Below are 57,671 nucleotides of genomic sequence, written 5' to 3' on the forward strand. Positions count from 1 at the left end.
CAACGTCAAGCGCAACTTGAAGCTGAACAAGCACGCCAAGAAGCTGAAGCTGAAGAAAAAGAGCGTATTGCACAAGCACAAGCCAAAGCGGAAGATATTGTCGCGTTACGCGAAGAGGTATTAGTCGATAAACCCGTAGAGCAAGAGAGACCGAAAAAAGAAGGCTTTTTCTCTCGCTTGAAAAAGGGATTATTAAAAACACGACAAAATTTAGGCTCCGGTTTTATGGGGCTATTCCGCGGTAAGAAAATTGATGACGAGCTTTTCGAAGAGTTAGAAGAGCAGTTGTTAATTGCCGATGTGGGAATGGATACCACTAGCAAGATCATTAACAGTTTGACTCAGCATGCTAGTCGTAAAGATCTCAAAGATGCTGAATCTCTTTATGGTAAGTTGCGTGAAGAGATGGGCGATATTTTAAATAAAGTGGATAAGCCATTAAATATTGAAGGTAAAAAACCTTTTGTCATTTTAATGGTCGGAGTTAATGGGGTCGGTAAAACGACCACTATCGGTAAGTTAGCCCGCCAATACCAAGCTGAAGGTAAATCGGTGATGTTAGCTGCAGGAGATACCTTCCGTGCAGCGGCGGTTGAGCAACTACAAGTTTGGGGTGAGCGTAATCATATCCCTGTTATTGCTCAGCATACGGGGGCTGATCCAGCATCGGTTATTTTTGATGCTATTCAATCGGCGCAAGCAAAAGGTGTCGATGTTCTGATTGCGGATACCGCGGGACGATTGCAAAATAAATCTCATTTAATGGAAGAGCTGAAAAAAATCGTCCGTGTAATGAAAAAATTAGACGAGGAAGCACCACATGAAGTGATGCTGACACTCGATGCCAGTACAGGGCAAAATGCTGTTAGCCAAGCAAAATTGTTTAATGAAACGGTTGGGCTGACAGGATTAACCTTGACGAAACTGGATGGTACTGCAAAAGGGGGCGTTATCTTCTCTATCGCTGATCAGTTTGGTATTCCTATTCGCTATATCGGCGTCGGTGAAGGTATTGAAGATTTACGTCCGTTTAAGGCCGACGATTTTATTGAGGCTCTGTTTGCCCGCGAGGAGTAGTTGTAATGATCCGCTTCGAACACGTCAGCAAGGCTTATTTAGGTGGAAGACAAGCATTACAGGGGGTTGATTTTCATCTTCGCCCTGGTGAGATGGCTTTTTTAACCGGACATTCTGGTGCTGGTAAAAGTACATTGCTTAAATTAATTTGTGGCATAGAACGTCCAAGTGATGGCGCTATTTGGTTTGCTGGTCATGATATCAGTAGGCTAAAAAATAGTGAGATCCCTTTTTTGCGTCGTCAAATAGGGATGATCTTCCAAGATCACCATTTGCTGATGGACAGAACGGTTTATGACAATGTCTCTCTACCTTTGATTATTGCAGGCGCAAGTGAAGAGGATATTCGACGCCGAGTTTCAGCCGCCTTGGATAAAGTCGGACTACTTGATAAAGCGAAAAATTACCCTATCCAGCTTTCAGGGGGGGAACAGCAACGAGTGGGAATAGCTCGTGCTGTTGTGAATAAACCCACGGTGTTATTGGCTGATGAGCCAACAGGGAATCTTGATGGTGAACTTTCAGAAGGCATTATGCGTCTGTTTGAAGAGTTTAATCGCGTGGGGGTTACCGTGTTAATGGCAACGCATGATATGACACTTGTAGAGCGCAGGAATTACCGTATTCTAACCTTAGGTCAAGGGCGTATGGTGGGAGGACAAAATGGCTAAAGGAAAACACTCCCGTAAGGCAATGCCAACACCAAAAGCGAAAACAAAAGCATTACGTGGTGGACGCCGTGAGCAGTGGCGTTATGCATGGCGTAATACCATGGCCGACTTTTTACGCCAACCCCTCTCTTCTTTCTTAACGGTGATGGTAGTAGCGATTTCATTAACACTACCTAGTATCTGTTACATTGTCTGGAAAAATGTATCAACAGCCGCAGAGCAGTGGTATCCCACTCCGCAACTGACGGTCTATCTTGATAAATCTCTAGATGACAGCTTAGCGCAGGCAACGATAAAAAATATCGAGGCATTAGATAAAGTCGAAGAGGTTAATTATCTTTCTCGTCAAGATTCATTAGTGGAGTTTCGCTCATGGTCTGGATTTAGTAGCGCATTAGATATGCTAGAAGAAAATCCATTACCCGCTGTCGCGATTGTGACTCCTGTTATGGATCCTAATGACGAGCAATTAATGGTTAATTTGCGTGATGCAGTGGCAAATATTGCCGGTGTTGACGAAGTGAGAATGGACGATAGCTGGTTTACTCGGTTATCTACTTTAACCTCATTAGTTGGACAAATCGCAATGGTGATCGGTAGCTTAATGATTGTGGCACTGCTATTGGTTATTGGTAATAGTGTTCGTCTTAATATTTTCAGTCGTCGTGATACCATTAATGTGATGAAATTAATTGGTGCTACTGATGGCTTTATCATGCGTCCCTTTTTAAATTGGGGTTTAGTACTCGGCTTTATCGGGGCTATTTTTGCGATTATTTTCTCTGCATTATTGGTATGGAAGTTATCTGATGTCGTTACGCAAGCGGCGACCGTATTTGGAACAACTTTCTCAATATCTGGATTAGGTTTTGATGAATCGGTTATTTTGATCCTCGTTTCGATGACCATTGGCTGGTTTGCTGCTTGGTTGACCACCATGCAACATTTACGTCAATTCACACCAGAATAGCCATATTAGTCCCTTTTTCCCTTTTTATTATGGCGGGTTGCATTATTATGGCAACCTTGCCATTTTATCAAACCCCTATCTTTGGCATAATAATGTTCTACACTTAACCTAGATGAATTGAGTACTATTTTTAATAGATGAATTTGCGGTTTGCTTGGTAAAGTACAAAGATATGTAAACATAGATGCGATATGAACCTTTAGTCTTTATGCTGGTCAATAATGTTGTAAAAACATAATATCTACCACCAACGATGACCTGTTAAGTACTATTAGAAGGTTCTTCCTGCTCACCATACAGTATTAATATTAATTATCTATTTGATTTTCATGAGGATTTGAATGACAAAAGAAATGCAATCCTTAGCATTGGTTCCGCAAGGCAGCATTGAAGCGTATATCCGTGCAGCCAATTCCTATCCGATGTTAACGGCAGAGGAAGAAAAGGAACTGGCTGAACGGCTGCATTACGAGGGCGATTTGGAAGCAGCGAAAACGCTGATCCTTTCTCATTTACGCTTCGTTATTCATGTTGCTCGCAGTTATTCAGGATATGGTTTACCTCAGGCGGATCTTATCCAAGAAGGTAATATTGGTTTGATGAAAGCGGTGCGTCGCTTTAACCCTGAAGTTGGGGTTAGACTGGTTTCTTTCGCCGTGCATTGGATCAAAGCCGAAATTCATGAATATGTGTTACGTAATTGGCGTATCGTGAAAGTCGCGACAACGAAATCACAGCGTAAACTGTTCTTTAATTTAAGAAAAAACAAAAAACGCTTAGGGTGGTTTAACCAAGATGAAGTCGAGCTAGTTGCGAAAGAGCTTGGGGTTTCTGAGAGCGATGTGCGTGAAATGGAATCTCGCATGTCGGCACAAGATATGGCATTTGACATGAGTGCTGATGATAGTGATGACTCACATCCTGTAGCTCCGGTGCTATTCTTAGAAGATAAATCTTCTGACTTTGCTGATGGTATTGAAGAAGATAACTGGGATAACCATGCAGCTGACCGACTGACTTTAGCGATAAAAACACTGGATGAACGTAGCCAAGACATTATCCGCGCTCGCTGGTTAGAAGATGATAATAAATCAACTTTACAGGAGCTTGCAGATAAATATGGTGTTTCTGCTGAGCGAGTTCGCCAGTTAGAAAAAAATGCGATGAAAAAATTGCGTTTAGCGATTGAAGATTAATCACATTTTAAAGCCAATCCAACCTCTCTGATTGTAGAGTATGATATAAAAGCGATATTGATATATCGCTTTTTTTATACGCGGAGAATATGACGTGAAAGAGATAAAAATAGTTATCGCCCCAGATCCTTTTAAAGAGAGCTTAAGTGCCAAAGAGGTGGCAGAGGCGATTAAACAAGGCTTCTCACGTTATTTACCTGATGCTGATTATTGTTGTATTCCTATGGCCGACGGCGGTGAAGGTACAGTAACGTCATTAGTTGATGCTACCCATGGTCGTTTTATCACAACGCCAGTTTGTGATCCATTAGGTAAACAGGTAACAGCCACTTGGGGAGTGTTAGGCGATAATACTACTGCCGTGATTGAAATGGCACAGGCATCAGGTCTTCATCTTATCCCTTCATCTCAACGCAATCCCAATTTAACGACGAGTTATGGTACCGGTGAGTTAATTTGTGCCGCACTAGATTTGGGGGTTAAAAAGATCATTTTAGGCTTAGGAGGAAGTGCCACAAATGACGGCGGTGCAGGTATGATGCAAGCGCTCGGTCTTGGTCTTAAAGATAAGTCTGGAACATCTCTGCCTTTTGGTGGACATGCATTAAGTCAACTTCATTCTATAGATATCAATCAACTACATCCAAAACTTGCCTCTGTTGATATAGAGATCGCCTGTGATGTAACTAATCCATTATGTGGCGAATTGGGGGCTTCAAAAGTCTTTGGCCCACAAAAAGGGGCGACAGAACAAGATATTGCGCAACTGGATAGCGCACTACACCATTTTGGTACTTATCTTGAGAAAATGACACAACGCACTCTTATCAATATTGCAGGAAGTGGTGCAGCAGGAGGATTGGCTCTGCCTTTGCTGGCATTTACGCAAGCAACACTTTCACCAGGTATTGATTTGGTTGCTAACGCTGTTGAATTAGAAAAACAGTTAATCGATGCAGATTTGGTCATAACTGGCGAAGGGCGAATGGACAGCCAATCGGCGCAAGGTAAAACCCCGATAGGTGTTGCTAAATTAGCTAAAAAATACCATCGCCCAGTGATTGCATTAGTTGGTGGTTATTTACCAGATTATGATGTGGTTCATCAGCAGGGTATTGATGCGGTTTTCTCTATCATGCCTGGTGTTGCCACTTTACAACAAGCCTTTGATAATGCTGAGCAAAATTTACAGGAAACCGCTTATAATGTAGCGAGGCTTTATGCTTTATCATTGCAGAAATAATCATAAGTATCAGCCTGTAATGAAGTAGCAAAATGATGATGCGCTAAAAAAGCCTGTGCTACAGGATCGTTGATTTGCCCTGTTTTCAATAAAGCTTGCCAATGTGTAATGGTTGGATTTTTTTCAAGGCATTGTGTTAGTAAGTAATGCCCAACACCACGACGACGAGTCACTTCTCTTACCATAAAATCACTGATAAGCGCTGTTTTTGCTTGGTATTTTATACGACAAGCCGCTAGTAATCGCCCGTTAAAACGGGCGACAAAAAGAGCATGCTCTGTGGTGATTGGTGCAGTGAGTGCCATTTGGTACTCACTATCTTGCCAAATTTTCCCTAAATCTATTTTATCTTGTGCTGAAAGCTGCGGCAGATTTTCAATGGTTAGTTTCATCAAATGTCCTGTTAGTCGATGGTTTGTCGTTGTTGTTTTAATGTGGAAAGTAGCGTTTTGATGGCAAAACACAATGCCAAACTTGTTAAGATCACACAAGAATAAAAGACATATTGATAATGATTATCGGTGACAAAATAGCTTGCGACCATAGGCCCTGCTGCCATACCACAGTAGCGGATAAAATTATAAATACCCATTGCCGTTGCTCTTACTGAACTAAAGTGGCTGGTTAATAAGGTTGTGTGTGTAGGCATAGTTAATCCTAAAGAGAGACCATATAACACCGTTAATATTAACATTATTGGTAATGAGATTTGCCAAAATAGGGCAAATAACGACAACATGGCAAGGTTTATACATGAAGTTATGATCACACCATATTCAGCGCTAAACAAATGACAAACCTTACGGTAAAGGTAACTGCCTAACACCAGTGCAATGGACATAGGAACATAAAGCCCACCAATTTCACTGCTATTTAAGTGATAAAGGTGAAAAGCAATTAAGGGTAAAAATACTAATAGGCAGAAGTAGTTATAAAACACCATAAAACTTATCACAAAAACAGATTTACCCTCTGGGGCGGCGAGCACTTGTCGCATAGCAGATAAGCTTTTAACGGACTGTTTTTGTTCTGGGCGAGTTTCAGGTAAATAAAATAGATGGGCAATCAGCAAAACAAGTCCCACCATACTTAAGAAAACAAAAATACTTTGGTAGTGATAATGTTGTGCTAAATAGCCGCCTAATAAAGGACCACTCGCTGGTGCTAATGCTAGTAACATTTGGTAACTTCCCATTGCTTTAGCACGCTCATTCCCTTGATAGAGATCGCCTAAAATAGTTGCTGCGACAACAGGGATGGCAGCGATACCTATGGCTTGGATCACTCGTCCAAAAATTAATAGATTAATAGAATTAGCCCATATACAAATAAGTGCGCCGATAATTGAAATCGTTAACCCACTGAGCAAAATAGGTTTTCTGCCCCATTTATCAATCAATGAACCATAACATAACTGCATAACAGCCATAGCAAAAGTGAAAGCTGATACCGTAAGGTTAACCAGTGATAATGTGGTATTAAATTGCTGCTGGATCAATGGCAGCACAGGAGTATAAATATTTTGTGCTAGAGAGCCTAATAAAGCGCTAAAGCAAACAAGGTAAAACAGACTACGGATTGATAATTTCATTATATTGCCTCTTAATTTTGTTTCCGTGGAAACAAAATAGATAATAGCGATATTTTGATTGTTGTAAATAGTTTTGGTATTATTTTTTAAAATATTTTTTCCAAGGAAACAAAATGACAAAACAGCAAGTAACCACACAGGAATTGCTTAATGGTTTAAGTGAATTGTTGCACTTAAAAGAAGCGAATAATGATGAAGGTCATAAGAAAGTATTAGCAGAGAAGGGGTTAGAAAATTATTCACTCACAGAGCTTCATGTGATCCATTGTATTGGTGAAGAGAGTATGCGCAACCTCACAACGATCAGTGATTATATGGCAATGACACGTGGGGCAGTCTCAAAAATTTGTCGTCGCTTACAGAGTAAAGGCGCTATTGAGAAAATAAAATTAGCGGATAACCAAAAAGAGATATTTTTTATTTTAACTACTGAAGGGGAAAAGCTGTTTCACACTCATGAATTGTTACATCAACAATCTCAGGCAAAATGGATAACCTTATTTGAACAGTATGATCAAAATGAAAGGCTGGCAATTAAACGCTTTTTAGCTGATGTTGCAAATCGTTTTCGCCACAAGGAAAAAGCATAAAGAAAACCCCCATATGGTTAAATATAGGGGCGATAAAGTTTATTTTTTATCTTCGGCAATGCGGTTACGAATATTGTCAGCACGCTCTTTTGATGGTGGGTGAGAATCAAACATGCTTGAATCACTACCACCTAATTTAGCTAATTTTTCAAAGCCAGTCACTAAGCCTGAAGTATTGACACCGCGTTTTTTCAGCAGATCGTAAGAGAAGTTATCAGCTTGTGTTTCTTGGTGTTGAGAGAACTGGGCATTAACCAGTTTTTCACCCATTTCTGCTAACTGGGAACTACTTAATTGTGCTGCTACTCCCCCCGCTGAAGAGGCTGCGGTACGTGCCGCAACGGTGGCATGTGCTACTTGGATTGCTTTACGTGTATGGCCTAATGCCACGTGTCCCATTTCATGGCCCAATACACCTTCCACTTCGTTGTCAGTCATGATGTCCATTAAACCGCTATAAACGCGCACACAGCCGTTTGCCATCGCCCATGCATTGACATCTTTAGTGAGGTAAACTTTATAGTTTACTGGAGTACCATTAACTTCATTACCTAACGCTTTCGCGATATTATTTAAGCGTTTAGTGTAGTTACTATTTGCAGGTGCAATTTTGTTTTTAGCATCCATTTCTTTACATGCATCATTAGTTAGCGCTTTGACATCGTCATCACTTAATGTTGCCGCTTGGAAAAGTTGTGTACCTGATTGTGCTAACATAGAAGTATCAAGATTTTTACAGCCAGAGAGTAATGCCGCGGATACCATCACTGTCGCAAGTAGTTTTATTTTCATTATCAATTAAGTCCTTTTCTGCTTAGCAGTTTAATATTATTAGTTGCACATTAAATGCGAGCAAAAGAATAGCAGTGCTTATCTAGTGGTGCAATATGCGGATATTCTAATGATATTATTCTACTGCTATAAAAAATTATTTTTATTATTTTAAACGCGTATTTTTCTATTTTTTAAACTTATTATATAAAATATTAAAATCCTTAATAAGTGTACTTTTATTAATGTAACTAATCATGGTTTTTAAAATGGATTTAAAGGTATTTATTGTAAAATTTTTATTAAATTTTAATATGTTGTAAATTTTTTATCATCTCTCTTTTAGCAAAGATTAATCGCAATGGATAGCATCAAAATAATCTACTTTATACATTTTAAGTGTTAAGTATATTGATGTTATGTGTGTTTTCTCATCGATGAAAAAATAATAGCAATGCTAAAAACATTGCTATTAAGATTAAACTGAAAATGAATCACAGTGAGAATAAATTAAGAGACTAATCGTTCACTTAACAACATGGTAGGACGTTCAATCCGTTTTTGGGTTTGTCGATCAAAAAAATGTAGATTTTCTGGATAAATAGCAACACCTATTCTATTACCCACATTAACACCATGATCGTTTGCGGCTCGAATAACAATAGATTGTTGGTCACAAGTGGTGGCGTAAATTAAAACATCAGCCCCTAAAGCTTCAATAAAATCGACATTAGCATGAAACAGTGGATTTTGTTGATTTATGAGCAAATGTTCAGGACGTAATCCTAGTTGGATCTCACCATTAGGTAATGAGTGGGCAGAAATAGCAAGATGACCATCCGCAATTTCAATAATACCGCGATTGATATGAGTGGTTAAAATATTCATCGCCGGTGATCCCATAAATGTTGCCACAAATACAGAAGCAGGGCTTTCATAAATCTCTAAGGGGGAGCCAACTTGTTCTATATGACCTTGGTTTAGTACCACTAATTTATCCGCCAAGGTCATGGCTTCCACTTGATCATGAGTGACATAAACAGAAGTAGTGGCTAATTTTTGCTGCAGCTTTTTGATTTCAAGACGCATTTGTACGCGTAGTTTGGCATCAAGGTTAGAGAGCGGTTCATCAAATAAGAAGACTTTGGGATCACGGACAATCGCTCTGCCCATGGCAACGCGTTGGCGTTGTCCACCAGAAAGCTCTTTAGGTTTTCTATCCAGTAAATGGCTTATTTCTAGCATATGAGCAGCGCGATCGACTCGGGCTATGATTTCAGCTTTGGGGACTTTTCGATTACGCAAACCATACGCCATATTGTCATAGACAGACATATGCGGGTAGAGGGCATAATTTTGAAAAACCATTGCAATATCTCGCTCACTAGGCTCATGTTCATTTACGCGTCGATTATCAATCAGTAAATCGCCATCTGTGATGGTTTCTAATCCCGCTATCATGCGCAGTAGTGTTGATTTTCCACAACCACTAGGCCCTACTAAAACCACCATTTCGCCTTGCTCAATAGAGAGATTGAGCGTGGAAATTGCTTGATAACCATTAGGATAACGTTTTTCTAAATTAGTCAGTGTTACGGTAGTCATATTATTTCTCCGTATCAACAAAGCCTTTAACAAAGGCTCTTTGCATCAAAATGACGATAAAGACAGGTGGCAACATTGCAATTAAAGTGGTTGCCATAATTTTGTTCCACTCAATCACGCCATCAGATACGGCCACCATCTGTTTGATGCCCATGACAATGGTGTAGTACTGAGTATCTGTGGTGATAAGCATTGGCCAAAGATATTGATTCCAGCCATAGATAAAGGTGATAACAAAAAGCGCGGCAATATTGGTACGGGATAAAGGCAATAAAATGGTAAAGAAAAATTTTATTGGCCCTGCACCATCAATTTTGGCCGCTTCAATCAGCTCTGGGGTGATGGTAAGAAAAAATTGGCGAAACAAAAATGTAGCCGTTGCACTCGCAATCAGTGGAATGGTCAGTCCTGCATAGGAGTTCAACATATTAAGATTTGTCACTACCTCAAAGGTCGGCATGATCCGCACTTCGACGGGGAGCATCAAGGTAAAGAAGATTGTCCAAAAAGCCAGCATTCTGCCAGGAAAACGAAAGAACACCACGGCGTAAGCGGAGGCAATAGAGATAACCAATTTACCAATAGTGATCACTAACGCCATAACTAAAGAGTTCAATAGCATACCATTAATGGTAATTGCACTATTTTGAGTCGTTCCCGCTGATGAAAAGAGCGTTTTAAAAACCTCGATACCCTCCTGACCAAACCAAAGAGGCGAGCCTGTGGCAAATTCGGTATTTTGGTGGGTAGTCGCAACAACAGCGATCCATACCGGAAATGCTACAGAAAGAATGCCAACAATCAGAATAAGATGGCAAAAAGCGTGGAAGAGAGGTCTACGTTCAACCATTAGTAAGCCACCTTTTTCTCAACATAACGAAATTGAATAATGGTCAATATGGCAACAATCAACATTAAAATAACTGATTGTGCCGCTGATGAGCCTAAATCTAATCCAACAAATCCATCGTTATACACTTTATAAACTAATGTTGAGGTGCTATTACCGGGGCCACCTTGGGTCATGGCATGAATGATGGGAAAGGTGTCAAAAAAGGCGTAGGCAAAATTAACCACCAATAAGAAAAAAGTTGTCGGCGAAATTAATGGCAAACCAATGGTAATAAAACGTTTAATTGGACCACTGCCATCAATGGCTGCTGCTTCTAGCAACGATTTAGGCACAGATTGTAACGCGGCAAGAAAAAACAGAAAGTTATAGCTTATCTGTTTCCATGTGGCGGTTAAAATCACCATCCACATTGCATGAGATGTATTTAAGACCGGATCCCAATTGATACCGATTTTGTTTAATACTCGGCTTAATACACCAATGGTAGGATCGAGCATAAACAACCAGAGAAAACCTGCGATAACAGGAGCAATAGCATAAGGAGCGATAAGTATTGTGCGGTAAAACAATTTACCCCGTAATATTTGCTCAGCAATACCCGCTAAAATAACCGCAGATAACATTGAAAGTAATACAACACTGGTACTAAAAATAAGCGTGGTGATTAAGCTGTCAAAATAATAATTATCATTAAATAAGCGCTGAAAATTTTCTAAACCAACAAATTCACTACTAAGGCCAAAAGCATCTTCTAACTGAAAAGATTGCAACAATGCTTGTCCAGCCGGCCAAATAAAGAAAACTAAAGTAATGGCTAATTGAGGGAAGATCAGCGCGATAGGTAACCATTTTTGTTTAAAGTAAACGGATTGGGAAGCCATACTGTATCCAGAGATCTGACAAAATAACAGGCGAACACTTATTGATGTTCGCCGAATACCAAATACCTTACTGAGTGCGTTCAAATCGGCGTAGTTGTTCATTTCCCCGTTTAACCGCATTATCCAAGGCGGCTTGAGCGCTCTGTTTGCCTGACCACACTTTTTCTAATTCTTCATCGACGATTTCTCGCGTTTGTAAAAAGTTACCAAAGCGCAAGCCTTTTGAGTTTGCTGTAGAGTCAGAGGTGGTCATTTGTAAAATAGCCGTATCAGCACCAGGATTTTGCTGATAGAACCCCTGTTGTTGTGTTAATGCATAAGCTGCTTTCGTCACAGGTAAATAACCGGTTGCTTGATGCCAATCTGCTTGTACTTCAGGGCTAGAAAGATAGGTAAAGAATTTAGCGACACCGTTATATTCAGCATCAGGGCGACCTGCCATTACCCATAATGAGGCACCTCCGATAATGCTATTAGCAGGTTTATCAACTAAAGTATCGTCATAAGGCAATTGGCTAACACCAATATCAATGCCTTTCATATTCTCTTTAATACCCGCAAAGCCTGCAGATGACTCCATCACCATGGCGCATTCTTGAGTATAAAATAGCGGCATAGCATCAGATTGGCGGCCACCATATTTAAAAATACCGGATTTAGACCAATCCGCCATGCGTTGGATATGAGCAACAAACGGTGCCTGATTAAATAAAAATGAGGTATCAGTCCCATCAAAGCCGTTATTTTTGGTGGCGATAGGTAAGTTATTACGAGCGCCAAAATTCTCTATTTGGGTCCATGATTGCCAAGTGGTGGTAAAACCACATTTCACGCCAGCATCAAGTAGTTTCTGAGAGACAGCCCCCATCTCTTTCCATGTTTTAGGAGGTTGCTCTATGCCTGCTTGTTTAAATAGTGCTTTGTTGTAATAAAGCACAGGCGTTGAGCTATTAAAAGGTAGAGATATCATCTTACCATCGCTGGTGGTGTAATAAGCGGTAACTGTCGAGAGGTAGCTATTAGGATCAAATGGCTCGTTGGTTTTTTCCATTAATTGGTAAACAGGAAAAATGGCTTTTTTAGCTCCCATCATACTTGCTGTTCCCACCTCAAACACTTGAACAATCGCAGGTTGGTTTTTGGCTCGAAATGCAGCAACAGCGCTGGTCATCGTTTCTGGATAAGTCCCTTTATAGACAGGTTTTATCACATATTCTGATTGGCTGGCATTAAAGTCTGAGGCAATTTGATTGACTTTTTGACCTAGGGCGCCCCCCATAGCGTGCCACCACTCTATTTCGGTTTTTGCGTAGGTTGGTGAAGTAAATAATGCTATTGCTATGGCAAGCGTACTGAAGGATTTAATCGACATGCAAAATTTCCTTTTTATTTAAATACGAAAGGCGCAATCTAATTTAAGAAATACCCTAAGCGTTCTTTATGACAAATGGGTGACAATTAAATGAAGATATGTTGATGGTGTGACTGTCAAATTGCTGTCATAAATGGTTGTCATGATGGCGATATCAACGAATAAGGAGAGAAAGATGAAAATAGCCGCTCATAGAGGATTTTCTGGAAAGGCACCTGAAAACACATTAGCCGCATTTAAAATGGCGATTGATTTTGGGTGTGAATGGATTGAAACCGATGTGCAATTAACGGCAGATCATGTACCTGTACTGATCCATGACAAGACGGTTAATCGTTGCACGAATGGACAAGGTGCGGTGCGCTTTCATAGTTTGGATGATTTACACCGTCTTGATGCAGGCAGTTGGTTTAGTTCACTTTATCAAGGGGAAAAAATTCCCACACTAAGACAAGGTTTGCAGTTGATAAAGCGCTCAGGCACTAAGCTCAATATCGAACTTAAAACATGGCCTGATGATGATGTAGAGCGCTTATGTTTAGCGGTATCTGAAATGATAAAAAGCGCAGATATCCCTAACGAACAAATCCTGTTTTCCTCTTTCGATACTCACGCATTAATGGTGATGAAACGTTATCTGCCCGCCATTCGTCGAGGACAGCTATGGGATGATATTCCTGATAATGCACTAGAAACTTTACAAGCTATAGAGGGGTTTAGCGTGCATTGTAATTATCAATATTTAACGCAGCAACAAGCGGCTATGTTGAAACAAGCAGGCTATGAAATTTATTGCTATACCCCCAATGATCCTAAAGAAGTGAAAGATTTTGAAGCATGGGGAGTCGATATGTTGATCACTGATGTCCCAGATATTTATCAACAGAATTAATGTGCTTTTTATAAGGTATCTGAGTGAATGACACAGATGCCTTATAATGCTTATTTTTATCACTAATCTGTCAATATATGGCTAGTAGGATAGGCCTTATTATAATTATGAGGATTTAACCGTGCAAATAATCCCATAGTTAATATCACTAAGACAGCATGAAAAGCCCAAGCATAGGTAAAACTACCATCATCTTGTTGTAGCCATACTGCGATCAGCGGCCCAAAAGAGGCAATAATAAATCCGCCACCTTGCATCAAGGCTGATAGTGCTCCTGCGTGTAATGGATGAGGAACATGATCTAATGCGGCAATCATCATCATTGAGAAACAACCACCCAACCCACAGCCTAAAAAGATACTCCATAGATAAGGGGCGCTCATTGGCATTGTCATCAGCGCTAAAAATCCAATAAGTTGGCTTGTCAGTGTTAAAAGTAGCCAAAAACGGCGATCATGATTTTTGGCAGCAAGAAATGGAATAATTAATGCTGCTGATGCTTGAAAGAGTGACAAAATAGCAACTAATGAGCCACTTTGTGCACTTGGCATACCTAATGATTGATAGAAGGGAGCTAACCATGCCACCATCGAAGCGTAACCGGCATTAACAAAGCCAAATCCAACAATTAATAAGGCTGTTCTTGGTCGCCAAATCAATGTATTAAGTGGCAGTTTATTGGTTTCGGAAATATTCTTTTTAATTGATAGCGTAATAGCAACTAATGCGACGCTCGCGGGTAACGCAAACCAAGCAAGAGCCTGTTGCCAATTGCCATCAGATGCCGTAAGAACAGGGGATAACTGAGCACCTAATGCACCTCCTCCCATTAGCATGGCTGAGTAGAGACCCATCATAATGGGAGTTTTCTGTCCAAACCACGCTTTGATGATGCCAGGGAAAACCGCTTGGATATAAGCGACACTTAAACCACAAAATAGAGCAGTAATAAGTAACTGATCACCATCAGAAACATAGGCACGAGAAAACGATGCTAATAATAAGATAAGCATCGCAACTTGTAGCCCTCTACGAGCTTGAATATAAGGTTGTAAAAAGGGCACAACCAAAGCACCGACTCCCATTAAAATCATGGGTAATAACGTGAGTAATGAGACTTGGCTATAGCTCATACCTGTTGAAGCAATAATATTGTCAATAACAGGACCAGGCCCGGTTAAAAAAGGGCGTAAATTTATTCCTACTAAAATGATAGTAAGGACAATCTGCCACATATTTTTTCGTGGTAAGGCTGTCATAGTAATTCCCTGATAAACATCAACTTTGTCTATTGTATAGGCAAAGTTTGTCTAAAAAAATGCTAATAGTAAAGATAAAGTATCATTGTTTTCAGTTGAGGTTAGCATTATTGACAGAATATAGAACTCTAATCTGAAGATGATATTTTCCCGAATTTGATCTATCAGTTATTTCCTAAGTAAATTTATCTAAATGATATTTGGTTTCTTTTATATTAATATTAGCAGGAAGGTGTAAACTGGTTTATTATTTTATACCGAAAAATATAAATAACTAAGGTAAGTTAATGTTGAGTATGGAAAAAATTAAGCAACCCTATTGGCCAGCATTAAAATTGATATTAAGTTCACTTATTGTTTTTAGTTTCTATTTGAAACAAAGCCATACCCCTGACTTTTCATTACTGATTAATATATTTGATTTAACATTAATTCCTATGTTTGTTTTTATTATCGGGTTTATTACTAAAAATGGGACATGGAAAAGTTGGCGTGATAATTTATTGGCTGCCTTAGTGATTTATGCGACTTTCCAAACTATTGATATGATCCCTCTTTATTATTCAGGGCAATTTGACCTTAATACTTACCTTCTTTTTCCTCAAAATGGTGTTTGGTTTTTTCTTGCTACACCTATTTGGCAAGCTTTTTTCCTATTGTTACCTTCATATATCAGACATCATAAACCAATATTATTCTCTCTTCTGCTTGTCAGTATTTTGCTATCGTTGTTAACTAAAGGCTATGAATCTAAACTATCTACTTTCTTGGCTATAATACAATATTTTCCATTTTTTATTATCGCTTATTTAGTAGACCAACAAACAATTGCTAAATTGAGAAGTCAATCTTTGGTGGTTATTGCTTTAATAAGTTTATTATCAATATTTATACTTTATTATCAATCTAATATCAATTATATTATAATAACAAAATTAGAAGGGAGTCTATTTTTTGCAAAATTAATTATATATATTATCTCTTTATTGATAAGTTTTATTTTAAGCGCAGGGATTATTTACCTTGCACCAACCACTCAAAAATACGCTTCTCTTGCCAATAATGCGTTAGGTGTTTATCTAATTCATCCAATTATTTGTTTTATCCTTTTACAAGGCATAATCTTTTTTCATTTATCCCTTACGTTACCGATGGTTTTTGCACTCACTGTTATCACCATTAGCCTAGCACTATTATTGGCATCAATTAAGCTTATTCATTGGTTTATTAGCCCAACTTTTAATATCCGATAGCTTAGTCAACATGAGTGGAGAAAAATGTCATTAATTTTTCTCCACTAAGAATAAAATCGTATGTTCACTATTAATTTGTTTTATTTGTATAAATAAATTGTCTTTACGCCAGGATTCATTTCCATCTGTATTCCTATATGCATTTATATCTTTTACATAACCTAGATTTTCAATATAATTTATCAATTCTATTTTACGGTTTGGATTTACATTTGAAAATAGAATTGAATTAGTCATTGGTGCTACACCATCAGGTGAGTCGTAAAATATAATGTAATTGCTTGAAATAATAGGAGCGTTTTTGATTTCATCAAAGGTAAATAAATTATACCTAATGAAATCATGTTTTGTGTATGAAAAATGATTATCTACAAATAAAATGGGTATATTCAGAATAGACCCTACAAGTAATAGAACAATAAAAATAAATTTAATAACCTTATTCAAATTTGATCTCCATATCTCTACGAAATTGATATTATATCTTGTTTTATCTTCAATGTGATGGCATTGTCAAGGGTGCTAAATTCTGTCTAATTTTTTCATTTGCTTATAAAGGATTGGAATGGGCATTTAAGGATCAATATTATTTAGCCGATTTTTTGGGAAATGTAACGGTTGATATGGCAAAAACAGCTTTGGCTGCTGCTGGAGCTTGGGCTGTAGGCACAGTATTATTATCAAGCGCTGTGGTAGGAGGCAGTGTAGTAGCTGTTGGGTTAATTGTCTTTCTTGTAGGGGTTGGTATCACGATGACTTTAGATTATATAGATAAGCAATATGGCTTAAGTGAAAAAGTCATTTAATACTTGAGAGAGGAGTCAAAAAGAAAACCAAGAACACCTGAGGTTGATGTTAATAAAATATTTCACTCATGGCCAAGGTTTTGATTATGCCAAGATGGGATAAAATAATAGTTTCCATATTCTTTCTTATTTTATTTATCGTAATTGGAATACTTGTTTATGGTTACACTATTTCGTTATTTCTGATGGAAGATATTATTATATTTTCAGAGCCTATTGTTATGTTAACACTGGGGGTACCACTTGTCATATATACTTGTTTCGCAATGACAATTGAGTTTTTTCTTGGTGTAAAATCAATTGTTTTTATATCTTTAATGACATTTAATAAATTAATAATGCGATATTTAGTCTATTTAGGACTTGCCGGTGTATTGCTCAGTTTTCCTATCTCATTTGTAGTAAATATCTTTCTTCTTGATGAAGGATATAAAACGTGTGATAAAATTTCGTGGCTATCACCCACTACATATGTAAAAGAATTATCGTTTTGCAATAACAAAAAAGCCCTTAACAAATAATGAAAAGGGCTTTTTAATTCAATGTATTATACGACTTCTATTAATTCATGCCGTATTTTTTCAGTTTCTTACGCAGTGTGCCACGGTTAATGCCCATCATTTGCGCAGCACGTGTTTGGTTACCACGGGTGTATTGCATCACCATGTCCAACAATGGCTGTTCAACTTCAGCCAATACCAGCTCATATAAGTCATTAACATCTTGACCGTTTAATTGAGCAAAATAGTTCTTCAGTGCTTGTTTAACTGAGTCACGTAAAGGTTTTTGGGTTACCTGATCTTGTGAATTTACAGTGGCAACGGTTAGTACGTCTGAATTTACGCGTTGTTCGAACATAGTTCTGTCAGCTCTTTTATTTATTTACGCAAAAAATTTTCGAAATATGCTTCCAACGCCTCCAGCTGTTCGCTGGCATCCTCTATGGCGTTGAAGGAGCGCCGAAACTGGTCATCAGGGGCATGTTCCTTGAGATACCAAGAGACATGCTTGCGTGCAATGCGAGTTCCTTTGCCTTGACCGTAAAAGTCGTGCAATTCACGCACATGCTTTTGCATTATTTGTTGCACCTTTGCAATCGGCAGAGGAGGCAACAGTTCACCTGTGTCCAGATAGTGCTGGATTTCCCGAAAGATCCAGGGTCTTCCCTGAGCAGCGCGACCGATCATTAAAGCATCGGCTCCAGTGTAGTCAAGCACTGCTCTGGCTTTTAGCGGGTCAGTTATGTCTCCATTCGCAATAATGGGAATAGAGACACTCTGCTTAACTGTCCGAATACTGTCGTATTCAGCTTCACCTTTGAACAAACACTCGCGTGTACGTCCATGAATGGTGAGAGCCGCAATACCACAATCTTCAGCCAATTTGGCAATCTCTACACAGTTTCGTTCATCAGGTGACCATCCTGTACGGATCTTGAGTGTAACAGGTACATCAACCGCATTGACCACCGCAGAAAGGATCTCTGCGACTAAATCCGGATAACGCAGCAATGCCGAGCCTGCTAACTTTTTATTCACCTTTTTTGCCGGACAACCCATATTAATGTCGATAATCTGAGCGCCACTTTCTACGTTTATTTTCGCAGCTGTAGCCATATCAACAGGGTCACTTCCCGCAATTTGTACGGAGCGGATCCCCAATTCATCGCTATGTACCATCCGTAACCGAGACTTGTCTGTCTTCCAAACCTGAGGATTAGAAGAAAGCATTTCAGAAACTGTCATCCCCGCACCCATGTCATAGCAAAGTGACCGAAAAGGTCGGTCTGTAACGCCAGCCATTGGAGCTGCAATGAGGCAATTTTTTAACTGATACTGTCCGATTCGCATAGATGAAAAGAGGGCCAAACTGTGACTGCAAGGGCGCGTATATTACGCATTTTTTACCAGATATGAAAGGACAAAGTTTAACCAAATCGCGAAAAAAAGTTACTTTTTTATACTTGATTTTTTATAAATAGATTATTTAGTCAATAAAAACAAAAGGTTACTGTTTTTCTAAAATTTTAAATTTAAATATAGAGAAGTAACAAACTCAAGCAACAAGGTGATATTTATCAGGCAAAATTGTGATTAATGCCTGATAAATAATTATTAAGTGAAACTTTAACTGTTTAATATTATCGCAAATTGTTTAGTATTTAACCTGTGTTATTTTTTCACTCCGGTAATACGACACCACTCTTCTTTTTCAGCCACAGGATCTAAAGTAAATTGTTCTTGATAAGCTTGTGCAACACTGTCAGCTTGTGTGGCAAGAACACCGGAAAGACCTAAATGACCCCCTTGACGTGGCAGTGTGCTGATAATAGGTGCTAATTCACGTAATGGGCCAGCTAAGATATTTGCTACCACTACATCGGCACTGAGATTGTCTGGTTGGTCTTTAGCAAGGTATAGCGTCAGTGCATCAGCGACACCGTTACGTTGCGCATTGTCGCGACTTGCTTGGATAGCTTGTGGGTCGATATCGATACCTATCGCTTTCGCAGCCCCCAGTTTTAATGCTGCAATGGCTAAAATACCAGAGCCACAACCAAAGTCGATAACGGTTTTACCTGCGAGATCTAAACCATCGAGCCATTGTAGACATAAAGAGGTGGTTGGGTGAGTACCAGTACCAAATGCCAGACCTGGATCGAGCATGACATTTACAGCGTTAGGATCAGGCACTTCACGCCAGCTTGGGCAAATCCATAAACGTTCGCCAAAGCGCATAGGGTGGAAGTTATCCATCCATTCGCGCTCCCAATCTTTATCTTCTAACTGTTCGATTTTATGTACAAATCCTTTACCCAGCACCGCCGTGTTTTCTAACATAGCCACGATGATACTCATATCGGTTTCTGCATCATATAAGCCAATAACATCGGTATCACCCCAGAGGCGAGTTTCTCCCGGTAATGGCTCAAAAATAGGGGTATCGTGGCTATCTTGAAAGGTTACTGATACCGCGCCACTTTCAACCAACTCATCACCAATGGCTTCGGCGTTTTCTGAGGTGGCATTTAGTCTTAATTGTATCCAAGGCATAATTAATCTCTTTTAAAAACAAGTTCACTGTAATGGAGCAGATTGAGGCAAGGTTTGTTCTCCAAACCTATTTGCGACAAGAAAGGCCACTAAGCTCAATAACAGCGCAGGAATAATAGGATGAAATCCAGCAATCTGGATATTAAATGTTGCCAGTGTAGCATAGAGTGTGGCACCGGTTATCATGCCCGCAATCGCGCCATAACGGTTTGCTTTGTTCCAGTAAAGGCCAAGTACTAGAGGCCATAAGAAAACCGCTTGTAGTCCACCAAAGGCAAGTAAATTGAGCCAAATTATCATTGATGGCGGGTTCCATGCAGCAAATAGCAATAAGATCCCTAAAATCAAAGTAGATAGGCTAGATAAACGCGCAATGCGTTTTTCATTGTTTATGGCATGAGGCGCGAGATTGAGATAGAGATCTTTGACCAATGTCGCTGATGATTGTAGCAGTTGTGCGTTAATCGTTGACATGATGGCTGCCATCGGTGCCGCTAAAAATATACCGGCAGCAAAAGGCGGTAATACATCAACCATTAAGGTTGGAATAACTTGATCTGGCACGGTGAGATCAGGAATGATTGCCCGACCTAATGCGCCCGCAAAGTGCATACCAAACATTAATAACGCCATCACGACGGTGCCGATGATGATCCCTCTGTGCATGGCTTTGCTGTCTTTATAAGAGATACAGCGCACTGCAGTATGGGGAAGGCCGATAACCCCAAAACAGACCAATACCCAAAATGACGCCATAAAGGGGCCAGTTAAAATGCCGTCAGCACCATGAGGAGAGGTAAGGGCAGGATCGATAGCATTTAGTTTTTGTATTGCAATATCTAAGCCACCCGCCTTGTAGATAATGGCAAAAAGCAAAATAAAGGTGCCCAATAACATCACAAGGCCTTGTAAGGCATCATTTAATACACTAGCTCTAAATCCACCTATCGCTGTATATAATGCGATTGAGATACCAAATATCAGCAAACCAAATTCATAGGGAATACCCGCAGCGGTTTCTAATAAGCGAGCACCACCAATAAATTGTACGGTCATGGCACCGACAAAAGCTACCAGTAGACTTAAGCTGGCAAACCAGACTAAAAAGCGACTTTGGTAGCGAGCATAGAGCATATCATTTAGGGTGACGGCGTTATAACGACGCGCCAAAATAGCAAATTTTTTACCTAGTACCCCGAGGGAGAGCCAAATCGCGGGGAGCTGGATCATCGAAAGAAGTACCCAACCAATGCCGTATTTGTAAGCCGCTCCTGGTCCACCAATAAAAGAGCTAGCACTGACATAGGTTGCCGTGATGGTCATTGCAAGGACAAATCCACCCATAGAGCGGTTACCAAGAAAATACTCGTTAAGAAATTGTCCTTTTTCACGTTTACGATATGCGTATGCGGATAATAGGAAGACCAATAAGAGATAGCCAACCAGTGGCACGATAACCTCAGTTTGCATTGTCATGCTCATCTCCTAACGGCATATCTTTGAAAAAATAGCGTACCATCAGATAACACAGTAAAAAAAATAGCACAGGCAAAAATAGGCATGAAAGCTCAAACCAAACCGGTAGGCCGGTTAGCCCCACACTATTATCGGGTAAATAGGCAGTAAGTAACCAACCCAATAAGTAGATAAAAGTAAGCACTAAGGCCAAGAGGGCTTCTTTGTGGGCCTGAACAAAACGCTTGTCCATCTGTTCTCCCAATCTTTATAGGATTAAAACGAATGGGAAGGATTGTACGGGAAAGTGAGAGGTGATTCAGTGAAAATTGATCATAAACTTATTGGTGGCATTAAATGATGAGGAATTGATTGGCGGTTAAGTGTGCTGCAGGAACTTATTTGGGGTATTTAATAGACTATTTAGTCGAATAAAAAAGGCATAGTCGATAAACTATGCCTTTTACTGATAAGCTAAAAAGATTAATTTTCAGTTAAACCTAGGCGTTTTTCTAGGTAGTGAATATTAGTACCACCTTTTTGGAATTGCTCATCATTCATAATGAATTGGTGTAGCTCAATATTGGTTTTAATGCCGTCAATAATAAGTTCTGCCAACGCATTTTTCATACGAGAAATCGCAATTTCACGTGTTTCACCGTAAGTGATCAATTTACCAATCATTGAATCATAGTGTGGTGGAACGGTGTAACCTGCGTAAATATGTGATTCCCAACGTACACCAAATCCGCCTGGTGAGTGGAAACGAGTGATGGTTCCCGGGCTTGGCAAGAAGGTTTTTGGATCTTCTGCGTTGATACGGCACTCAATAGCATGTCCATGAACGTGAATTTGATCTTGCGTGACCGATAATGGTAAGCCTGATGCAATACGCAGTTGCTCTTTGATAAGGTCAACACCGGTGATCATCTCAGTAACAGGGTGCTCAACCTGAATACGGGTATTCATTTCGATAAAGTAGAATTCGCCATTTTCATAGAGGAATTCAAACGTACCCGCACCGCGGTAGCCAATTTCAATACACGCATTTGCACAGCGTTCACCGATATTTTTACGGATCTCAGGGGTAATACCTGGTGCTGGTGCTTCTTCAACCACTTTTTGGTGGCGACGTTGCATTGAGCAGTCACGTTCAGCTAAATAGATAGCATTACCTTGTCCATCGGCCATCACCTGAATTTCGACGTGGCGTGGATTTTCAAGGTATTTTTCCATATAGACCATATCGTTGCTAAATGCCGCTTTGGCTTCCGCACGGGTCATGGAGATTGCTTGCGCTAAGTCTTTTTCTGAGCGAACAACACGCATACCGCGACCACCGCCACCACCTGATGCTTTGATGATAACAGGGTAACCAATGCGTTTGGCGATTTCGATATTTTTGGCTGTATCGTTACCTAATGGGCCATCTGAGCCTGGTACACAAGGAACACCGGCTTTTTTCATCGCTTCAATAGCGGAAACTTTATCACCCATTAGGCGAATGGTTTCCGCTTTAGGGCCAATAAAAATAAAGCCTGAGCGTTCAACTTGTTCGGCAAAATCGGCATTTTCAGACAGGAAGCCATATCCTGGGTGAATGGCTTGCGCGCCACTTATCTCTGCCGCGGCAATAATTGCCGGAATATTTAAGTAACTTTTTGCTGAAGCAGCGGGACCAATACAGATAGTCTCGTCTGCCAGCAGAACGTGTTTTAAATCACGGTCTGCCGTGGAGTGAACGGCGACTGCTTTGATCCCAAGTTCCTTACAAGCTCTTAGGATACGCAGTGCAATTTCACCACGGTTGGCAATGAGGATTTTTTCTAGCATGGGCCTGCCTCGTTATTCGATGACAAAGAGTGGATCGTCAAACTCAATAGTATCGCCATCTTGGCAAAGGATAGATTTAACAACGCCCGCTTTATCAGATTCGATTTGGTTCATCATTTTCATTGCTTCAACGATACACAGTGTATCGCCAACATTGACTTGCTGACCCACTTCAACAAAGACTTTTGCTTCTGGGCTTGGTGAACGATAGAAGGTACCTACCATTGGTGAGCGAACAACATGGCCGCTAATTTCTTGCGTTGCTGTAGCCGCTGGTGTTTCTGGTGCTACAGGTGCCACAGCAGCTGCTAATGCAGGTTGAGGTGCTGCTGGTGCCGCAAAATATTGCTGAGGAGCCATTTGACCCTGAACGCCAGAGTTGCGACTGATGCGTACTGACTCTTCACCTTCAGAAATTTCCAGTTCAGAAATGCCAGACTCTTCGACTAGCTCGATCAGTTTTTTAATTTTACGAATATCCATGAGTTGATTCCGTACTCTTTTGATGTTTTTTATTAAGACAAGCGGTTGACCGCTGCCTGTAAAGCAAATCGATACCCTTCAGCACCTAATCCACAGATTACGCCAGTTGCGATATCAGAAAGATAAGAGTGGTGACGGAAAGGTTCCCGACTGTAGACATTGGATAGGTGAATTTCAATAAATGGAATATTCACCCCTAATAATGCATCACGCAGTGCAACACTGGTGTGCGTAAATGCTGCAGGGTTGATAAGAATATAATCAACATTTCCCCGCGCCGCATGAATTTTATTTATTAGCTCATGTTCAGCATTTGATTGAAAATGAGTCAGTTTCACATTTAATGCTTGAGCATCCGCTGACAAACTTTGAACAATATCATTCAGAGTTAGGTGTCCGTAAGTTTCCGGCTCTCTAGTGCCAAGCAGGTTTAAGTTCGGACCATTCAGGAGCAAAATATGAAAATTTTCCGACATTATGCTTCTATCTCCGTCAATTCGTCAACGAAATGACAAAATAACCTGTGCTTTTCGTTTTGTCATCTTTTATTGTATCGAATGTTACGATACAAATCACAAAGTCCGACATTATAGACATTTCACAGAAGATAACAGCAAAATACTGGTCTAATCAGGGAAAGATGGGATTATTTTGATGAAAAGTTAAAAGTTTTTACAAGATTGTAAAACCAAGAAAGTAAAATAAACAGAAGTTTAAAAAATAATCATAACATGACGTTATTTATTGATGTGACAGGAAATCTACGCTTCTTTGAGCTAGATCGATAATATATGTTATAAATGTGATCTAGATCACATTACTAACCAGGCTTAATATTAAAAACGCAATAATCTGGCATTAAATTAATCTGTTTAATGCCAGAAATTAGCTCAAAATCATGATAAATAATTACAACTTAACTAAGGTTCTACCTGTTACTTGATTATCCATTATCATCTGAGCATAGCGTGGCACCTCATCGAGTGTAATTTCGGTTACTGTTTGCTGATAAAATGTATCAGGCAATAGCTGCAGTAAACGTTGCCATACTTGAGCGCGTTTTTCTGCTGGATAATAGACGGAATCGATACCTTGCAGACGAACATTGCGTAAAATAAATGGCATGACTGTAGTAGGTAACGTATATCCTCCTGCTAATCCACAGGCGGCAACGGTGCCATTGTAATGTGTTTGTGACAAGATATTGGCAAGGATTTGTCCACCTACGGTATCAATAGCGCCTGCCCAACGCTGTTTATCTAACGCTTTACCTGCAGCCTCAAATGCTTCACGGGTGATAATATGCTCGGCCCCCAGTTTACGTAAATAATCGTGATTGCTGGCTCTGCCACTGAGAGCGGTAACCTGATAGCCAAGTGCGGTTAATAAACTAATTGCGGTGCTACCGACACCACCGCTGGCACCTGTAACCAAAATCTCACCACTATCGGGTGTTATGCCACCTTGTTCTAACGCCATCACACAAAGCATGGCAGTAAAACCAGCTGTACCAATGATCATGGCATTTTTTAACGACAGTCCTTCGGGCAGCGCCGTTAACCAATCACCTTTAACGCCCGCTTTTTGTGCTAAACCGCCCCAGTGGTTTTCACCTACACCCCAACCGGTTAGTAACACATGTTGTCCAATATGAAAACGGGGATCTTCTGTATGGTGAACCACCCCTGAAAAATCGATACCGGGGACCATCGGAAATTGGCGTAGAATTTTTCCTTTACCTGTTATGGCTAAGCCATCTTTGTAGTTTAGTGTCGAGTAGTGGACATCAACAATGACCTCATGAATAGGAAGTTGTGATTCATCGATATGTTGGACGCCGGCGCTAAGTTTATCGCTGTGTTGTTCGACTAATAATGCTTTCATGATGACCTCTTATTGCTATCCGTTTCTGTCATGATAGGTGATTTTTTAGCAAGCGTTGTGATTGTGCACAATATCTCGTGTAATAATGAGACAAATTAACGCTTTTTAGTGTATAAACGATGGGTTCTATGTTCATTTAAGCAGAGATTATTCTGAGTTTTACATTTTTGTTGTGAGTTGATACTTAAAATATTTTACGATTGGGCCAAAAATAACATTTATCTTCGTTTATTGAAATTAAGCTAATAGGTTGTTTTGGCCACCATCAAGATGAGTATGATGATCGCTATCTTCATCAAATGATGGGGTAAATGTTATCGAAAATAGATATTGCTGATGTGAATAATTAAATGAATAAATTTTATTTGAACTTGAACCCTTACTTTTGTGTCACAGTGTGGCAACCAAGTAAGATTTTTCTTTGTCGATATCTACGTGATTTGTATTGTGATTAAGTCAAATAAATCTTACGTAGGATCGAATTTATGCGTTAATCGTTTTAATTAGCCCATTTTTATGCAGTTTTTTTCTGCTCCAATTGGGAAAAGTAACGTAGAATATTGTGCCTTTATGATTATTCACGTGTCCACTTTTAACTAAGTAGCGGATCGCGCCTTGTCGCTGCTTATTGTGGTTGGTAGAGTAGACGGATTTTTCCGTCCCGGCTTGCAGGATTATCCTTTCGTATGTTTAAAAAATTTCGTGGCATGTTTTCCAACGATCTGTCTATTGACTTGGGTACCGCCAATACCCTGATTTATGTCAAAGGACAAGGTATTGTTCTCGATGAACCTTCTGTAGTTGCGATCCGCCAAGATCGCGCAGGTACATCAAAAAGTGTTGCAGCCGTCGGGCATGAAGCCAAACAGATGCTAGGGCGTACACCTGGGAATATCGCAGCTATTCGTCCAATGAAAGACGGTGTTATCGCTGATTTTTATGTAACCGAAAAAATGCTTCAACACTTCATAAAACAGGTTCATAACAACAGCTTTATGCGTCCAAGCCCTCGTGTATTAGTGTGTGTACCTGTTGGTGCGACACAAGTTGAGCGTAGGGCTATCCGCGAGTCGGCACTTAGTGCGGGTGCTCGCGAAGTCTTTTTAATTGAAGAACCTATGTCTGCTGCAATTGGTGCAGGTTTACCGGTATCTGAAGCGACGGGTTCAATGGTCGTTGATATTGGTGGTGGGACTACAGAAGTTGCGGTTATCTCATTAAATGGTGTGGTTTATTCCTCTTCTGTACGTATTGGGGGAGACCGTTTTGATGAAGCTATCATTAATTATGTACGTCGTAACTACGGTTCATTGATCGGTGAAGCAACCGCTGAGCGTATTAAGCATGATATTGGCTCTGCTTATCCTTCAGACGAATTAAATGAGATTGAAGTACGTGGACGTAATTTAGCGGAAGGGGTACCACGTAGCTTTACTTTAAATTCCAATGAGATCCTTGAAGCCTTACAAGAGCCATTAACAGGTATTGTAAGTGCTGTGATGGTTGCCTTAGAACAGTGTCCGCCAGAGCTTGCTTCTGATATTTCAGAACGAGGTATGGTCTTAACGGGTGGTGGGGCACTGTTACGTAACCTAGACCGTTTATTAATGGAAGAAACAGGTATTCCTGTTATTGTGGCTGAAGATCCGCTTACCTGTGTGGCTCGTGGTGGTGGTAAAGCATTAGAAATGATCGATATGCACGGTGGCGATCTATTTAGCGAAGATTAATATTATTGTGCGTGTAAGGGAGAAAGGATTCCCCCTTAATCACAATATAACAATATTAACACCTGTTCTTTTACTTCTCCGTGTGAGTGATCTTAGAGTTTATGAAGCCTATTTTTAGTCGGGGGCCTTCCCTGCAACTAAGATTAATAATCGCTGTGATTATCGCGATATCGTTGTTAATTGCTGATAATCGCATAGGTGCTTTTTCAAAAGTCCGTCAGTATTTGGATACTGCTGTGAGTCCTTTCTATTTTCTTGCAAATGGGCCTCGTCGTTTCCTTGATCAACTCTCTGAAACCTTTGCAACTCGCGAACGTTTACAATTTGAAAATCAAGCGCTAAGAAAAGAGCTTCTTGTTCGCAGTGGTGAAAGTCAGCTACTGGAACAATTTAAACAAGAAAATGCCCGCTTACGAGAATTACTTGGTTCACCTTTACGTCAAAATGAACAAATGACGGTAACACAAGTGTTGTCTGGTAATAGTACGCCTTATCGAGATCAAGTGGTGATAGACAAAGGCACTAATGATGGGGTGTATGAAGGTCAGCCTGTTATTAGTGATAAAGGCGTTGTTGGACAAGTTATTGCCGTAAGTGAGTTAACCAGCCGAGTACTGTTAATTTGTGATACCTCTCATGCATTACCGGTACAAGTATTACGTAATGATATTCGCGTTATTGCCTCAGGGGCTGGGTGTGCGGATGATCTACTGTTAGAGGCACTACCTGCGAATATCGATATTCGTGTAGGGGATGTGTTAGTCACCTCAGGATTAGGGGGACGCTTTCCTGAAGGTTATCCTGTTGGGGTTGTTTCTTCGGTAAAAGTCGATAATCAACGTGCTTATTCGGTGATTAATGTGCGACCTTCTGCTGAATTACAACGTTTACGTTATCTGTTGCTATTATGGAACGCCTCAGAGAAGAAACAAGCGCCACCGTTACCTTCAGAGGTTTACCGTGCTGCCAATGAACGTTTGATGCAATTAATGCCACAGGTACTGCCTAACTATGAACAAGCGGGGCCACCATTGCCTCGTTCTATGTCACAAGAGCCAACGGAAAATAGCGCCACCCCAAGTGATATAGCACCAGTACCACCAACGGAAAACAATAAACCTCAACCTAATACGAATCGAGGTAGATAGTGACAATCAATCCTTATCGTAGCCGTGGGCGTTGGATTATTTGGCTCTCGTTTCTAATAGCTTTGGTGTTACAAATTATGCCTTGGCCTGAGCAACTAGAAGTTTATCGCCCTATTTGGCCAGTGTTGTTTCTGATTTATTGGATAACGTCATTACCTCATCGTATTAGCGTTGGAACAGCATTTGTTCTTGGGATGAGCATGGATTTAGTGCAAGGGACAACATTAGGCGTAAATGCGTTGGCTTATACCCTAGTAAGTTATGTTATCGCCTTTAAATATCAATTATTTTGTAACTTAGCGTTATGGCAACAGGCATTAGTGGTAATGTTAGCGATTGGTGTGGTTGATCTTACTGTATTTTGGGCAGAATTTTTGCTTTCTCCCGTGACTTTTCACCCACAAGTATTCTGGAATAGTCCAGTCAGTGGTATTCTTTGGCCATGGCTTTATTTTTTGCTTCGCAAAGTCCGTCACCAGTTTTCAGTTCATTAACCTCTCTGGATCATGACGGTATTTTTGTGTCACCGTCATGAGGATATTATTGTGATCACTCTTTACCTTGCATCGAGTTCCCCCAGAAGGCGAGAGCTTCTGTCACTGTTGGATGTTCAATTTAGCACCATTACACCGGCAATTGATGAAATTTGGCAACAAGGTGAAGCACCAGAAGATTATGTTATCCGTTTGGCGAGAGAGAAATCTCAAGAGGGGGTACGTCAAGCGACAAATGACTATCCGGTATTAGGCTCTGATACTATCGTAGTTCAAGCAGGTCGTATTCTGGAAAAACCTCGAGATAAAGCACATGCAGCACAAATGCTAAGTAATCTTTCAGGTGCAACCCACCAAGTGATGACGGCGATTGCTATTTCAGATAAAACCCGAACAATAAGCCAATTAGTTGTCACGGATGTGACTTTTAGAAAGATGACAGAAAGTGAAATTAGTGCGTATATTGAAACGGGAGAGCCAATGGATAAAGCTGGCGCTTACGGTATTCAGGGAAAAGGAGGCCGTTTTGTACAACGGATTGAGGGTAGCTATCATGCTGTTGTCGGCTTACCGCTTGTTGAAACCGAAGCATTGATAGCTCAATTTTTGTCTCTAGCGAATGATAAGGAGATTTCATGACAGCAGAGCTATTAGTGAATGTGACTCCCTCTGAAACCCGAGTGGCCTATATCAGCGGGGGCATACTACAAGAGATCCACGTTGAAAGAGAAGCCAAACGAGGTCTTGTCGGAAACATCTACAAAGGTCGGGTAAGTCGTGTATTACCTGGGATGCAAGCTGCATTTATTGACATTGGGCTTGAGAAAGCCGCTTTTTTACATGCTTCTGATATTATGCCTCACACGGAATGTATCGCGGGTGAAGAGCAGAAAAAATTTAATGTTCGTGATATTGCGCAACTTGTACATCAAGGTCAGGACTTGATTGTACAAGTAGTGAAAGATCCTCTAGGTACAAAAGGGGCACGTCTTACAACAGATATCACATTACCATCACGTTACTTGGTGTTTATGCCGGGGGCTTCTCATGTGGGTGTTTCACAACGTATTGAAAGTGAAGAAGAACGTGAGCGCTTAAAACGCTTGGTAGAAGAGTATTGTGATGAAAATGGTGGGTTTATTATTCGCACTGCCGCTGAAGGTGTCGGCGAACATGAAATAAAACAAGATGCTGCTTTTTTAAAGCGCCTATGGAATAAAATCATTGAGCGTAAAAAAAGAAATAAAACGCGCATTCAAATTTATGGTGAGCTTGCTTTAGCACAACGTATTTTACGTGATTTTGCAGGGGCTGAATTAGATAGCATTCGGGTTGACTCTAAATTAACTTATCATCAATTACAGGAGTTTATTGGTGAATATATTCCTGAATTAACCGCTAAACTTGAATTACACCAAGGTAATCAACCTATTTTCGATCTTTACGGGGTTGAAAGTGAAATTCAGCGCGCGTTAGAGCGAAAGGTCGAGTTAAAATCAGGAGGCTATCTGATTATCGACCAAACCGAAGCAATGACAACGATTGATATCAATACGGGCGCTTTTGTTGGTCATCGTAATTTAGAAGAGACGATTTTTAATACCAATGTTGAGGCGAGTCAGGCGATAGCGCGGCAACTGAGATTACGTAATTTAGGCGGCATTATCATTATTGATTTTATTGATATGAGTAATGAAGATCATCGCCGTAGAGTATTAGCTTCCTTAGAACAAGCATTGAGCAAAGATCGCGTGAAAACGACCATCAATGGTTTTTCACAATTAGGTTTGGTTGAGATGACACGTAAACGAACCCGTGAAAGTCTCGAGCATGTACTTTGTGATGACTGTCCTACTTGCCAAGGCCGTGGTACAGTAAAATCAGTTGAAACGGTATGTTATGAAATATTACGAGAAATTGTTCGTGTTCATAAAACCATAGACGCAGATCGCTTTTTGGTTTATGCCGCCCCCGCTGTTGTGGAAGCACTAAAAGGTGATGAATCACATGCTTTAGCCGAAGTGGAAATTTTTGTTGGGAAGCAAGTCAAAGTGCAAACTGAGTTACTCTATAGTCAGGAGCAGTTTGATGTGGTGATGATGTAATGGATTCGCCTTGCTAATAAATATGATGGCAGAAAGGAGACTAAATGAAGCGGCTGTCTAAATCTTTATTATTGATAACCCTTTTTTGCCTGATTATTTTCGCCGTAGTATTAAGTGGATTTCGTTATTTTCTGCCTCGTTTAGATAATTATCGCCCTGAAATTGAAACCTATTTATCTAAACAGTTCAATAGCCCAGTCACCATGACACAGGTGAAAGGAGAATGGCAAAACTTTGGCCCTGATATCCAAATTACTGGGCTGTATATTGATAATAACAGTGTTGAAGTGAGTGCTGAACAGATCACTTTCTCTTTTGATATTTGGCGTTCACTGCTTCATTTTCAACTCTATTTTCGTGAATTAACCTTTGAACAGTTAGCTGTAAATTATAAAAAACCTATTTTTACTGGGCAAAATGGTGATATTACCTTCACTGAACCCGATGATATCTCTTCCATTTTCTTACAACAATTTGACCGATTTAAATTGGTTGATAGCCGTTTCGTGTTTTTATCACCTTCTGGTGATACTAGCACGCTCCATATTCCCGAATTAATGTGGCTAAATCAGAAAAACCGCCATCGTGCGCAAGGGGAAGTTACTTTAGATACCCCAATAAATCACTATGGTGGACTAAAAGTACGTCTTGATCTCTATACGAAAAAGCAGGGGGCACTCGATAAAGGACAGGTGTTTGTCACCGCTGATGAGGTTGATATTTCCCCTTGGTTAAGCCAATGGGTTAAAAGTAACAGTGGCCTTGGTGAAGCGAAAGCCAGCCTATCTAATTGGATAGAGATCAGCAATGGGCGGATCACGGGTAGCCAGTTACAAATCCATCAAGGTGAAATGGATTGGCGTAATGAAGGGCGCACACATGTATTAAAGGTAGAAGATTTAATTCTACGTATGAGACGCCAAGAAAATGGCTGGCTTGCTGATATCCCTTATACCCGAAAAATAACGATGGATGGCGATGAATGGCCAGATGGTTATTTAGCGGTACTTTATCAACCTAAAGAAAAACAACAAGATGAAGCTTGGCGTATCCGTGCTAAAAATATTGAATTAGAACGGTTATCTGCGTTATTGCCTTTGTTCTCCTTTTTAACGCCTGATGTCGTGCGCCAATGGCAGTATCGTCAATTTTCTGGCATGGTCGACTCATTTGCTCTTGATTTAGCCCCCGATGATTTTAAACGTAGTGCCATTGATATCAGTTGGCAAAATGTTGCTTGGAAACGCTGGCAAGAAATCCCTTCTGTGGCACATTTTAATGGTCATTTAAAGGGCACATTACAGCAAGGAGCGCTTAATTTTGCGCTTAATAACAGTGAAATTGATACTGCTGGGCTTTTTAAAGCGCCACTTAATATAGAAAAAGGCACTGGTACGGTTTACTGGCAGCATCAGGGAGATTCTCTGTCGTTATGGAGTCAAGGGATTGATATAAAAGCCACCTTCGCTTGGGTTGCCGGTGATTTTCGTTATCAAAAACAAGGAGAGCATCAACAACTGTCTATTCTTTCGGGAGTGAATGTGACCGATGCCGGTGAGACATGGCGCTATTTACCTGAAAAATATGTCGGTAAAGATTTAACACAATATCTCTCTGACGCGATTATTGCTGGAAACGTTAAAAACGGTACGTTTATTTTTCATGGTGATCCGCGGGATTTCCCTTTTGAACAACATAATGGTTGGTTTCAAGTCTATGCCCCAGTAAAACAGGCGACCTTCAAATATGATAGTGAATGGCCGGCACTGTTTGATCTTAATGTTAATCTTAATTTTAAGAATAACGGCTTATGGATGTCCTCTGATAATGTTCAGGTTGGTAAAGCCACCGCTAAAAACTTGACGGCGATTATTGAGGACTATAACAAAGAAAAAATTGTTATTGATGCAGATATTGAAGCCACGGGTGATGATTTAAAAGAGTATTTTCTAGCTTCGCAAATGGCAACGATTGGTCATACACTTGAAATACTAAAAGTGGCTGGAAAAATTAACGGGAGTTTGCATCTCGACATTCCTTTTGATGGCGAGCAGGTGGTCGCTTCTGGTCAGGTAAACTTAAACAATAATGATGTCACATTAGCCTTTATGGATACCACCCTAGAAGGTGTTACGGGACAATTTCGTTACCATAATGATAAATTAGAGAGCGATACTTTAACCGCGAATTGGTTTGGTCAACCTCTGACATTTTCTTTTGCTGGTGGTGATCAACGGGATGCTTATCAAGTTGGTGTTGATCTAAAAGGACAATGGGATATCGCGAAAATTAAGGGATTACCTAATGATATACAACATAAATTAAGCGGTTTTTTACCTTGGCATGGCGTGGTGAGTGTTAATATTCCAGAAACAGCGGATGTTAATTATCAAGTGGATCTGACCGGACAAGTGAATGCGCTACAAAGTCAGTTAGCTGCGCCAAGTACCAATGATTTTAAAAACGCTTCCCCCATTGTGATTTCAGCAAAAGGGAATAGTGAAAAACTTAACGTTAGTGCCGATGCACAAGATCAGTGGTCATTAAATAGTGAATGGGCGTTAGGTGAACCATTACGTCTATTACAAGGTAATTTAGTCTCTTCCTCGCTCACACTACCTCAATTAAATGATCAATCACGATTGACTATTGCTTTGCAGGGATTGCAAGGCGATAAATGGCTACCTACTTTAATGGCTTTTTCATCATTAGCCCCTTCTGAAAACGCGATACGTTTCCCTACCAATATTCATATTAGTCTGCCTGAACTTAATTTTGCTGGTCAGCAATGGATTGCGCCACAAACAGAAATTATGCGTGCTGATGATGGTGTAAAATTATCCTTCTCAGGGAGTGAGTTACGAGGTGACTTATTTGTACCCAATACGGCACAACCTTGGCAGGTGAATATTACCTATCTCTATTTTAATGGCGCTAGCCCAACAGAAGAAAATAAATCCTTAAAAATGGCAAATGTGCCTGATGCCAAAAAAGCAGTTCAATTTTCACTTAAAGATATTCCTGCTATCAATTTCGCCTGCCAAGAGTGTTGGGTGAATGGATTATTACTAGGGAATATTGAAGGTGCAATACAGCCTCGTGACGGAGCATTATTGTTAACTGTAGGTAAGCTTAAAAATAGCAGTGGCGAGCTATCTGTGAGTGGTGTGTGGTCAGAAGATAGTTTAGGCAACAGTATCACTAAGCTAGCAGGTAAACTAATGGCACCGGAAGTCGATGAAATGGCGGCTTACTTTGGTTATATCATTCCGATTGTTCAGTCACCACTTACGGCAGATTTCTCACTGCAGTGGCACAATACCCCTTGGAATTTTGATCTAAAAACACTCAATGGTGAAGTGAATGCTTCTCTTGGAAAAGGGCGTATTGAAAAGGTGGATGTTGGGCAAGCGGGAAAATTATTACGTCTAGTCAGTTTTGATGCTCTGCTACGTAAGTTGCAATTCGACTTTAGAGATACTTTTAGTGATAATTTTGAGTATGATTCCATTAAAGGTGATCTGACGGTTAAACAAGGTGTTTTAAACGCGAAAAGTGTTGCTGTAGATGGTGTTATTGCCGATATTGCTATAAAAGGTCAAGTGGATCTGTTGGCGCGTAAAATGGACTTACAAGTAGTGGTAACTCCTGAAATATCAGCTACAGTAGGCGTTGCTACCGCATTTGCTATTAACCCCATCGCTGGTGCTGCTGTATTTGCAGCTTCAAAAGTACTGGGGCCACTTTGGAGTAAGATTTCAGTTATACGTTATCATGTTACCGGAACGGTAGAACAACCCAAGATTGACGAAGTACTGCGTCAACTTAAGGAGGATCAGGCGTTATGAAAAAAGTTAATGTCGCACTTTTGCAGCTTTGTAGCGGAAAAAATATAAAAAATAATCTGGCGCAAATAGAGCAACAGATTAAGCAACTCCCCGATTCAGTCAAGCTTGTATTAACGCCTGAAAATGCATTACTTTTCTCCAGCGCAAAAGATTATCATAAACATGCTGAAATTCAGGGGAAAGGGCCATTACAAGATGCGATTGCTAATATGGCGCAGCGCTATAAGGTGTGGATCTTAGTGGGTTCAATGCCATTGATTAGCCGAGATTCTCCTGAGCAGATCACCAGTAGTAGTTTAGTTTTTGATGATGAAGGGGTGATCCGCGCTCGTTATGACAAAATTCATATGTTTGATGTGAACATTGATGATGAACAAGGCGAATATAATGAATCAGCCATTTATCAACGTGGTGAACGCTTGACTGTAGTGGATACACCTGTGGGGAAATTAGGTTTAACGATTTGTTATGATTTACGTTTTCCCGGTCTTTTCCAAGCATTAAGAGAAAAAGGTGCTGAAATTATTTCTGTACCGGCAGCCTTTACTCGTTTAACGGGTAAAGCGCACTGGGAGCCATTGTTACGCGCGCGGGCTATTGAAAATCAGTGTATTATTTTGGCACCGGCTCAAGTCGGTACCCATGATGCTCGTCGCACATGGGGTCATACAATGGCTGTGGATGGTTGGGGGAAAGTATTGAAAAAGAACCCTGATGCGGTCAGTGCCCTAACGCTCAATATTCGAGTCGATAGTTTAGAAGGTATGCGTGAACAGATACGGGTTGTGAAACATAATCGCTTTCGCCCGAAACTGACACACTTAATAAAAAAAGTTAAGGATAAAAAAGAATTATGAGTTTAGCTGTTGTCAGCGAAAGTCTGTTGGAAGCGAACAACCTGAGTTTAGATGATTTAGCATCGACACTAGAGCAGCTTGCACAGCGTCAAATTGATTATGGTGATCTTTATTTTCAATCAAGCTACCACGAAGCATGGATATTAGATGATCAGATAATTAAAGATGGCTCTTACAATATTGACCAAGGGGTTGGCGTTAGAGCGATTTATGGTGAAAAAACAGGTTTTGCTTATGCAGACCAATTAACACTCAACGCACTTAACCAAAGTGCTCATGCTGCGCGTAGTATTGTGCAAGCACAAGGCAATGGGCAGATCCATACACTGGGTGCTATTCAACATACTCCGTTATACAACCTAAATGATCCATTACAAAGTTTGTCTCGTGAAGAAAAAATAGCACTATTACATGACGTTGATCGTGTGGCACGGGCTGAAGATAAACGTGTTAAACAAGTCAATGCCTCATTAACGGGAGTGTATGAGCATGTGTTAGTTGCTGCAACGGATGGTACTTTAGCGGCGGATGTGCGTCCTCTTGTACGTCTTTCAGTAAGCGTACTGGTCGAAGATGACGGTAAACGTGAACGTGGTTCGAGTGGTGGCGGTGGTCGTTTTGGTTATGATTATTTTCTGACTAAAGAAAATGGCGAAACCCATGCAGCGACTTATGCCCGTGAAGCGGTACGCATGGCATTAGTTAATTTATCGGCTATTGCTGCACCGGCAGGTACAATGCCTGTGGTTTTAGGCGCCGGATGGCCCGGTGTTTTATTACATGAAGCTGTTGGACATGGTTTAGAAGGTGATTTTAATCGTCGTCAAACATCGGTATTCTCTGGGCGTATTGGCGATAAGGTAACTTCTGAGTTATGTACTATCGTGGATGATGGTTCAATTGAAGGCCGACGAGGCTCCGTGGCGATTGATGATGAAGGCGTACCAGGTCAATACAACGTATTAATCGAAAATGGCATCTTAAAAGGCTATATGCAAGATAAGATGAATGCGCGTTTAATGGGGGTAAAACCGACGGGCAATGGGCGTCGTGAATCCTATGCACATTTGCCAATGCCACGTATGACCAACACCTATATGCTTGCGGGTAAATCTTCTCCTGAAGAGATCATCGCCAGTGTCGATCGCGGTATTTATGCGCCAAACTTTGGTGGTGGGCAAGTTGATATTACCTCCGGTAAGTTTGTTTTCTCAACTTCAGAAGCCTATTTAATTGAAAAGGGTAAAATTACTAAACCAATTAAAGGCGCAACCTTGATAGGTTCAGGTATTGAAGCGATGCAACAAGTTTCTATGGTGGGTAATGATCTCGCATTAGATAAAGGTGTCGGGGTGTGTGGCAAAGAGGGGCAAAGCTTACCAGTAGGGGTTGGGCAACCGACACTGAAATTGGATAAGTTAACCGTTGGTGGTACTGCTTAACAGTTGTTATTGTTATCTATTTATACAAATTACCCCAATAAAACTCCATCGCTATGATGGAGTTTCTATTTAAGTGAGTAAATGGAGCTATTTATGGGCAAACGTCTATTCCCTGTTCTTATTGTTGTGGCTGTTTTATTTTTTGTTCTGTATAAAGGATTAGTACCTGAAACGCAGATACCAGCAACAGCGCCTCCTACATCGACAACATCTACATCGTCAAAGAGTTCAATCAGTCAGCCTGAGCCTCAACGTCCTTTAGCAATTGATGAAAAGACCCAAGCCAATAAAGTGGCTGATTATTTGCAACAACACGCCCGCTTACCTGATTTTTATATCAGCAAAAAAGAGGCTCGTGCTAAAGGTTGGAATGCGAAAGCGGGCAATTTATGTGAAGTTTTACCAGGACGGGCGATTGGTGGTGATCGCTTTATGAACCGTGAAAAACAGTTACCTGAAGAAGCGGGGCGCCAATGGTTTGAAGCAGATGTCAATTATCAATGTGGACATCGTGGTAGCGATCGCCTGCTATATTCTAATGACGGATTAATTTATTTAACCACCGATCATTACCGTACCATGCAAAGAGTTGCACCTTAATGAAACAGATTATTTTTGATTTCAGCACATTGGCGGATCGAGATGCTTTTTATCATCAGTTTGCTCAGCAATTTCAATTGGATGAAGCATTTGGTAATAATCTTGATGCGTTATGGGATGTATTAACAGGAGAAATTGAATTGCCTGTTAATATTGTTTTCAGACATGCACCGCATCATTCCCGCACCTTCCAGCCCATTATTGAGATAATGCAAGAAGCGCAAGAGACGCTGGGTAAAGAGCTATTTCGCTTTCATTGTGAACATAAAAAAGCTAAGTAGAGCTAGCTGAAAGCCCATAAGTATTACAAGGTATCCTGAAAACCGCAGTGGTATCATGATTTAGCACTGCGTTTTCAGGAGCATCAGTCGTTAAGCTGACTCTGAGAGATCTTTTAGATATTGAAACAATAAGCGGAATGATTTTGGCGGTTTATTGGCTTCTTTCTCTTTTTTAGCATTACGAATAAGTGTGCGTAATTGCTGGCGATCGGCCATAGGATAAAGCGCTACCACTTCCTCAATCACTTCATTACCACCGTCAATCAGACGTGTACGCAGATCTTCTAGTTTATGTAACACTAAAATTTGCTGATTATGGCGATTTTTTAGTTTATCTAGTGCTTGGCGGATCGGCTCTTCATCAACATTACGGAGTAACTTACCGATATATTGAATTTGGCGACGACGCGCTTCGCGTTGTACCTTTTGCGCCAATTTAATTGAAGCGAGTAGTTTTTCATCAAGAGGAACACGTTCAAGCTCTTGAGCACTTAACTCAACAAGTTCGGTGCCTAATTTCTTTAACGCTTCAGCATCACGTTTAATTTCACTTTTGCTGACCCAAATGATCTCTTCCTCTTCTTCCTCTTCTAACGGTGTATTGTCAAATTCAGGATTGAGGTAGTGCCACTCTTCTGGCTGCTTTGCCATAATAAAAATTCCTGTTGCAGAGTAAGCCGGGAGTGTGATTTGGTGAATGACCAAAAGCCCGACGGGTGATAACATTCATATATCTTCTATTGTAACTGGGAAAATCGCTTGTTGACCACCTGTCAATTGATTTACTTTAGCAAAAATAAGTAAAAAGTGATGTTCTCCTTAGGAAAATGGTTCTCAATGAATAATACAGATCAGGTAAAACAGCTGGAAGAGGCAGTTTCTCTTGCACTGGAGATCGCCTCAAAACAGTGTGACGGTGCAGAAGTTGCAATTAATAAATCAACAGGCATAAGCGTTAGTACACGCTATGGTGAAGTAGAAAATGTTGAATTTAATAGCGATGGTGCATTAGGGATCACCGTTTATCAGCAACAACGTAAAGGGAGTGCATCTTCTACAGATTTAAGTCCTGATGCGATTAAACGTGCAGTACAAGCGGCAGTAGATATTGCGCGCTACACTTCTGTTGATCCTTATGCAGGGCCTGCTGATAAAGCCCTGTTAGCCTTCGATGCCCCTTTTCTTGATCTCTACCACCCAACAGACATAACAGCAGATAAAGCGATTGAGCTAGCGTCTCGTGCGGAGCAAGCTGCATTAGACAGTGATAGCCGTATCGTCAATACCGAAGGGGGAAGCTTTAATAGTCATAGTGGAACTCGTGTCTTTGGTAACAGCCTTGGTTTATTAAAAAGCTACTCTTCATCTCGTTATTCAATGTCGAGTTGCGTTATCGCTCGTGAGGGTGAGGATATGGAGCGCGATTATGCCTATACCATTAGTCGCCGTTTTGAGGCGTTACAATCTCCTGAATGGGTAGGACAAGAGTGTGCACGCCGTACCTTATCTCGTCTAGCTCCCCGTAAATTATCCACCATGAAAGCGCCTGTTCTCTTCTCAGCGGAAGTAGCAACGGGGATCTTCGGTCATTTAGTGGCAGCCATCAGTGGTAGCATGATCTACCGTGAGTCATCTTGTTTGTTAGATAGCTTAGGAAAACAGATTTTCCCTCAATGGTTAAATATTCAAGAGCGTCCACATATTGTGGGGGGATTAGCATCAACGCCTTTTGATAGTGAAGGGGTACGCACATCAGATGCAGATATTATTAAAGATGGGGTACTGCAAGAGTGGCTCCTTACTAGCTATTCCGCAAGAAAATTAGGGTTAAAAAGCAATGGACATGCGGGGGGCATTCATAACTGGCGTATCCCAGGGCAAGGTCTCTCCTTTGATGAGTTGTTAAAAGAGATGGGCACAGGGCTTGTGGTCACTGAGTTAATGGGACAAGGGGTTAGCACGGTGACAGGGGATTATTCCCGTGGTGCGAGCGGTTTCTGGGTCGAAAATGGTGAAATTCAGTATCCAGTGAGTGAAGTGACTATTGCCGGTAACTTGAAAGAGATGTGGGCGAATATTGCCACAATAGGTGATGATATTGAAACACGCAGTAATATTCAGTGTGGATCACTACTATTACCAGAAATGAGTATCGCAGGTCAGTAGCACCTTACCTTTAATCTCAGCCCATAAGTGGGCTGAGATATCGCGCTTACTTGTATTTTATTGCGTTAATAAGATAAAAAATAACACGCGAACCTTCAGCATTGCTTAACGGTGTAATTCACCAGCAGCTTCAGGTTGGTAGAGAATTTCTAATACTTTGACCTTAGTTTCAAGGCCATTAGGAAGCTGCCAACTGATCTCATCATTGATAGCTAAACCTAATAGTGCCGCACCCATTGGCGCCATGACTGATAATTCAGTCGCACTATCTTTTAATGAAGCAGGGTAAACTAAAGTACGAATACGCTCTTCATTATTTTTTAAGTCCATAAAGCGGACTTTGCTGTTCATGGTGACGATGTTAGCAGGGATATCAGCTGGTGTAACAATGTCAGCACGATCTAACTCTTCATTTAAAGCTTCTGCAATTGGGCTGTCTGCAAAGGCAGGTTGCTCTAGTAATGAATCTAAACGTTCTGCATCAAGTTCATTGATGATAATTGTTGGCTTTGTCATACCACACTCCAATTTGTTCCAATGCAAAACAACACCCCCACGGATTAGGTGGGGGTGTTGTTAAACTCTATGTAAGATAATAGGCGGTTCTGTAGCAAAAAGAAAGAGGCAGTGATCACAGTCTCTTTCTGGGATTTTTGTTAAGAAATGCTAATCTATTGTTTTTAATTAGAATTAATCTTCATCAAACCCTGATTCAAATAATGCAATAATCGCATTAATCGCTTCTTTTTCATCACAGCCACTGGCTTCTATATCGATGTGACTGCCTTGTTCGGAATCTAACATCAACATCGCAATCACACTATCTGCTTGCGCCTCAACGCCTTCATGGTTACGTAACGTCACCGTTGATTGAAATGTATTGACCAAATCAAACAATTTCATGGCAGGCCTTGCATGCATGCCTAAACGGTTTTTTATCGCTACGCGTCGATATTGGGTCATTTGCGCTTTTCAAGTGTTCTGTGGCGTGATTGTACGTTTTTCCCTCTAGAGCGGAAATAGTCAGCCAGTTGTTCAGCCACGTAAACAGAACGATGTTTGCCGCCAGTACAACCAATAGCAACAGTTAGGTAACTACGATTATTCGTCTCTAACATCGGTAGCCAAAGTTCTAGATAACTTCTTGTTTGATAAATAAAGTTATGCACTTCAGTATGGCGATCGAGGAAGGCTGCGACTGGACGATCTAACCCCGTCATTGGGCGTAATTTGGGATCCCAGTGGGGATTAGGTAAAAATCGTACATCAAAGACATAATCAGCATCGATAGGAATACCATGTTTAAAACCGAAAGACTCAAATACCATGGTCAATTCGCGTTCACGTTTACCGAGTAAGCGTGTACGTAGCATTTCGGCTAATTCATGCACTGACATCTCTGAGGTATCAATAATCAGGTCAGCCCGTGATCGTAAAGGTTCGAGCAGATCACTCTCTGTATCAATCGCCATTTCTAGCGAGAGGTTTTTCGTTGAAAGAGGGTGTAAGCGTCGAGTATCACTATAACGGCGGATCAGCGTATTTCTATCAGCATCTAAAAATAACAGTTGTGGAGAATATTCCGCGGGTAAACTTTCCAGCGCCTTTTCGAAAATCTCCGGTGATTCTGGCATATTACGTACGTCAATACTGACTGCGGCAGCGGCAGCATCACGCTCAGCCAGTGTTTTCGCAAGCTCCGGTAACAGATCGACAGGTAAGTTATCAACGCAATAAAATCCCATGTCCTCAAGCGCACGCAAAGCGACTGACTTACCTGAACCAGAGCGTCCGCTGACTATCATCAGCACCATGAGGTAGCTCCCCTTAATTTCCCAGTGATGAATATCATTCCACTGTATGCTATTCGCGTCCTGATAAACCCAAACCCATTAGGTTTATTCTGTGATAATCTGATAAAGCTCTTCATCACTTTGTGCGGAGCGTAGTCGGCGACATAAATTTTTGTCAGCCAACTGTTTTGCAATCAAAGACAGTGTGTGTAAATGTTCCTTACATTGTGTTGCAGGAACGAGTAATGCAAACAACAAATCGACAGGTTGATTATCAATAGCGTCGAAGGCAATAGGCTCGCTTAGGTGAAGAAACACACCAACAACTTTTTCAGTTTCATCACTTTCAATACGCCCATGAGGGATAGCCAATCCACCCCCAATCCCTGTTGTACCGACTTTTTCACGCGTTAATAAAGCCTCAAAAATCAGTGTCTCTGGTAAATTCAGTGCTTGAGCTGCATTCTCACTGATAATTTCTAACGCGCGTTTTTTACTTGTGCAATGCACATTGTTATGTGTACATGCCAGAGTAAGTACGTCGCTAATATTCATCTTTGTATCGTTGTTCATTGTCTTATTCACTTAGACCAGCAAACCAGATGCCACAGAGTGACATCTGGTTTTTGTTAGCGGATTATTTAGGCGCTGTTTTTAATTGAACAAACGCGACATCAATAACACTCTAACATCGCCGATTGTATTCCCATTTTACAATGGGAAATGAATTAATGTTGTCTCAGTTTATCTTTGTGTTTGGTTAATTGACGAGCCAGTTTATCCATTAATCCATCAATTGCTGCGTACATATCTTCTGCTTCCGCAGAGGCATGTAATTCACCGCCATTTACTTGAATCGTCGCTTCCGCAATTTTAGTCACTTTTTCGACTTTGAGGATAACTTGGACGTTATTAATTTTGTCAAAGAACTGAGGTAATTTAGCGCTTTTTGCTTTGACGGTATCACGCAGAGCATCAGTTAATTCAATATTATGACCAGTGATTTGAAGTTCCATAGTGTCTTCCTTCTCAATTATGCTCAAACCAACTCTTTACGTTGATTTGAAGGCGGGATGGATAATGACTCTCTATATTTCGCAACAGTTCGTCGAGCAACCTGTATACCAAGCTCGGCGAGCATATTTGCCAGTTTACTATCACTTAGTGGTTTCGCTGGGTTTTCTGCTGCGATTAGTTTCTTCACTAAAGCCCGAATTGCTGTTGAAGAGGCTTCACCTCCGTTATCAGTATTTACGTGGCTTGAGAAAAAATACTTCAATTCGAAAATTCCCCGAGGACAATGCAAATATTTTTGCGTTGTAACGCGAGAAATGGTGGACTCGTGCATCTCAACCTGTTCTGCAATATCGGCCAAAACAAGGGGTTTCATATGCTCTTCACCGAATTCGAAAAACGCCTGCTGTGTGTCAACAATGCAATGAGCGACTTTTAATAATGTCTCATTACGGCTTTCTAAGCTTTTTATCAGCCATTTAGCCTCTTGTAAATTGTCACGAATAAATTTCCCATCGTTTTCGTTTTGAGCTGATTGCCCAAGCGCTGCATAAGTCTCATTTATGCGTAGGCGGGGAATGCTATCCGTATTTAACTCAACTTGCCAGTGTTCTCCTGATTTTTTTACCAGTACATCAGGAATAACATACTGTGATTCCTCTGTATCAATACTTAAACCCGGTTTTGGATCAAGAGATTGAATGGTCTCAATTACTACTTTTAATGTCTCTTCACGTAGCTTAGTGTGACGCATTAATTGGCGAAAATCACGATTACCTAATAACGCTAAATAGTGCTCAATAACAAGTTGAGTCTCTTTCAAATAAGGTGTATTAGTTGGAAATGTCGACAATTGAATTAACAGACACTCTTTTAAGTCTCTGGCAGCGACACCTACGGGATCAAAGCGTTGAATACGCTTTAATACCGCTTCAATCTCATCAAGCTCTAACTCATCATCACCCATTCCGGCAAGAATGTCATCTGTTGAAACTGTTAAATATCCTGTTTCATCGACAGCATCAATAATGCTTGTCGCGATAGCACGATCAGTATCAGTAAAAGGTGTTAGGTCAGCTTGCCAAGTAAGGTAATCTTGCAGTGAAGCCGTGGTTTCACCTTGATAGAGTGGTAATTCATCAGCCGCATAATCATTACTGGTGCCTGAAGGGGTGCCTGCGGTGTAAATTTCTTCCCATTGGGTATCGAGAGGAAGATCGTCAGGCATCTCCTTTTGCTCTAGTGCATCTAGGGTATCTAATACCTCATTATCACGCTCATTGTCTGGTGTACTATCATCACTCTCTTGTGTTGATGAGCTATCAGAATGCGTTACATCCGCTTGATCGTCTTCTTGTTCAAGCAATGGGTTAGATTCAAGGGCTTGTTGAATTTCTTGTTGTAATTCAAGCGTAGAAAGTTGCAACAAACGAATAGCCTGTTGGAGCTGTGGCGTCATGGCCAATTGCTGACTAAGACGAAGTTGCAGACTTTGTTTCATAGTGATGCGATGGATCCTCTTATGTTGTCATCCGTGACGAAATAAAAGTGTCACTCAGATCACAGGCGGAAGCCTTCACCTAAGTAAACACGTTTAACTTGCTCATTTGCCAAAATTTCTTCTGGTGAACCATGGGCAATAAGGTGTCCTTGACTGACGATATAAGCACGTTCACACACATCTAAGGTTTCGCGTACATTATGGTCGGTAATTAATACGCCCAAGCCATAATCGCGTAGATGTTGGATAATTTTCTTAATATCTAAAACGGAAATAGGGTCAACACCGGCAAAAGGCTCATCCAATAAAATAAATTTAGGATTTGCCGCTAGCGCCCGTGCTATCTCTACACGACGGCGTTCACCCCCTGATAAAGATTGCCCTAAACTATTACGTAAGTGACTGACATTAAACTCTTCAAGTAGCTCTTCTGCACGATCTTTTCGTTGTTCGGCCGTTAAATCATGGCGTATTTCTAAAATTCCCATGATATTGTCATAAACGCTTAAGCGTCTAAAAATAGAGGCTTCTTGTGGCAAATAACCAATACCCTTACGCGCACGCTCATGTAACGGGAGTAAGGTAATATCTTCATCGTCGATAGTAATGCTACCCGCATCACGGGCGACAATACCTACCACCATATAAAAGGTGGTGGTTTTTCCCGCACCGTTAGGACCAAGTAAGCCAACAATCTCACCGGAGTTAACATTGAGGCTCACATCACCGACAACGGTGCGCCCTTTGTATGCTTTTGCTAAATTTTCAGCTTTTAACAGCGCCATAAAGTGTTACTTACCTTTGTTGTTAACACCGGGACCTTTCTCTTGTAACTGAGAAGGGAGTAAAACGGTGGTGACTTGTTTTCCCTTACCGCTAAATGCTTCCATTTGTTGTGTCGGTACGAGATAAGTGATTTTATCACCGGTGATATTACTGTCTAATTGTTCAAGATAAGCCTTACCTGTTAAGGTCACCAGCTCTTTGTCCATCTCATAGGTCATTTTATCACCACGACCTTTGATTGGTTTACCATCATCTTGTAACTGATAGAATGTCACAGGGTTACCAAAAGCTTCAATCACGATTTTTTTAGAATCGCCACCAGGACGTGTAACCACTACTTTATCAGCTCTTATATCAATAGAGCCTTGTTTTACCACAACATTTTGTGTGAAAGTGGTAATGTTTTTTTCTAAATTAAGTGACTGTTTCTCGGAATTAACAACAATAGGTTGTTGTGTATCATCTTTAAGTGCCATAACTGGGACACTTATTGAGAATAACGTACTGATAATTAGTGTATTACGGATTTTTCGATTCATTAGGGATCTCATAATAGGTGTTCACCTGTTCAATCAGCTCTGCACGTTTTTCACGCAGATTGCCTCGCATTTTTAAGCCGACTGATTTCAGTCCGACGCCGATAATAGTCACTTCATCATCAGAGGAAACATCTTGTGTATCCAGATCTGCGATAGCATTTTCTGTGCTGATCCGCTGAAGTTGGGAGTCATCAGTTAAACTATCAATTTGAACGTCGCCATAAAGATAGAGCATTTTACTGTTTGTCAGTTTGGCTTTATTTGCACGCACTGTCCATGTTGCATCTCCTGTCGGCGAATAAGTCGTTAAGACAGGATTAGTAAACCATGTAAACTTTTGCTGAGCATAGTTTTTGACATCATCAGCAACTAGTTTATATCCCAGTATACCTGTTGGTTCATAAACAAAGGATATTGATGATTTAGATTGGTAGGTGGGTTGACCATCTTCAACAATCTTTCCATCATCAAGCTCAGTATTGTTAGTATAGTTCCAGCCAATTAGCCCAAGAGCAATAATGGCTAAAATCAGGGTAAACCAGGATTTTAATTTATTCATTCTGTGTCGTTATACGTTTAAATCGATAAACCTTTAGCTTCTTCAAGTCGACCTTGGGCTAATAGGATCAAATCACATAATTCTCGTACTGCACCGCGTCCACCTAAAATATGGGTAACATAGTCGGCACGAGGTGTGAGTAATGGATGGGCATCAGCAACGGCAACTGACAGTCCTACTTTTTCCATTACCGGTAAATCAATCAGATCATCGCCAATATAGGCTGTCTGTTCTGGTTTAAGGTTTAGTGTATCTAACAGTTGTTGATACGCCAAAAGCTTATTATGCTGTCCTTGGTAAAGATATGTAATGCCAAGTGTTTTGGCTCTATCTTCTAAAAGCTTAGATTGACGACCCGTAATGATAGCGACCTCAATACCCGATGTAAGTAAACAACGAATGCCATAGCCATCACGGACATTAAACGCTTTCAACTCTTCACCGTTATTGCCCATATAAATAAGTCCGTCAGACATCACACCATCAACATCGCAAATCAGCAATTGGACTTTTTCTGCTTTTTGCATTATTTGCTTACTTACTGCACCGTAGCAGGTCTCTATCATTGTATTCATCTTTATCCTTATGAACGCATAACAAGCTTAAACAACCCCAGCTTGCAATAAATCGTGCATATGTAAAACACCTAATAAAATATCACTATCTGGTTCAGTGACTAACAGTGAAGTGATATGTTTTGCTTGCATTAAATTAAGCGCTTCTACCGCTAAGCTATCTGGGGAAATGCGAATTCCGCCTTTCGTCATTACATCTGATATTTTGGCATTATTAAGATCAATACCTAAATCAAAGATACGACGCAAATCACCATCAGTAAAAATACCGTTAATCAACATATTATCATCACAGATAACGGTCATACCTAATTTTTTACGGGTGATCTCTACCAGTGCTTCGCGTAATGTCGCTTCTTTGCTGACGCGTGGAATATCATCATCTTTATTCATTAAATCACTGACATGAAGCAATAATTTACGCCCCAATGCACCACCGGGATGCGATAGTGCAAAGTCTTCCGCCGTAAAACCTCGAGCGCGCAATAAAGCGATAGCTAAGGCATCTCCCATCACCAGTGTTGCCGTAGTGCTGGTGGTAGGGGCTAAACCTAACGGACAAGCTTCTTTAGGGACTTTTATACAAAGATGAATATCAGCAGCTTTCCCCATTGTACTTTGAGGTGAGCGTGTCATACAAATTAAAAGGATCTGTTTACGCTTGAGGACAGGGATAAGGGCGAGAATTTCACTGGCTTCACCTGAATTTGAAATTGCCAGCACAATGTCTTTTTCTGTCACCATACCTAAATCGCCATGACTGGCTTCACCGGGGTGAACAAAAAAAGAAGGGGTGCCGGTACTGGCAAAGGTGGCGGCAATTTTATGCCCAATATGACCTGATTTTCCCATGCCCATAACAATCACTCTTCCCTGACAGTGAAAGATTTTTTCACAGGCAAGAGAAAAATCGTCATTGATATATTGTGCTAACTCAGCTAATCCTTCTTGTTCAATTTGAAGAACCTTTTTACCTGCTTGCTGAAAATCAAATCCGGTCATTTTTTTGTACCATTTATTTTAGGTTAAGAGAGAATGTGCAACGCACAACACCGTAATATAAACAATAAAACAAACTAATAAGAAAATCCCCTTTCCACGGTTTAGCCGCTGTTTGCGCCCCAATGAAAAGAGTGAGAAAAGTAGGCCCGCGACCACCAGCACAGTAAAACTAAAATAGAATGCTTGCATATTAAATGTGCTAGGAGAGAGTAATGCGGGCATGCCTAGCACAAAGGTGAGATTAAAAATATTAGCGCCAATAATATTGCCTAGAGCCAGTTCATTTTCACGTCTTAAGGCTGCCACAACGGTCGTTGCTAATTCAGGTAAACTGGTGCCAATAGATAGCAAGGTTAGTCCAACTAAAAAACTGCTGAGATGATACTGTTGCATGATGATAAAAACATTATCAATGATCATTCTTGTTGCAACAGGGATTATCAGTAATGCAATTACCACCCAAAATAGGGCAACAGAATTACGTGGATTAGTTTGTAATTCAAAACGTGAAAGTGTCTCTAGCGGTAACACATGGCGCACTTGTGTTAGGGTTTTATGGAGCATTTTTATCATTAGAAAAAGAGAGGCGAAGCCGATGAAAAAAAGTAAACAGCCTTCTCTCAACCCTAGATGACCATTAGAAACCACCAGTCCTGCTAATAAGATGACTATAATCATCAAAGGAAGTTCTTTTTTTAGTACCGCAGATTGGATATTCATGGGATAAATCATTGCTCCAATCCCAGCAATCAGTAGCAGATTCGTTAATGAAGATCCTATTGCTGTACCTATCGCTATCTCGGGTAAATTGTGGATGGCCGCGTCGGTTGCAACAAAAAGCTCTGGCAATGAAGTGCCCATTCCCACAATAACAATACCGATAACGGCAGGAGGGAGCTTTAATGATTGAGCAAACACACTTGCACCATACACCAGTCGGTCTGATGCATAGACTAATAACATCAACCCAACAATGAGAAGAGACAAAGTAATCAACATGCCATCAGTTTTCCAACAATGAGTGAAAAATAAAGAAAAAACCAATAAGACAGGGCTGATAAAAAACATTATTGTCAAAAGGTTTTGCTAATTCACCATATTTTGACTAGCCAAGCACGAAAAGTAAAATCAACCGTGCAATAAATTGCTAAATAGTGGTGATTTCTTTGTAACATTGACAATGACCTGCCAAAATAGCGTATAAATTTTGTTTATGCAGACAGGCTTAAGGACGTTTTATTCATGAACGCACAACCAGACAATTTAATTGAAGTGCGCAATATGAACTTTACTCGCGGTAGCAGAAAGATTTTTTCGCAAATCAATCTGGATGTGCCTAGAGGAAAAGTGACTGCAATAATGGGGCCTTCAGGGATAGGTAAAACCACCTTATTACGCTTGATGGGGGGACAAATTCTGCCTGATAGTGGTGATATTTGGTTTGATGGTGACAATATTCCTAAGTTATCACGCTCTGCTTTATATCAGTCAAGAAAAAAAATGAGTATGCTTTTTCAATCAGGCGCCCTTTTTACTGATATGAATGTATTTGAAAATGTCGCCTTCCCATTAAGAGAGCATACTAATTTACCCGAGGCGTTAATTCACACTACCGTGATGATGAAGTTAGAAGCGGTAGGGTTAAGAGGGGCTGCTAATTTAATGCCATCTGAATTATCGGGGGGAATGGCGCGCAGAGCCGCTTTAGCAAGAGCGATAGCCCTTGATCCAGATTTAATCATGTTTGACGAGCCATTCGTTGGACAAGATCCCATTACCATGGGGGTATTAGTAAAACTGATTGATGAATTAAACCATGCATTAGGGGTCACTTGTGTGGTGGTGTCTCATGATGTCCCTGAAGTACTGAGTATTGCCGATTATGCATATATTATTGCAGAACAGAAAATCATTGCTCAGGGAAGTGCAAAAGAGCTACAGGAAAATCCAGACAGACAAGTAAGACAGTTTTTAGATGGTATTGCTGATGGACCTGTACCTTTCCGTTTTCCTGCGGGGAACTATCAGGATGATCTATTAGGACGAGGTAATTAGTACGTGGTTAATTTACTAGCGCGGTTAGGCGCGCGATCACTGTCGATTTTTGCGACTTTTGGTAGAGCCGGCATCATGCTATTTCGAGCATTGATCGGTAAGCCTGAGTTTCGTAAGCAGTGGCCATTATTAATGAAGCAACTGTACAGTGTTGGTGTTCAGTCGCTACTGATCATTATGGTTTCTGGACTTTTTATTGGCATGGTTCTTGGTTTACAGGGCTATCTAGTACTGACGACATTTAGTGCGGAAGCGAGCCTAGGTATGATGGTGGCGTTTTCTTTGTTACGAGAGTTAGGCCCTGTGGTGACAGCACTATTATTTGCTGGACGCGCAGGCTCAGCACTGACCGCAGAAATAGGTTTAATGAAAGCAACAGAGCAGATATCCAGTTTAGAAATGATGGCTGTCGACCCTCTTAGACGAGTGGTTGCGCCACGTTTTTGGGCTGGGTTTATTAGTATGCCATTACTTTCACTGATCTTTGTTGCGGTGGGGATCTGGGGTGGTGCTATTGTCGGCGTGGATTGGAAAGGCATTGATGAAGGCTTTTTCTGGGCATCAATGCAAGGTGCGGTTGAATGGCAAAAAGACTTAGTGAATTGTTTTATTAAGAGTGTCGTGTTTGCCATTACCGTGACTTGGATAGCGCTGTTTAACGGATATGACGCAATCCCAACATCGGAAGGGATTAGCAGAGCAACAACGCGTACCGTTGTTCATTCATCGTTAGCCGTATTAGGTTTAGATTTTGTGCTAACTGCACTGATGTTTGGGAATTAAGTCATGCAAAGTAAAAAAATTGAAGTTTGGGTTGGTTTATTTGTTGTTATTGCACTGATAGCGGTTGTCTTTTTAAGCTTAAAAGTGGCTGATATTAAAGAGGTGGGTAATCAACCTACTTATCGTGTCTACGCAAGTTTTGGTAATATTGGTGGTTTAAAAGAGCGTTCACCGGTTAAAATCGGTGGGGTGGTTATTGGTCGCGTTGCCTCTATTACCTTAAAAGAAGAGATGGAAGGTAACTATCGTCCTGAAGTTGCTCTCGATATTTTAAACATTTATGACCATATTCCTGACAGCAGTTCTCTTTCTATTCGCACATCAGGTTTATTAGGTGAACAATTTTTGGCCTTAAATCTCGGCTTTTATGATGAAGATTTAGGTTCTGATTTTCTAAAGGATGGTGGCAGAATTACCAATACCCATTCAGCCATGGTGCTTGAAGATTTGATTGGTCAGTTCCTTTATAAAACCGGTGACGGAGATGGAAAAACAACCTCTGACTCAAAAACGCAAACTGAACAACCAGCATTACCTTAATGATCATTCGCTTACGGTGTGGCTTATTTAATACATCGTATTTACTGAAATATAATCCCAAGAGGAAGCGAGAGTATGTTTAAACGCTTATTAATGGTCGCATTATTGGTGATAACACCTTTTGCGATGGCGGTCGATAAAACCAATCCTTATGCTTTGATGGAAGATGCCGCGCAAAAAACCTTTGATAAATTAAAAACCGAGCAACCAGAAATCCGTAAAAATCCAGAACTGTTACGTGAGATTGTTCAACAAGAGTTGTTACCTTATGTACATATCAAATATGCCGGAGCATTAGTGTTAGGGCCTTATTATCGTAATGCAACGCCGGCTCAGCGTGATGCTTACTTTGCCGCTTTTAAAGATTATCTTGCACAAGTGTATGGCCAAGCATTAGCAATGTATGAAGGGCAAGAATATCGCATTGAACCTGCCAAACCTTTTGCGGATAAATCAAACCTGACTATTCGTGTCACTATTATTGATAAAAATGGTCGACCACCAGTACGCCTTGATTTTCAATGGCGCAAGAACAGTAAAACGGGTGAATGGCAAGCCTATGATATGATTGCCGAAGGCGTTAGCATGATCACCACCAAACAAAATGAGTGGTCTGATATTTTAAGTGCGAAAGGGGTTGATGGTTTAACTAAGCAATTAGAAATTAGTGCCAAAACACCGATTACATTAGATGAGAAAAAATAGTATGTCAGCTTCGTTAAATTGGCAAAAAGAGGGTGAAATACTCTCTTTCCAAGGAACGCTAGATAGAGAAACGTTATTGCCAGTTTGGCAACAACGTAAAGCGTTATTAGCTGATATTAATATCATCGATATTTCTCAACTTGATCATATTGACTCAACCGGATTAGCACTTTTTGTCCATCTAAAGGCCGAAATGGAAGCACTTGAGCGTCAATGTGTTATTCAAGGTGTTAGTGAGCGCTTTCAAACGCTAATCACACTCTATGATCTTGATGAAATTATGAATATTGCTTAATGCTTTTCCCGATAAAGCAATAAAAAAATCCCCCTTATTGATACTTTTATCATTAAGGGGGTTTTTCATGGTTTAAGAGTAGGCCGGATTCTATTAGGATAGGCAACTGATTATTATTTTAACGTTGAGATTGAGCAATTATGGATACAAATGAAATCAAACAAGTATTAATGGATACCCTATCTTTAGATGAAGTCATTGTTAATGGTGATGGCAGTCATTTTCAGGTTGTGGTTGTTGGCGCGATGTTTGAAGGAATGAGCAGAGTGAAACAACAACAAACCATTTATGCCCCTTTGATGGAATATATCGCAGATAATCGTATTCACGCTTTATCTATTAAAGCCTACACACCTGAAGAGTGGAAAAGGGATCGTAAACTCAGCGGGCTTTAATTCAGTAGGTATACAGCGTACAGCAAAATAAAAAAGAGAGTTCTACAGATGGATAAATTTAGAGTACAAGGGCCTACCTGCTTATCCGGTGAGGTCACTATTTCAGGCGCAAAAAATGCTGCACTACCAATTCTGTTCGCTGCTATCCTTGCCGAAGAGCCAGTAGAATTAACCAATGTTCCTAAGCTAAAAGATATTGATACCACCATTAAGTTACTTAATCGTTTAGGTACTAAAGTCGAACGCAACGGCTCTGTTTTTGTTGATGCTCGTCATATCAACGAATTTTGTGCTCCCTATGAATTAGTTAAAACGATGCGTGCCTCTATTTGGGCATTAGGGCCATTAGTTGCACGTTTCGGACGTGGTCAGGTTTCTTTGCCGGGTGGTTGTGCGATTGGTGCGCGCCCAGTTGATCTGCATATTACAGGTTTAGAGCAGCTTGGTGCGGAAATTACGCTGGATGAAGGTTATGTGAAAGCGCGTGTTGATGGTCGCTTAAAAGGGGCACATATTGTAATGGATAAAGTGAGCGTAGGTGCCACTATTACCATTATGACTGCCGCTGTTTTAGCAGAAGGTAAAACCATTATTGAAAACGCGGCGAGAGAGCCAGAAATTGAAGATACCGCGAATTTTCTTAATACCTTAGGCGCAAAAATCAGTGGTGCAGGCACCGATAGCATTACTATTGAAGGGGTTGAACGCCTTGGTGGTGGAACCTATCAAATTTTACCAGACCGTATTGAAACAGGAACATTCTTAGTCGCGGCGGCGGTTTCTCGTGGTCGTGTTGTTTGTCGCAATGCTAAACCAGATACGCTTGATGCGGTATTAGCTAAATTACGTGAAGCGGGTGCTGATATTGAAACGGGCGAAGACTGGATAAGCCTTGATATGCATGGTAAACGTCCTAAAGCGGTCACTCTGCGTACGGCACCACATCCTGGTTTTCCAACCGATATGCAAGCTCAGTTTAGTCTTTTAAATCTTGTGGCTGATGGAGCAGGAATGATCACTGAAACGATTTTTGAAAATCGTTTTATGCATATTCCTGAACTTATCCGTATGGGGGCTCATGCTGAAATCGAAAGCAATACTGTACTTTGTCATGGTGTTGATAAGCTTTCAGGCGCTCAAGTGATGGCTACCGATTTACGTGCTTCTGCCAGCTTAGTATTAGCCGGTTGCATTGCGGAAGGTACGACGATTGTTGATCGTATCTATCATATCGACCGTGGCTATGAAAATATTGAAGCCAAATTACAGGGTTTAGGGGCTAAAATCGAACGTCTACATTCTAATGACTAATTAAGTTTAGTTACCCTGTTATCGTGATTAAAAACCATAGCACTTTATTGGTGCTATGGTTTTTTTGTATTTCTTCTGTTTAATAATGCAACAGAATAAGATAATTCATAAGGTAATTCTTTGATAGCAAGATACAGTAAAGAAAGTCAGCCTGTGTTAGGTCATTCTTTATTAACCGCTTACCAATAAAAAAGGAAAAAACGCTATGCAGGTCACAAGGAAACAAGAGCGTGTTATTCGTCAAGCACTTGATCATTGGCAACAATCTGGTGAGCTATCAGCACAACAGCATCAACAACTAGAAAGTACATTACAACGCCTTCCCTTTGATTGGAAAAGATTGAGTCGCTATGCTTTTTGGATAGCTATTGCCTGCTTAATTATTGCTGCCGTTAACCTTTTTAGTGATACTGCGTTAATTCATTATCTTATCGAATTATTTAGTATTTCTGAGATTATGCGTGTGGTATTTCCTGCACTTATTGCTGGTATGTTTTATTTTTGGGGATTTAAACGCCAACGCAAAGAAATACTATGGCATTACAGTACTGAGTTTATTCTCTTTTTAGGGATATTATTTACGGCGGTTTTTCTTTGGCAACTCGGTGAGTTGTTAGATGATGGTAGTGGTAATATTGCGCCACTTCTTTTAATGGGTTGCATTATTTATGCTGTGATTGGCTTTATCAGTCGCTCTTCATTAGTGTGGTTATTTTTCTTATTAATGTTGGGCAATTGGTTTGGTGCTAAAACGGGTTATATGTCCGGTTGGGGCGCTTATTGGCTAGGCATGAATTATCCTATTCGTTTTGTGTTATTTGGCTCTGTATTATTAGCTGGATGCTATTTTTTGCAAAATATTTTAATGCGCCGTCGCTTATTTTTTATGACAAAGATAATGGGACTGTCTTATCTCTTTATTGCGTTGTGGATCATGTCTATTTTTGGTAATTACGATCCGGATACGTGGTATTACATTTCAAGTGTGCAGTTATTACCTTGGGCTTTATTATTTGCTGTTGTTGCTGTCATTTGTATTTATATCAGTTTAAAAACCGATGATGGCATGTTGAGAGGCTTTGGACTAACATTCCTTGGTATCAATCTTTATACCCGCTTTTTTGAATATTTCTGGAATAGCTTACATAGTGCAATTTTCTTTTTTATCTTGGCTATTTCACTGATTTTTATTGGACGTAAAGCAGAAAAAATTTGGCATGCCATTGAAAATAGCCGCATGGTAAATAAGCAATAATGTCGTGAATAACAAGGTAACTCGCGAAAGTTAGCTATTATGGCTATGACTCTGGCTGATATTCTGAAATTGTGACATCAACATTTATTTCATTACCATCACGTAATAAGGTTACCGGTAAAACGGTACCAGGACGTGTTTCTGCAATATAGTCCATCATCTCCATAGCTGATTTAGCCGGAGCATGGTCGATACTTAAAATGATATCGCCAATTTTCATTCCCGCTTTATCAGCAGGACTATTGGGCGTAATGCGGAAGATACGTAATCCTTGGATCTGTTTAATATCGGTATTTGAAGAGCGAATTTTAGGTAGTTCTTTCGCGGTAATACCAATAAAACCACGAATAACTCGCCCATCACGGATAAGCTTATTCATAATTTTTACGGCTAATTGTGTTGGAATAGCAAAGCCAAGTCCTTCCGCACTGGGGCGATAGCCATTGTAGGTGCCTGAATCAAAGGTCATGGTATTAATACCCACTAACTCACCTTCAGTATTAATCAGTGCCCCCCCTGAATTTCCTTCATTAATTGACGCATCGGTTTGAAGGAAGTTTTGGTAACGTGTTGGGCTTAAGCCGACACGTCCTGTGGCACTAATAATACCTTGTGTGATCGTTTGCCCAATATTAAATGGGTTACCAATGGCTAAAACGACGTCACCCACATGAGAAATACGCTTACTATTGATGGGGATGGTAGGTAATTTTTCTGCATCAACTTTTAATACTGCAAGATCGGTTAAGGGATCTGAGCCAATCAATAACCCTTCATAGAGATCACCATTTTGCAAAGCCACAATAATTTGATCTGCATTATTAATAACGTGCTGATTGGTAAGAATATAGCCCCGCGGATCCATAATCACCCCCGCACCTAGCGAGGTAAGTTCGCGCCCTTCTTGAGAAAAGCTTCCCATTGTGCTGCTGTAGACATTAACTACCGCAGGTGCCGCACGGCGCACGGCTTTGTTATAGCTAAATGGGGCATTAAGAAAATCACCATTAATCAGGTGTTCAATAAAGATAGGGCGAATAGAAGGTACCGCAACCAAAAGAATGGCAGCTGTTAAAACACCAATCAAGGTAGATCGCAGTAGCTTGCTTAACATAAAAATCCTGTATTTATGTTTGAATAAGAGGATAGCGTCGTAAGTGTCATGAGAATAGCACAGTTTCGCTTTTGAAAGGATATGTCAGCGTAGAAAATCGTTTTTTAGTGATATGAAATCAAGAAAAAAACCCTATTACCGAAGTAATAGGGCTGAAAGGAACAAATAAATTAGATACTAGTAAGTGGGGTTTAACGCGAGCTGTTACGTAACAGAAGATAAATTTCTTCGTTGCCACGTTTAATGTTTAATGCAAGAACCGGTGGTTTAGCATCGATGGTTTTACGTAAGTCACCTAAGGAGCCAATTGGCATATTGTTGATACCAATAATAAGGTCGCCTTTTTGTAACCCCGATGCTGCTGCCGCTGAGCCTTTCTCCACAGAATCTACAGCAACCGCTTTAACTTGTTTGTTAACATAGTTACTGAGCGTTGCCCCTTGAAGTGCGGGAGAGAAGTTATCCGCTCGCGTTGCATCTGCTGATTGTTTCTCTAGTGTAACTTTGACATCCATTGGTTTTCCTTGGCGGATCAAACCAATCAGGATCTCTTTACCTGGTGGTGTTGTACCAACTTTTGCTCTTAATTCAGCAAAGCTATTAATGCGTTTACCATCAATAGAAATAAGGACATCACCTGGTTTGATACCGGCTTTAGCTGCGGAAGAGTCCGCCAATACTTCACTGACAAAAGCACCGCGTTGGGCATCAATTTTAAAGGATTTCGCTAAATCAGCATTCATTTCAGTACCGCGAATACCTAAAATACCGCGTTTCACTTCACCATGTGTAATCAGTTGTTGGCTGAGATCACGCGCCATATTACTTGGGATCGCGAAACCAATACCAATATTGCCACCACCTGGTGCTAAAATTGCGGTATTAATACCGATAAGTTCACCATTGAGATTAACTAAAGCACCACCAGAGTTACCACGGTTAATTGATGCATCAGTTTGAATAAAGTTTTCTAACCCTTCCAGATTTAAACCACTACGACCTAAGGCTGAAATAATACCGGAAGTCGCGGTTTGACCTAA

At 40.6% G+C, this 57,671-nt stretch carries 62 protein-coding genes (1 of these 62 running past the window's edge); 29 read left to right on the forward strand and 33 right to left on the reverse strand.

The genetic code is table 11. The annotated features are described in order from the left end of the window. From ftsY to AACQ49_RS03495, 5 genes are all read left to right on the forward strand, one after another. A partial coding sequence (gene ftsY, locus AACQ49_RS03475; protein WP_161778886.1) for a signal recognition particle-docking protein FtsY occupies positions 1–1,077 on the forward strand: 1,077 nt, incomplete at its 5' end. A gap of 5 nt (positions 1,078–1,082) precedes the next feature. Continuing rightward, positions 1,083–1,748 (forward strand): cell division ATP-binding protein FtsE, encoded by a 666-nt coding sequence (gene ftsE, locus AACQ49_RS03480; RefSeq protein WP_004245385.1) that lies wholly within the window; start codon positions 1,083–1,085, stop codon positions 1,746–1,748. Continuing rightward, the gene (gene ftsX, locus AACQ49_RS03485) at positions 1,741–2,718 is read left to right on the forward strand and encodes a permease-like cell division protein FtsX (RefSeq protein WP_004248880.1); all 978 of its coding nucleotides are present in this window, start codon (positions 1,741–1,743) and stop codon (positions 2,716–2,718) included. Before ftsE ends, ftsX begins: the two co-directional genes overlap by 8 nt. Before the next feature lie 341 nt (positions 2,719–3,059). Next, on the forward strand, positions 3,060–3,914 hold the full coding sequence (rpoH, locus tag AACQ49_RS03490) for an RNA polymerase sigma factor RpoH (RefSeq protein ID WP_004245383.1): 855 nt from the start codon (positions 3,060–3,062) through the stop codon (positions 3,912–3,914). Between the two features lie 94 nt (positions 3,915–4,008). Continuing rightward, positions 4,009–5,157: a glycerate kinase gene (locus AACQ49_RS03495; protein ID WP_004245382.1), complete on the forward strand. Its 1,149-nt coding sequence runs from the start codon at positions 4,009–4,011 to the stop codon at positions 5,155–5,157. On the opposite strand, the gene panM is transcribed toward AACQ49_RS03495, so the two are convergent. Then, a complete protein-coding gene (gene panM, locus AACQ49_RS03500) occupies positions 5,133–5,549 on the reverse strand; it encodes an aspartate 1-decarboxylase autocleavage activator PanM (protein ID WP_004245381.1) in 417 nt (138 codons plus the stop codon). The two genes, AACQ49_RS03495 and panM, sit on opposite strands and share 25 nt — an antisense overlap. An 11-nt stretch (positions 5,550–5,560) precedes the next feature. Then, positions 5,561–6,748 (reverse strand): MFS transporter, encoded by a 1,188-nt coding sequence (locus tag AACQ49_RS03505; protein WP_020945132.1) that lies wholly within the window; start codon positions 6,746–6,748, stop codon positions 5,561–5,563. Positions 6,749–6,861: 113 nt separating this feature from the next. Here AACQ49_RS03505 and AACQ49_RS03510 point away from each other — a divergent pair, with 113 nt between their 5' ends. Beyond that, the gene (locus AACQ49_RS03510) at positions 6,862–7,338 is read left to right on the forward strand and encodes a MarR family transcriptional regulator (protein ID WP_004248884.1); all 477 of its coding nucleotides are present in this window, start codon (positions 6,862–6,864) and stop codon (positions 7,336–7,338) included. Positions 7,339–7,377: 39 nt separating this feature from the next. Here AACQ49_RS03510 and AACQ49_RS03515 read toward each other — a convergent pair whose 3' ends face one another. The 5 genes from AACQ49_RS03515 to ugpB form a co-directional block, all read right to left on the reverse strand. Next, complete coding sequence (locus tag AACQ49_RS03515; protein WP_004245378.1) at positions 7,378–8,130, reverse strand: M48 family metallopeptidase; 753 nt, start codon at positions 8,128–8,130, stop codon at positions 7,378–7,380. A gap of 489 nt (positions 8,131–8,619) precedes the next feature. Continuing rightward, on the reverse strand, positions 8,620–9,714 hold the full coding sequence (ugpC, locus tag AACQ49_RS03520) for a sn-glycerol-3-phosphate ABC transporter ATP-binding protein UgpC (RefSeq protein WP_004248885.1): 1,095 nt from the start codon (positions 9,712–9,714) through the stop codon (positions 8,620–8,622). 1 nt (position 9,715) lies between these two features. After that, the gene (gene ugpE, locus AACQ49_RS03525; protein ID WP_012368825.1) at positions 9,716–10,564 is read right to left on the reverse strand and encodes a sn-glycerol-3-phosphate ABC transporter permease UgpE; all 849 of its coding nucleotides are present in this window, start codon (positions 10,562–10,564) and stop codon (positions 9,716–9,718) included. After that, on the reverse strand, positions 10,564–11,448 hold the full coding sequence (ugpA, locus tag AACQ49_RS03530) for a sn-glycerol-3-phosphate ABC transporter permease UgpA (protein ID WP_124724928.1): 885 nt from the start codon (positions 11,446–11,448) through the stop codon (positions 10,564–10,566). Before ugpA ends, ugpE begins: the two co-directional genes overlap by 1 nt. 67 nt (positions 11,449–11,515) lie before the next feature. Then, positions 11,516–12,820 carry a sn-glycerol-3-phosphate ABC transporter substrate-binding protein UgpB gene (ugpB, locus tag AACQ49_RS03535; RefSeq protein ID WP_036977109.1) on the reverse strand — a complete coding sequence of 435 codons (1,305 nt, stop codon included), beginning with the start codon at positions 12,818–12,820 and terminating at the stop codon, positions 11,516–11,518. A gap of 175 nt (positions 12,821–12,995) precedes the next feature. On the opposite strand from ugpB, the gene AACQ49_RS03540 reads away from it, so the two are divergent. After that, positions 12,996–13,712, forward strand: a complete 717-nt coding sequence (locus AACQ49_RS03540) for a glycerophosphoryl diester phosphodiesterase (RefSeq protein ID WP_004248889.1) — start codon at positions 12,996–12,998, stop codon at positions 13,710–13,712. A 62-nt stretch (positions 13,713–13,774) separates the two neighbouring features. Here the strand turns inward: AACQ49_RS03540 and AACQ49_RS03545 are convergent, their stop codons facing one another. Further along, a complete protein-coding gene (locus tag AACQ49_RS03545) occupies positions 13,775–14,971 on the reverse strand; it encodes a cyanate transporter (protein ID WP_004248890.1) in 1,197 nt (398 codons plus the stop codon). Between the two features lie 296 nt (positions 14,972–15,267). Between AACQ49_RS03545 and AACQ49_RS03550 the strand changes: the two genes are divergently transcribed. Continuing rightward, positions 15,268–16,224, forward strand: a complete 957-nt coding sequence (locus AACQ49_RS03550) for an acetyltransferase (protein WP_237612797.1) — start codon at positions 15,268–15,270, stop codon at positions 16,222–16,224. A 30-nt stretch (positions 16,225–16,254) separates the two neighbouring features. Here the strand turns inward: AACQ49_RS03550 and AACQ49_RS03555 are convergent, their stop codons facing one another. After that, positions 16,255–16,671, reverse strand: a complete 417-nt coding sequence (locus AACQ49_RS03555) for a hypothetical protein (protein ID WP_107337075.1) — start codon at positions 16,669–16,671, stop codon at positions 16,255–16,257. 38 nt (positions 16,672–16,709) lie between these two features. On the opposite strand from AACQ49_RS03555, the gene AACQ49_RS03560 reads away from it, so the two are divergent. Together AACQ49_RS03560 and AACQ49_RS03565 are read left to right on the forward strand one after the other, a co-directional pair. Next, positions 16,710–17,030, forward strand: coding sequence for a hypothetical protein (locus AACQ49_RS03560; protein ID WP_129623512.1), 321 nt, complete (start codon positions 16,710–16,712; stop codon positions 17,028–17,030). 86 nt (positions 17,031–17,116) lie between these two features. Beyond that, positions 17,117–17,551 carry a DUF1240 domain-containing protein gene (locus AACQ49_RS03565; protein ID WP_196731267.1) on the forward strand — a complete coding sequence of 145 codons (435 nt, stop codon included), beginning with the start codon at positions 17,117–17,119 and terminating at the stop codon, positions 17,549–17,551. A gap of 40 nt (positions 17,552–17,591) precedes the next feature. On the opposite strand, the gene fis is transcribed toward AACQ49_RS03565, so the two are convergent. From fis to acuI, 9 genes are all read right to left on the reverse strand, one after another. Beyond that, positions 17,592–17,888 (reverse strand): DNA-binding transcriptional regulator Fis, encoded by a 297-nt coding sequence (fis, locus tag AACQ49_RS03570; RefSeq protein ID WP_004245342.1) that lies wholly within the window; start codon positions 17,886–17,888, stop codon positions 17,592–17,594. Between the two features lie 20 nt (positions 17,889–17,908). Further along, positions 17,909–18,880, reverse strand: coding sequence for a tRNA dihydrouridine synthase DusB (gene dusB / locus AACQ49_RS03575; RefSeq protein WP_004248899.1), 972 nt, complete (start codon positions 18,878–18,880; stop codon positions 17,909–17,911). A gap of 321 nt (positions 18,881–19,201) precedes the next feature. After that, positions 19,202–20,083, reverse strand: coding sequence for a 50S ribosomal protein L11 methyltransferase (gene prmA / locus AACQ49_RS03580; RefSeq protein ID WP_004245340.1), 882 nt, complete (start codon positions 20,081–20,083; stop codon positions 19,202–19,204). Positions 20,084–20,107: 24 nt separating this feature from the next. After that, on the reverse strand, positions 20,108–21,553 hold the full coding sequence (gene panF / locus AACQ49_RS03585; protein ID WP_049207524.1) for a sodium/pantothenate symporter: 1,446 nt from the start codon (positions 21,551–21,553) through the stop codon (positions 20,108–20,110). Continuing rightward, positions 21,543–21,791, reverse strand: coding sequence for a YhdT family protein (locus AACQ49_RS03590; protein WP_004252713.1), 249 nt, complete (start codon positions 21,789–21,791; stop codon positions 21,543–21,545). Before AACQ49_RS03590 ends, panF begins: the two co-directional genes overlap by 11 nt. A 230-nt stretch (positions 21,792–22,021) precedes the next feature. After that, positions 22,022–23,371, reverse strand: coding sequence for an acetyl-CoA carboxylase biotin carboxylase subunit (gene accC, locus AACQ49_RS03595; protein ID WP_004245336.1), 1,350 nt, complete (start codon positions 23,369–23,371; stop codon positions 22,022–22,024). Between the two features lie 12 nt (positions 23,372–23,383). Continuing rightward, a complete protein-coding gene (gene accB, locus AACQ49_RS03600) occupies positions 23,384–23,854 on the reverse strand; it encodes an acetyl-CoA carboxylase biotin carboxyl carrier protein (protein WP_004245333.1) in 471 nt (156 codons plus the stop codon). Positions 23,855–23,886: 32 nt separating this feature from the next. Next, positions 23,887–24,330 (reverse strand): type II 3-dehydroquinate dehydratase, encoded by a 444-nt coding sequence (aroQ, locus tag AACQ49_RS03605; RefSeq protein ID WP_004245332.1) that lies wholly within the window; start codon positions 24,328–24,330, stop codon positions 23,887–23,889. 433 nt (positions 24,331–24,763) lie between these two features. Beyond that, positions 24,764–25,738 (reverse strand): acrylyl-CoA reductase (NADPH), encoded by a 975-nt coding sequence (acuI, locus tag AACQ49_RS03610; protein ID WP_012368829.1) that lies wholly within the window; start codon positions 25,736–25,738, stop codon positions 24,764–24,766. Between the two features lie 686 nt (positions 25,739–26,424). On the opposite strand from acuI, the gene mreB reads away from it, so the two are divergent. The 10 genes from mreB to AACQ49_RS03660 all read left to right on the forward strand — a co-directional run bounded on the left by mreB (position 26,425) and on the right by AACQ49_RS03660 (position 38,243). After that, entirely contained in the window at positions 26,425–27,468 is a 1,044-nt protein-coding gene (gene mreB, locus AACQ49_RS03615; RefSeq protein WP_004245330.1) for a rod shape-determining protein MreB, read from the forward strand. Between the two features lie 101 nt (positions 27,469–27,569). Then, a complete protein-coding gene (gene mreC / locus AACQ49_RS03620; RefSeq protein ID WP_004245329.1) occupies positions 27,570–28,616 on the forward strand; it encodes a rod shape-determining protein MreC in 1,047 nt (348 codons plus the stop codon). Positions 28,617–28,621: 5 nt separating this feature from the next. Then, a complete protein-coding gene (mreD, locus tag AACQ49_RS03625) occupies positions 28,622–29,110 on the forward strand; it encodes a rod shape-determining protein MreD (RefSeq protein WP_026164602.1) in 489 nt (162 codons plus the stop codon). Positions 29,111–29,161: 51 nt separating this feature from the next. After that, complete coding sequence (locus AACQ49_RS03630; protein WP_004248907.1) at positions 29,162–29,749, forward strand: Maf family protein; 588 nt, start codon at positions 29,162–29,164, stop codon at positions 29,747–29,749. Then, positions 29,746–31,215, forward strand: coding sequence for a ribonuclease G (gene rng / locus AACQ49_RS03635; protein ID WP_004245326.1), 1,470 nt, complete (start codon positions 29,746–29,748; stop codon positions 31,213–31,215). Before AACQ49_RS03630 ends, rng begins: the two co-directional genes overlap by 4 nt. Positions 31,216–31,259: 44 nt before the next feature. Beyond that, a complete protein-coding gene (gene yhdP / locus AACQ49_RS03640; RefSeq protein ID WP_161778887.1) occupies positions 31,260–35,063 on the forward strand; it encodes an AsmA2 domain-containing protein YhdP in 3,804 nt (1,267 codons plus the stop codon). Further along, on the forward strand, positions 35,060–35,920 hold the full coding sequence (nit1, locus tag AACQ49_RS03645; protein ID WP_004245324.1) for a deaminated glutathione amidase: 861 nt from the start codon (positions 35,060–35,062) through the stop codon (positions 35,918–35,920). Before yhdP ends, nit1 begins: the two co-directional genes overlap by 4 nt. Further along, a complete protein-coding gene (tldD, locus tag AACQ49_RS03650; protein WP_004245322.1) occupies positions 35,917–37,362 on the forward strand; it encodes a metalloprotease TldD in 1,446 nt (481 codons plus the stop codon). The genes nit1 and tldD overlap by 4 nt, the downstream gene beginning before the upstream one ends. A 93-nt stretch (positions 37,363–37,455) precedes the next feature. Further along, entirely contained in the window at positions 37,456–37,962 is a 507-nt protein-coding gene (locus AACQ49_RS03655) for a ribonuclease (RefSeq protein WP_046335260.1), read from the forward strand. Beyond that, complete coding sequence (locus tag AACQ49_RS03660; RefSeq protein WP_004245317.1) at positions 37,962–38,243, forward strand: barstar family protein; 282 nt, start codon at positions 37,962–37,964, stop codon at positions 38,241–38,243. The genes AACQ49_RS03655 and AACQ49_RS03660 overlap by 1 nt, the downstream gene beginning before the upstream one ends. A gap of 90 nt (positions 38,244–38,333) precedes the next feature. Here AACQ49_RS03660 and yjgA read toward each other — a convergent pair whose 3' ends face one another. After that, complete coding sequence (yjgA, locus tag AACQ49_RS03665) at positions 38,334–38,894, reverse strand: ribosome biogenesis factor YjgA (protein ID WP_004248913.1); 561 nt, start codon at positions 38,892–38,894, stop codon at positions 38,334–38,336. A gap of 186 nt (positions 38,895–39,080) precedes the next feature. On the opposite strand from yjgA, the gene pmbA reads away from it, so the two are divergent. Further along, positions 39,081–40,409 (forward strand): metalloprotease PmbA, encoded by a 1,329-nt coding sequence (gene pmbA, locus AACQ49_RS03670; RefSeq protein ID WP_004252702.1) that lies wholly within the window; start codon positions 39,081–39,083, stop codon positions 40,407–40,409. Positions 40,410–40,514: 105 nt separating this feature from the next. Here pmbA and rnk read toward each other — a convergent pair whose 3' ends face one another. The 12 genes from rnk to AACQ49_RS03730 all read right to left on the reverse strand — a co-directional run bounded on the left by rnk (position 40,515) and on the right by AACQ49_RS03730 (position 49,177). Further along, positions 40,515–40,925 (reverse strand): nucleoside diphosphate kinase regulator, encoded by a 411-nt coding sequence (rnk, locus tag AACQ49_RS03675; protein WP_004245312.1) that lies wholly within the window; start codon positions 40,923–40,925, stop codon positions 40,515–40,517. Positions 40,926–41,099: 174 nt separating this feature from the next. Further along, positions 41,100–41,372 carry a PTS phosphocarrier protein NPr gene (npr, locus tag AACQ49_RS03680; protein ID WP_088206841.1) on the reverse strand — a complete coding sequence of 91 codons (273 nt, stop codon included), beginning with the start codon at positions 41,370–41,372 and terminating at the stop codon, positions 41,100–41,102. After that, the gene (gene rapZ / locus AACQ49_RS03685; RefSeq protein WP_004245308.1) at positions 41,369–42,223 is read right to left on the reverse strand and encodes an RNase adapter RapZ; all 855 of its coding nucleotides are present in this window, start codon (positions 42,221–42,223) and stop codon (positions 41,369–41,371) included. The genes npr and rapZ overlap by 4 nt, the downstream gene beginning before the upstream one ends. 84 nt (positions 42,224–42,307) lie before the next feature. Then, complete coding sequence (gene ptsN / locus AACQ49_RS03690; protein WP_004245307.1) at positions 42,308–42,775, reverse strand: PTS IIA-like nitrogen regulatory protein PtsN; 468 nt, start codon at positions 42,773–42,775, stop codon at positions 42,308–42,310. 155 nt (positions 42,776–42,930) lie between these two features. Beyond that, positions 42,931–43,218: a ribosome hibernation promoting factor gene (gene hpf, locus AACQ49_RS03695; protein WP_004248916.1), complete on the reverse strand. Its 288-nt coding sequence runs from the start codon at positions 43,216–43,218 to the stop codon at positions 42,931–42,933. A 23-nt stretch (positions 43,219–43,241) separates the two neighbouring features. Beyond that, entirely contained in the window at positions 43,242–44,717 is a 1,476-nt protein-coding gene (gene rpoN / locus AACQ49_RS03700) for an RNA polymerase factor sigma-54 (RefSeq protein WP_161778888.1), read from the reverse strand. Positions 44,718–44,776: 59 nt separating this feature from the next. Next, positions 44,777–45,502, reverse strand: coding sequence for an LPS export ABC transporter ATP-binding protein (lptB, locus tag AACQ49_RS03705; RefSeq protein ID WP_004245304.1), 726 nt, complete (start codon positions 45,500–45,502; stop codon positions 44,777–44,779). Between the two features lie 6 nt (positions 45,503–45,508). Further along, positions 45,509–46,042 carry a lipopolysaccharide ABC transporter substrate-binding protein LptA gene (gene lptA, locus AACQ49_RS03710; protein ID WP_004245303.1) on the reverse strand — a complete coding sequence of 178 codons (534 nt, stop codon included), beginning with the start codon at positions 46,040–46,042 and terminating at the stop codon, positions 45,509–45,511. After that, a complete protein-coding gene (gene lptC / locus AACQ49_RS03715) occupies positions 46,023–46,601 on the reverse strand; it encodes an LPS export ABC transporter periplasmic protein LptC (RefSeq protein ID WP_004245302.1) in 579 nt (192 codons plus the stop codon). The genes lptA and lptC overlap by 20 nt, the downstream gene beginning before the upstream one ends. Before the next feature lie 17 nt (positions 46,602–46,618). Continuing rightward, complete coding sequence (gene kdsC / locus AACQ49_RS03720; protein WP_004245301.1) at positions 46,619–47,176, reverse strand: 3-deoxy-manno-octulosonate-8-phosphatase KdsC; 558 nt, start codon at positions 47,174–47,176, stop codon at positions 46,619–46,621. 27 nt (positions 47,177–47,203) lie between these two features. Then, positions 47,204–48,178, reverse strand: a complete 975-nt coding sequence (gene kdsD, locus AACQ49_RS03725) for an arabinose-5-phosphate isomerase KdsD (protein ID WP_017628220.1) — start codon at positions 48,176–48,178, stop codon at positions 47,204–47,206. Between the two features lie 18 nt (positions 48,179–48,196). Beyond that, positions 48,197–49,177: a calcium/sodium antiporter gene (locus AACQ49_RS03730; RefSeq protein WP_026090454.1), complete on the reverse strand. Its 981-nt coding sequence runs from the start codon at positions 49,175–49,177 to the stop codon at positions 48,197–48,199. Positions 49,178–49,420: 243 nt separating this feature from the next. Between AACQ49_RS03730 and mlaF the strand changes: the two genes are divergently transcribed. The 8 genes from mlaF to AACQ49_RS03770 all read left to right on the forward strand — a co-directional run bounded on the left by mlaF (position 49,421) and on the right by AACQ49_RS03770 (position 55,517). Next, entirely contained in the window at positions 49,421–50,233 is an 813-nt protein-coding gene (mlaF, locus tag AACQ49_RS03735) for a phospholipid ABC transporter ATP-binding protein MlaF (RefSeq protein WP_004245298.1), read from the forward strand. Between the two features lie 3 nt (positions 50,234–50,236). Then, positions 50,237–51,016: a lipid asymmetry maintenance ABC transporter permease subunit MlaE gene (gene mlaE, locus AACQ49_RS03740; protein WP_161778889.1), complete on the forward strand. Its 780-nt coding sequence runs from the start codon at positions 50,237–50,239 to the stop codon at positions 51,014–51,016. Between the two features lie 3 nt (positions 51,017–51,019). Beyond that, positions 51,020–51,556, forward strand: coding sequence for an outer membrane lipid asymmetry maintenance protein MlaD (gene mlaD / locus AACQ49_RS03745; protein WP_004252690.1), 537 nt, complete (start codon positions 51,020–51,022; stop codon positions 51,554–51,556). 75 nt (positions 51,557–51,631) lie between these two features. Further along, the gene (gene mlaC, locus AACQ49_RS03750; RefSeq protein ID WP_004245295.1) at positions 51,632–52,261 is read left to right on the forward strand and encodes a phospholipid-binding protein MlaC; all 630 of its coding nucleotides are present in this window, start codon (positions 51,632–51,634) and stop codon (positions 52,259–52,261) included. 1 nt (position 52,262) lies between these two features. Beyond that, entirely contained in the window at positions 52,263–52,556 is a 294-nt protein-coding gene (gene mlaB, locus AACQ49_RS03755; RefSeq protein WP_012368836.1) for a lipid asymmetry maintenance protein MlaB, read from the forward strand. Between the two features lie 140 nt (positions 52,557–52,696). Then, complete coding sequence (ibaG, locus tag AACQ49_RS03760) at positions 52,697–52,951, forward strand: BolA family iron metabolism protein IbaG (protein WP_004245293.1); 255 nt, start codon at positions 52,697–52,699, stop codon at positions 52,949–52,951. A gap of 48 nt (positions 52,952–52,999) precedes the next feature. Further along, entirely contained in the window at positions 53,000–54,262 is a 1,263-nt protein-coding gene (murA, locus tag AACQ49_RS03765; protein WP_004245292.1) for a UDP-N-acetylglucosamine 1-carboxyvinyltransferase, read from the forward strand. 205 nt (positions 54,263–54,467) lie between these two features. Beyond that, the gene (locus tag AACQ49_RS03770; RefSeq protein WP_036919708.1) at positions 54,468–55,517 is read left to right on the forward strand and encodes a hypothetical protein; all 1,050 of its coding nucleotides are present in this window, start codon (positions 54,468–54,470) and stop codon (positions 55,515–55,517) included. A gap of 43 nt (positions 55,518–55,560) precedes the next feature. On the opposite strand, the gene degS is transcribed toward AACQ49_RS03770, so the two are convergent. Beyond that, positions 55,561–56,631, reverse strand: coding sequence for an outer membrane-stress sensor serine endopeptidase DegS (degS, locus tag AACQ49_RS03775; protein WP_004245290.1), 1,071 nt, complete (start codon positions 56,629–56,631; stop codon positions 55,561–55,563). Positions 56,632–56,822: 191 nt separating this feature from the next. Further along, positions 56,823–57,671: the 3' portion of a serine endoprotease DegQ gene (gene degQ / locus AACQ49_RS03780; RefSeq protein WP_004248924.1), read on the reverse strand. The gene runs 543 nt beyond the window's last position; the window shows 849 of its 1,392 coding nt (coding positions 544–1,392); the start codon falls outside the window, past its right edge; its stop codon occupies positions 56,823–56,825.

This window comes from Proteus sp. G2675 (assembly GCF_963886535.1).
GTDB lineage: Bacteria > Pseudomonadota > Gammaproteobacteria > Enterobacterales > Enterobacteriaceae > Proteus > Proteus mirabilis.

What these genes read in the sequence shown, in the direction of transcription:
- ftsE (WP_004245385.1), top strand. Translation starts at nt 1,083, where the DNA reads ATGATCCGCTTCGAACACGTCAGCAAGGCTTATTTAGGTGGAAGACAA.
- ftsX (WP_004248880.1), top strand. Translation starts at nt 1,741, where the DNA reads ATGGCTAAAGGAAAACACTCCCGTAAGGCAATGCCAACACCAAAAGCG.
- rpoH (WP_004245383.1), top strand. Translation starts at nt 3,060, where the DNA reads ATGACAAAAGAAATGCAATCCTTAGCATTGGTTCCGCAAGGCAGCATT.
- panM (WP_004245381.1), bottom strand. Translation starts at nt 5,549, where the DNA reads ATGAAACTAACCATTGAAAATCTGCCGCAGCTTTCAGCACAAGATAAA.
- AACQ49_RS03505 (WP_020945132.1), bottom strand. Translation starts at nt 6,748, where the DNA reads ATGAAATTATCAATCCGTAGTCTGTTTTACCTTGTTTGCTTTAGCGCT.
- AACQ49_RS03510 (WP_004248884.1), top strand. Translation starts at nt 6,862, where the DNA reads ATGACAAAACAGCAAGTAACCACACAGGAATTGCTTAATGGTTTAAGT.
- AACQ49_RS03515 (WP_004245378.1), bottom strand. Translation starts at nt 8,130, where the DNA reads ATGAAAATAAAACTACTTGCGACAGTGATGGTATCCGCGGCATTACTC.
- ugpC (WP_004248885.1), bottom strand. Translation starts at nt 9,714, where the DNA reads ATGACTACCGTAACACTGACTAATTTAGAAAAACGTTATCCTAATGGT.
- ugpE (WP_012368825.1), bottom strand. Translation starts at nt 10,564, where the DNA reads ATGGTTGAACGTAGACCTCTCTTCCACGCTTTTTGCCATCTTATTCTG.
- ugpA (WP_124724928.1), bottom strand. Translation starts at nt 11,448, where the DNA reads ATGGCTTCCCAATCCGTTTACTTTAAACAAAAATGGTTACCTATCGCG.
- ugpB (WP_036977109.1), bottom strand. Translation starts at nt 12,820, where the DNA reads ATGTCGATTAAATCCTTCAGTACGCTTGCCATAGCAATAGCATTATTT.
- AACQ49_RS03540 (WP_004248889.1), top strand. Translation starts at nt 12,996, where the DNA reads ATGAAAATAGCCGCTCATAGAGGATTTTCTGGAAAGGCACCTGAAAAC.
- AACQ49_RS03545 (WP_004248890.1), bottom strand. Translation starts at nt 14,971, where the DNA reads ATGACAGCCTTACCACGAAAAAATATGTGGCAGATTGTCCTTACTATC.
- AACQ49_RS03550 (WP_237612797.1), top strand. Translation starts at nt 15,268, where the DNA reads ATGGAAAAAATTAAGCAACCCTATTGGCCAGCATTAAAATTGATATTA.
- AACQ49_RS03565 (WP_196731267.1), top strand. Translation starts at nt 17,117, where the DNA reads ATGCCAAGATGGGATAAAATAATAGTTTCCATATTCTTTCTTATTTTA.
- fis (WP_004245342.1), bottom strand. Translation starts at nt 17,888, where the DNA reads ATGTTCGAACAACGCGTAAATTCAGACGTACTAACCGTTGCCACTGTA.
- dusB (WP_004248899.1), bottom strand. Translation starts at nt 18,880, where the DNA reads ATGCGAATCGGACAGTATCAGTTAAAAAATTGCCTCATTGCAGCTCCA.
- prmA (WP_004245340.1), bottom strand. Translation starts at nt 20,083, where the DNA reads ATGCCTTGGATACAATTAAGACTAAATGCCACCTCAGAAAACGCCGAA.
- panF (WP_049207524.1), bottom strand. Translation starts at nt 21,553, where the DNA reads ATGCAAACTGAGGTTATCGTGCCACTGGTTGGCTATCTCTTATTGGTC.
- AACQ49_RS03590 (WP_004252713.1), bottom strand. Translation starts at nt 21,791, where the DNA reads ATGGACAAGCGTTTTGTTCAGGCCCACAAAGAAGCCCTCTTGGCCTTA.
- accC (WP_004245336.1), bottom strand. Translation starts at nt 23,371, where the DNA reads ATGCTAGAAAAAATCCTCATTGCCAACCGTGGTGAAATTGCACTGCGT.
- accB (WP_004245333.1), bottom strand. Translation starts at nt 23,854, where the DNA reads ATGGATATTCGTAAAATTAAAAAACTGATCGAGCTAGTCGAAGAGTCT.
- aroQ (WP_004245332.1), bottom strand. Translation starts at nt 24,330, where the DNA reads ATGTCGGAAAATTTTCATATTTTGCTCCTGAATGGTCCGAACTTAAAC.
- acuI (WP_012368829.1), bottom strand. Translation starts at nt 25,738, where the DNA reads ATGAAAGCATTATTAGTCGAACAACACAGCGATAAACTTAGCGCCGGC.
- mreB (WP_004245330.1), top strand. Translation starts at nt 26,425, where the DNA reads ATGTTTAAAAAATTTCGTGGCATGTTTTCCAACGATCTGTCTATTGAC.
- mreC (WP_004245329.1), top strand. Translation starts at nt 27,570, where the DNA reads ATGAAGCCTATTTTTAGTCGGGGGCCTTCCCTGCAACTAAGATTAATA.
- rng (WP_004245326.1), top strand. Translation starts at nt 29,746, where the DNA reads ATGACAGCAGAGCTATTAGTGAATGTGACTCCCTCTGAAACCCGAGTG.
- yhdP (WP_161778887.1), top strand. Translation starts at nt 31,260, where the DNA reads ATGAAGCGGCTGTCTAAATCTTTATTATTGATAACCCTTTTTTGCCTG.
- nit1 (WP_004245324.1), top strand. Translation starts at nt 35,060, where the DNA reads ATGAAAAAAGTTAATGTCGCACTTTTGCAGCTTTGTAGCGGAAAAAAT.
- tldD (WP_004245322.1), top strand. Translation starts at nt 35,917, where the DNA reads ATGAGTTTAGCTGTTGTCAGCGAAAGTCTGTTGGAAGCGAACAACCTG.
- AACQ49_RS03655 (WP_046335260.1), top strand. Translation starts at nt 37,456, where the DNA reads ATGGGCAAACGTCTATTCCCTGTTCTTATTGTTGTGGCTGTTTTATTT.
- AACQ49_RS03660 (WP_004245317.1), top strand. Translation starts at nt 37,962, where the DNA reads ATGAAACAGATTATTTTTGATTTCAGCACATTGGCGGATCGAGATGCT.
- yjgA (WP_004248913.1), bottom strand. Translation starts at nt 38,894, where the DNA reads ATGGCAAAGCAGCCAGAAGAGTGGCACTACCTCAATCCTGAATTTGAC.
- pmbA (WP_004252702.1), top strand. Translation starts at nt 39,081, where the DNA reads ATGAATAATACAGATCAGGTAAAACAGCTGGAAGAGGCAGTTTCTCTT.
- rnk (WP_004245312.1), bottom strand. Translation starts at nt 40,925, where the DNA reads ATGACAAAGCCAACAATTATCATCAATGAACTTGATGCAGAACGTTTA.
- npr (WP_088206841.1), bottom strand. Translation starts at nt 41,372, where the DNA reads ATGACCCAATATCGACGCGTAGCGATAAAAAACCGTTTAGGCATGCAT.
- rapZ (WP_004245308.1), bottom strand. Translation starts at nt 42,223, where the DNA reads ATGGTGCTGATGATAGTCAGCGGACGCTCTGGTTCAGGTAAGTCAGTC.
- ptsN (WP_004245307.1), bottom strand. Translation starts at nt 42,775, where the DNA reads ATGAACAACGATACAAAGATGAATATTAGCGACGTACTTACTCTGGCA.
- hpf (WP_004248916.1), bottom strand. Translation starts at nt 43,218, where the DNA reads ATGGAACTTCAAATCACTGGTCATAATATTGAATTAACTGATGCTCTG.
- rpoN (WP_161778888.1), bottom strand. Translation starts at nt 44,717, where the DNA reads ATGAAACAAAGTCTGCAACTTCGTCTTAGTCAGCAATTGGCCATGACG.
- lptB (WP_004245304.1), bottom strand. Translation starts at nt 45,502, where the DNA reads ATGGCGCTGTTAAAAGCTGAAAATTTAGCAAAAGCATACAAAGGGCGC.
- lptA (WP_004245303.1), bottom strand. Translation starts at nt 46,042, where the DNA reads ATGAATCGAAAAATCCGTAATACACTAATTATCAGTACGTTATTCTCA.
- lptC (WP_004245302.1), bottom strand. Translation starts at nt 46,601, where the DNA reads ATGAATAAATTAAAATCCTGGTTTACCCTGATTTTAGCCATTATTGCT.
- kdsC (WP_004245301.1), bottom strand. Translation starts at nt 47,176, where the DNA reads ATGAATACAATGATAGAGACCTGCTACGGTGCAGTAAGTAAGCAAATA.
- kdsD (WP_017628220.1), bottom strand. Translation starts at nt 48,178, where the DNA reads ATGACCGGATTTGATTTTCAGCAAGCAGGTAAAAAGGTTCTTCAAATT.
- AACQ49_RS03730 (WP_026090454.1), bottom strand. Translation starts at nt 49,177, where the DNA reads ATGTTGATTACTTTGTCTCTTCTCATTGTTGGGTTGATGTTATTAGTC.
- mlaF (WP_004245298.1), top strand. Translation starts at nt 49,421, where the DNA reads ATGAACGCACAACCAGACAATTTAATTGAAGTGCGCAATATGAACTTT.
- mlaD (WP_004252690.1), top strand. Translation starts at nt 51,020, where the DNA reads ATGCAAAGTAAAAAAATTGAAGTTTGGGTTGGTTTATTTGTTGTTATT.
- mlaC (WP_004245295.1), top strand. Translation starts at nt 51,632, where the DNA reads ATGTTTAAACGCTTATTAATGGTCGCATTATTGGTGATAACACCTTTT.
- mlaB (WP_012368836.1), top strand. Translation starts at nt 52,263, where the DNA reads ATGTCAGCTTCGTTAAATTGGCAAAAAGAGGGTGAAATACTCTCTTTC.
- ibaG (WP_004245293.1), top strand. Translation starts at nt 52,697, where the DNA reads ATGGATACAAATGAAATCAAACAAGTATTAATGGATACCCTATCTTTA.
- murA (WP_004245292.1), top strand. Translation starts at nt 53,000, where the DNA reads ATGGATAAATTTAGAGTACAAGGGCCTACCTGCTTATCCGGTGAGGTC.
- AACQ49_RS03770 (WP_036919708.1), top strand. Translation starts at nt 54,468, where the DNA reads ATGCAGGTCACAAGGAAACAAGAGCGTGTTATTCGTCAAGCACTTGAT.
- degS (WP_004245290.1), bottom strand. Translation starts at nt 56,631, where the DNA reads ATGTTAAGCAAGCTACTGCGATCTACCTTGATTGGTGTTTTAACAGCT.